General features: G+C 41.6%; 60 protein-coding genes, 4 pseudogenes and 2 riboswitches (1 of these 66 running past the window's edge). Of the genes and pseudogenes, 18 read left to right on the forward strand and 46 right to left on the reverse strand.

Annotated features, from left to right (window positions below):
• Positions 1-222, reverse strand: a 222-nt coding sequence (locus B6A27_RS16960) for a hypothetical protein (protein ID WP_139788158.1), incomplete at its 3' end; no start/stop codon positions are given.
• Positions 223-558: 336 nt separating this feature from the next.
• Here B6A27_RS16960 and B6A27_RS16965 point away from each other — a divergent pair.
• The 5 genes and pseudogenes from B6A27_RS16965 to B6A27_RS16980 all read left to right on the forward strand — a co-directional run bounded on the left by B6A27_RS16965 (position 559) and on the right by B6A27_RS16980 (position 5,065).
• Positions 559-1,636 (forward strand): annotated as a pseudogene (locus tag B6A27_RS16965) (IS256 family transposase).
• 457 nt (positions 1,637-2,093) lie between these two features.
• Positions 2,094-3,299 carry an MFS transporter gene (locus B6A27_RS16970; protein WP_080862742.1) on the forward strand — a complete coding sequence of 402 codons (1,206 nt, stop codon included), beginning with the start codon at positions 2,094-2,096 and terminating at the stop codon, positions 3,297-3,299.
• 145 nt (positions 3,300-3,444) lie between these two features.
• The gene (locus tag B6A27_RS16975) at positions 3,445-3,864 is read left to right on the forward strand and encodes a hypothetical protein (protein ID WP_183187129.1); all 420 of its coding nucleotides are present in this window, start codon (positions 3,445-3,447) and stop codon (positions 3,862-3,864) included.
• Between the two features lie 51 nt (positions 3,865-3,915).
• Positions 3,916-4,233 carry a transposase gene (locus tag B6A27_RS19450; protein ID WP_338078451.1) on the forward strand — a complete coding sequence of 106 codons (318 nt, stop codon included), beginning with the start codon at positions 3,916-3,918 and terminating at the stop codon, positions 4,231-4,233.
• A gap of 1 nt (position 4,234) precedes the next feature.
• Entirely contained in the window at positions 4,235-5,065 is an 831-nt protein-coding gene (locus B6A27_RS16980) for an IS3 family transposase (RefSeq protein WP_369824206.1), read from the forward strand.
• A gap of 73 nt (positions 5,066-5,138) precedes the next feature.
• Here B6A27_RS16980 and B6A27_RS16985 read toward each other — a convergent pair.
• The 4 genes and pseudogenes from B6A27_RS16985 to lipA all read right to left on the reverse strand — a co-directional run.
• Positions 5,139-5,344, reverse strand: a pseudogene (locus tag B6A27_RS16985) (DDE-type integrase/transposase/recombinase); the annotation flags it as partial.
• 63 nt (positions 5,345-5,407) lie between these two features.
• Positions 5,408-5,895 (reverse strand): annotated as a pseudogene (locus tag B6A27_RS16990) (transposase); the annotation flags it as partial.
• Positions 5,896-6,008: 113 nt separating this feature from the next.
• Positions 6,009-6,232, reverse strand: a pseudogene (locus tag B6A27_RS18885) (transposase); the annotation flags it as partial.
• Between the two features lie 109 nt (positions 6,233-6,341).
• Positions 6,342-7,238, reverse strand: a complete 897-nt coding sequence (lipA, locus tag B6A27_RS16995) for a lipoyl synthase (RefSeq protein ID WP_080862743.1) — start codon at positions 7,236-7,238, stop codon at positions 6,342-6,344.
• Positions 7,239-7,445: 207 nt separating this feature from the next.
• On the opposite strand from lipA, the gene B6A27_RS17000 reads away from it, so the two are divergent.
• A complete protein-coding gene (locus B6A27_RS17000) occupies positions 7,446-8,414 on the forward strand; it encodes a M23 family metallopeptidase (RefSeq protein ID WP_201722583.1) in 969 nt (322 codons plus the stop codon).
• 251 nt (positions 8,415-8,665) lie between these two features.
• Here B6A27_RS17000 and yunB read toward each other — a convergent pair whose 3' ends face one another.
• The 23 genes from yunB to B6A27_RS17115 form a co-directional block, all read right to left on the reverse strand.
• A complete protein-coding gene (gene yunB / locus B6A27_RS17005; protein ID WP_066148832.1) occupies positions 8,666-9,421 on the reverse strand; it encodes a sporulation protein YunB in 756 nt (251 codons plus the stop codon).
• 282 nt (positions 9,422-9,703) lie between these two features.
• The gene (locus B6A27_RS17010; RefSeq protein ID WP_080862745.1) at positions 9,704-10,006 is read right to left on the reverse strand and encodes a YunC family protein; all 303 of its coding nucleotides are present in this window, start codon (positions 10,004-10,006) and stop codon (positions 9,704-9,706) included.
• Positions 10,007-10,060: 54 nt separating this feature from the next.
• Positions 10,061-11,440 carry a bifunctional metallophosphatase/5'-nucleotidase gene (locus B6A27_RS17015; RefSeq protein ID WP_066148828.1) on the reverse strand — a complete coding sequence of 460 codons (1,380 nt, stop codon included), beginning with the start codon at positions 11,438-11,440 and terminating at the stop codon, positions 10,061-10,063.
• Between the two features lie 15 nt (positions 11,441-11,455).
• Entirely contained in the window at positions 11,456-12,274 is an 819-nt protein-coding gene (locus B6A27_RS17020) for a sulfite exporter TauE/SafE family protein (protein ID WP_080862746.1), read from the reverse strand.
• Between the two features lie 14 nt (positions 12,275-12,288).
• A complete protein-coding gene (locus B6A27_RS17025) occupies positions 12,289-13,137 on the reverse strand; it encodes a DUF72 domain-containing protein (protein ID WP_080862785.1) in 849 nt (282 codons plus the stop codon).
• A gap of 306 nt (positions 13,138-13,443) precedes the next feature.
• Entirely contained in the window at positions 13,444-14,841 is a 1,398-nt protein-coding gene (gene sufB, locus B6A27_RS17030) for a Fe-S cluster assembly protein SufB (protein WP_044742747.1), read from the reverse strand.
• A 29-nt stretch (positions 14,842-14,870) separates the two neighbouring features.
• Entirely contained in the window at positions 14,871-15,308 is a 438-nt protein-coding gene (gene sufU, locus B6A27_RS17035) for a Fe-S cluster assembly sulfur transfer protein SufU (RefSeq protein WP_080862747.1), read from the reverse strand.
• Positions 15,298-16,518 (reverse strand): cysteine desulfurase, encoded by a 1,221-nt coding sequence (locus B6A27_RS17040; RefSeq protein ID WP_080862748.1) that lies wholly within the window; start codon positions 16,516-16,518, stop codon positions 15,298-15,300. Before B6A27_RS17040 ends, sufU begins: the two co-directional genes overlap by 11 nt.
• Positions 16,518-17,828 carry a Fe-S cluster assembly protein SufD gene (gene sufD / locus B6A27_RS17045; RefSeq protein ID WP_080862749.1) on the reverse strand — a complete coding sequence of 437 codons (1,311 nt, stop codon included), beginning with the start codon at positions 17,826-17,828 and terminating at the stop codon, positions 16,518-16,520. The genes B6A27_RS17040 and sufD overlap by 1 nt, the downstream gene beginning before the upstream one ends.
• Before the next feature lie 18 nt (positions 17,829-17,846).
• On the reverse strand, positions 17,847-18,626 hold the full coding sequence (sufC, locus tag B6A27_RS17050; RefSeq protein ID WP_066148818.1) for a Fe-S cluster assembly ATPase SufC: 780 nt from the start codon (positions 18,624-18,626) through the stop codon (positions 17,847-17,849).
• A 192-nt stretch (positions 18,627-18,818) separates the two neighbouring features.
• Positions 18,819-19,181: a carboxymuconolactone decarboxylase family protein gene (locus tag B6A27_RS17055; RefSeq protein WP_080862750.1), complete on the reverse strand. Its 363-nt coding sequence runs from the start codon at positions 19,179-19,181 to the stop codon at positions 18,819-18,821.
• 219 nt (positions 19,182-19,400) lie between these two features.
• On the reverse strand, positions 19,401-20,231 hold the full coding sequence (locus tag B6A27_RS17060) for a MetQ/NlpA family ABC transporter substrate-binding protein (protein WP_080862751.1): 831 nt from the start codon (positions 20,229-20,231) through the stop codon (positions 19,401-19,403).
• A 22-nt stretch (positions 20,232-20,253) separates the two neighbouring features.
• Positions 20,254-20,919 carry a methionine ABC transporter permease gene (locus tag B6A27_RS17065; RefSeq protein WP_066148813.1) on the reverse strand — a complete coding sequence of 222 codons (666 nt, stop codon included), beginning with the start codon at positions 20,917-20,919 and terminating at the stop codon, positions 20,254-20,256.
• Positions 20,912-21,937, reverse strand: a complete 1,026-nt coding sequence (locus B6A27_RS17070) for a methionine ABC transporter ATP-binding protein (protein WP_080862752.1) — start codon at positions 21,935-21,937, stop codon at positions 20,912-20,914. Before B6A27_RS17070 ends, B6A27_RS17065 begins: the two co-directional genes overlap by 8 nt.
• An 84-nt stretch (positions 21,938-22,021) precedes the next feature.
• Positions 22,022-22,129: riboswitch (SAM riboswitch) on the reverse strand.
• 435 nt (positions 22,130-22,564) lie between these two features.
• Positions 22,565-23,881 carry an O-acetylhomoserine aminocarboxypropyltransferase/cysteine synthase family protein gene (locus B6A27_RS17075; RefSeq protein WP_080862753.1) on the reverse strand — a complete coding sequence of 439 codons (1,317 nt, stop codon included), beginning with the start codon at positions 23,879-23,881 and terminating at the stop codon, positions 22,565-22,567.
• Positions 23,882-23,951: 70 nt separating this feature from the next.
• Positions 23,952-24,051: riboswitch (SAM riboswitch) on the reverse strand.
• Positions 24,052-24,126: 75 nt separating this feature from the next.
• Positions 24,127-24,474: an SCP2 sterol-binding domain-containing protein gene (locus B6A27_RS17080; RefSeq protein ID WP_066148808.1), complete on the reverse strand. Its 348-nt coding sequence runs from the start codon at positions 24,472-24,474 to the stop codon at positions 24,127-24,129.
• Between the two features lie 259 nt (positions 24,475-24,733).
• Entirely contained in the window at positions 24,734-25,048 is a 315-nt protein-coding gene (locus B6A27_RS17085; RefSeq protein WP_066148806.1) for a thioredoxin family protein, read from the reverse strand.
• A gap of 15 nt (positions 25,049-25,063) precedes the next feature.
• Positions 25,064-25,411 carry a toprim domain-containing protein gene (locus B6A27_RS17090; protein ID WP_044742759.1) on the reverse strand — a complete coding sequence of 116 codons (348 nt, stop codon included), beginning with the start codon at positions 25,409-25,411 and terminating at the stop codon, positions 25,064-25,066.
• A 183-nt stretch (positions 25,412-25,594) separates the two neighbouring features.
• A complete protein-coding gene (gene gcvH / locus B6A27_RS17095) occupies positions 25,595-25,978 on the reverse strand; it encodes a glycine cleavage system protein GcvH (protein ID WP_044742760.1) in 384 nt (127 codons plus the stop codon).
• Positions 25,979-26,052: 74 nt separating this feature from the next.
• Entirely contained in the window at positions 26,053-26,412 is a 360-nt protein-coding gene (locus B6A27_RS17100; protein ID WP_066148804.1) for an arsenate reductase family protein, read from the reverse strand.
• A 59-nt stretch (positions 26,413-26,471) separates the two neighbouring features.
• On the reverse strand, positions 26,472-28,256 hold the full coding sequence (locus B6A27_RS17105) for an acyl-CoA dehydrogenase family protein (protein ID WP_080862754.1): 1,785 nt from the start codon (positions 28,254-28,256) through the stop codon (positions 26,472-26,474).
• Positions 28,257-28,311: 55 nt separating this feature from the next.
• A complete protein-coding gene (locus tag B6A27_RS17110; protein WP_080862755.1) occupies positions 28,312-29,487 on the reverse strand; it encodes an acetyl-CoA C-acetyltransferase in 1,176 nt (391 codons plus the stop codon).
• Positions 29,488-29,680: 193 nt separating this feature from the next.
• On the reverse strand, positions 29,681-32,065 hold the full coding sequence (locus B6A27_RS17115; RefSeq protein WP_080862756.1) for a 3-hydroxyacyl-CoA dehydrogenase/enoyl-CoA hydratase family protein: 2,385 nt from the start codon (positions 32,063-32,065) through the stop codon (positions 29,681-29,683).
• A gap of 190 nt (positions 32,066-32,255) precedes the next feature.
• On the opposite strand from B6A27_RS17115, the gene B6A27_RS17120 reads away from it, so the two are divergent.
• Positions 32,256-32,405 (forward strand): YuzL family protein, encoded by a 150-nt coding sequence (locus tag B6A27_RS17120; RefSeq protein WP_080862757.1) that lies wholly within the window; start codon positions 32,256-32,258, stop codon positions 32,403-32,405.
• Between the two features lie 555 nt (positions 32,406-32,960).
• Here B6A27_RS17120 and B6A27_RS17125 read toward each other — a convergent pair.
• Positions 32,961-33,878, reverse strand: coding sequence for a proline dehydrogenase family protein (locus B6A27_RS17125; protein WP_044742765.1), 918 nt, complete (start codon positions 33,876-33,878; stop codon positions 32,961-32,963).
• 178 nt (positions 33,879-34,056) lie between these two features.
• Here B6A27_RS17125 and B6A27_RS17130 point away from each other — a divergent pair, with 178 nt between their 5' ends.
• Together B6A27_RS17130 and B6A27_RS17135 are read left to right on the forward strand one after the other, a co-directional pair.
• Positions 34,057-34,323, forward strand: coding sequence for a hypothetical protein (locus B6A27_RS17130; RefSeq protein WP_066148797.1), 267 nt, complete (start codon positions 34,057-34,059; stop codon positions 34,321-34,323).
• Positions 34,324-34,336: 13 nt separating this feature from the next.
• Entirely contained in the window at positions 34,337-34,669 is a 333-nt protein-coding gene (locus B6A27_RS17135; protein ID WP_044742767.1) for a spore coat protein, read from the forward strand.
• A 38-nt stretch (positions 34,670-34,707) separates the two neighbouring features.
• Here the strand turns inward: B6A27_RS17135 and B6A27_RS18890 are convergent, their stop codons facing one another.
• Complete coding sequence (locus B6A27_RS18890; protein WP_172798659.1) at positions 34,708-34,884, reverse strand: hypothetical protein; 177 nt, start codon at positions 34,882-34,884, stop codon at positions 34,708-34,710.
• Positions 34,885-34,938: 54 nt separating this feature from the next.
• Complete coding sequence (locus tag B6A27_RS17140) at positions 34,939-35,142, reverse strand: hypothetical protein (RefSeq protein ID WP_066148795.1); 204 nt, start codon at positions 35,140-35,142, stop codon at positions 34,939-34,941.
• A 708-nt stretch (positions 35,143-35,850) separates the two neighbouring features.
• Between B6A27_RS17140 and B6A27_RS17145 the strand changes: the two genes are divergently transcribed.
• Positions 35,851-36,573, forward strand: a complete 723-nt coding sequence (locus B6A27_RS17145) for an ABC transporter permease (RefSeq protein ID WP_080862758.1) — start codon at positions 35,851-35,853, stop codon at positions 36,571-36,573.
• A gap of 257 nt (positions 36,574-36,830) precedes the next feature.
• Here B6A27_RS17145 and B6A27_RS17150 read toward each other — a convergent pair whose 3' ends face one another.
• The 3 genes from B6A27_RS17150 to B6A27_RS17160 all read right to left on the reverse strand — a co-directional run bounded on the left by B6A27_RS17150 (position 36,831) and on the right by B6A27_RS17160 (position 40,683).
• Positions 36,831-37,838 carry a CgeB family protein gene (locus B6A27_RS17150; RefSeq protein ID WP_080862759.1) on the reverse strand — a complete coding sequence of 336 codons (1,008 nt, stop codon included), beginning with the start codon at positions 37,836-37,838 and terminating at the stop codon, positions 36,831-36,833.
• A gap of 2 nt (positions 37,839-37,840) precedes the next feature.
• Positions 37,841-38,968: a polysaccharide pyruvyl transferase family protein gene (locus tag B6A27_RS17155; RefSeq protein WP_080862760.1), complete on the reverse strand. Its 1,128-nt coding sequence runs from the start codon at positions 38,966-38,968 to the stop codon at positions 37,841-37,843.
• 695 nt (positions 38,969-39,663) lie between these two features.
• Entirely contained in the window at positions 39,664-40,683 is a 1,020-nt protein-coding gene (locus B6A27_RS17160; protein WP_161491056.1) for a glycosyltransferase family protein, read from the reverse strand.
• Between the two features lie 711 nt (positions 40,684-41,394).
• On the opposite strand from B6A27_RS17160, the gene B6A27_RS17165 reads away from it, so the two are divergent.
• Both B6A27_RS17165 and B6A27_RS17170 read left to right on the forward strand, forming a co-directional pair.
• The gene (locus tag B6A27_RS17165; protein ID WP_080862762.1) at positions 41,395-41,736 is read left to right on the forward strand and encodes a DUF2642 domain-containing protein; all 342 of its coding nucleotides are present in this window, start codon (positions 41,395-41,397) and stop codon (positions 41,734-41,736) included.
• Positions 41,737-41,753: 17 nt separating this feature from the next.
• Positions 41,754-41,960 (forward strand): hypothetical protein, encoded by a 207-nt coding sequence (locus tag B6A27_RS17170; protein WP_044742773.1) that lies wholly within the window; start codon positions 41,754-41,756, stop codon positions 41,958-41,960.
• Here B6A27_RS17170 and B6A27_RS17175 read toward each other — a convergent pair.
• The 8 genes from B6A27_RS17175 to B6A27_RS17205 form a co-directional block, all read right to left on the reverse strand.
• Positions 41,957-43,243 (reverse strand): glycosyltransferase family 2 protein, encoded by a 1,287-nt coding sequence (locus B6A27_RS17175; protein WP_161491057.1) that lies wholly within the window; start codon positions 43,241-43,243, stop codon positions 41,957-41,959. The genes B6A27_RS17170 and B6A27_RS17175 overlap by 4 nt on opposite strands.
• 703 nt (positions 43,244-43,946) lie before the next feature.
• A complete protein-coding gene (locus tag B6A27_RS17180; protein WP_080862764.1) occupies positions 43,947-44,987 on the reverse strand; it encodes an alpha/beta fold hydrolase in 1,041 nt (346 codons plus the stop codon).
• Positions 44,974-45,447, reverse strand: coding sequence for a hypothetical protein (locus B6A27_RS17185; RefSeq protein ID WP_044742775.1), 474 nt, complete (start codon positions 45,445-45,447; stop codon positions 44,974-44,976). The genes B6A27_RS17180 and B6A27_RS17185 overlap by 14 nt, the downstream gene beginning before the upstream one ends.
• Positions 45,434-46,201 carry a glucose 1-dehydrogenase gene (locus B6A27_RS17190; RefSeq protein ID WP_080862765.1) on the reverse strand — a complete coding sequence of 256 codons (768 nt, stop codon included), beginning with the start codon at positions 46,199-46,201 and terminating at the stop codon, positions 45,434-45,436. Before B6A27_RS17190 ends, B6A27_RS17185 begins: the two co-directional genes overlap by 14 nt.
• 381 nt (positions 46,202-46,582) lie before the next feature.
• Positions 46,583-46,936 (reverse strand): hypothetical protein, encoded by a 354-nt coding sequence (locus B6A27_RS17195; protein ID WP_044742777.1) that lies wholly within the window; start codon positions 46,934-46,936, stop codon positions 46,583-46,585.
• 109 nt (positions 46,937-47,045) lie between these two features.
• Positions 47,046-47,369 (reverse strand): hypothetical protein, encoded by a 324-nt coding sequence (locus B6A27_RS17200; protein WP_044742778.1) that lies wholly within the window; start codon positions 47,367-47,369, stop codon positions 47,046-47,048.
• 133 nt (positions 47,370-47,502) lie between these two features.
• Positions 47,503-47,658 (reverse strand): hypothetical protein, encoded by a 156-nt coding sequence (locus B6A27_RS18745; protein ID WP_156450528.1) that lies wholly within the window; start codon positions 47,656-47,658, stop codon positions 47,503-47,505.
• Between the two features lie 679 nt (positions 47,659-48,337).
• The gene (locus B6A27_RS17205) at positions 48,338-48,697 is read right to left on the reverse strand and encodes a DUF1360 domain-containing protein (protein ID WP_080862766.1); all 360 of its coding nucleotides are present in this window, start codon (positions 48,695-48,697) and stop codon (positions 48,338-48,340) included.
• Between the two features lie 604 nt (positions 48,698-49,301).
• Here B6A27_RS17205 and B6A27_RS17210 point away from each other — a divergent pair.
• The 3 genes from B6A27_RS17210 (at position 49,302) to B6A27_RS17220 (ending at position 50,974) form a co-directional block, all read left to right on the forward strand.
• Complete coding sequence (locus B6A27_RS17210) at positions 49,302-49,583, forward strand: hypothetical protein (protein WP_080862767.1); 282 nt, start codon at positions 49,302-49,304, stop codon at positions 49,581-49,583.
• Between the two features lie 101 nt (positions 49,584-49,684).
• Complete coding sequence (locus B6A27_RS17215) at positions 49,685-50,179, forward strand: spore coat protein (RefSeq protein ID WP_080862768.1); 495 nt, start codon at positions 49,685-49,687, stop codon at positions 50,177-50,179.
• A 312-nt stretch (positions 50,180-50,491) separates the two neighbouring features.
• Positions 50,492-50,974, forward strand: a complete 483-nt coding sequence (locus tag B6A27_RS17220) for a CotY/CotZ family spore coat protein (protein WP_044742782.1) — start codon at positions 50,492-50,494, stop codon at positions 50,972-50,974.
• 158 nt (positions 50,975-51,132) lie between these two features.
• Here the strand turns inward: B6A27_RS17220 and B6A27_RS17225 are convergent, their stop codons facing one another.
• A complete protein-coding gene (locus B6A27_RS17225; RefSeq protein ID WP_066148780.1) occupies positions 51,133-51,720 on the reverse strand; it encodes a CotO family spore coat protein in 588 nt (195 codons plus the stop codon).
• A gap of 83 nt (positions 51,721-51,803) precedes the next feature.
• On the opposite strand from B6A27_RS17225, the gene B6A27_RS18750 reads away from it, so the two are divergent.
• On the forward strand, positions 51,804-51,971 hold the full coding sequence (locus B6A27_RS18750; protein WP_156450527.1) for a hypothetical protein: 168 nt from the start codon (positions 51,804-51,806) through the stop codon (positions 51,969-51,971).
• Positions 51,972-52,202: 231 nt separating this feature from the next.
• Here B6A27_RS18750 and B6A27_RS17230 read toward each other — a convergent pair whose 3' ends face one another.
• Both B6A27_RS17230 and B6A27_RS17235 read right to left on the reverse strand, forming a co-directional pair.
• Positions 52,203-52,763 carry a nitroreductase family protein gene (locus B6A27_RS17230; protein WP_044742784.1) on the reverse strand — a complete coding sequence of 187 codons (561 nt, stop codon included), beginning with the start codon at positions 52,761-52,763 and terminating at the stop codon, positions 52,203-52,205.
• 155 nt (positions 52,764-52,918) lie between these two features.
• A complete protein-coding gene (locus B6A27_RS17235) occupies positions 52,919-54,652 on the reverse strand; it encodes an ABC transporter ATP-binding protein (RefSeq protein ID WP_080862769.1) in 1,734 nt (577 codons plus the stop codon).
• 484 nt (positions 54,653-55,136) lie between these two features.
• On the opposite strand from B6A27_RS17235, the gene B6A27_RS17240 reads away from it, so the two are divergent.
• A complete protein-coding gene (locus B6A27_RS17240; RefSeq protein WP_080862770.1) occupies positions 55,137-56,225 on the forward strand; it encodes a GGDEF domain-containing protein in 1,089 nt (362 codons plus the stop codon).
• 99 nt (positions 56,226-56,324) lie between these two features.
• Here B6A27_RS17240 and B6A27_RS17245 read toward each other — a convergent pair whose 3' ends face one another.
• A complete protein-coding gene (locus B6A27_RS17245) occupies positions 56,325-56,588 on the reverse strand; it encodes a DUF2573 family protein (protein ID WP_080862771.1) in 264 nt (87 codons plus the stop codon).
• A gap of 665 nt (positions 56,589-57,253) precedes the next feature.
• Between B6A27_RS17245 and B6A27_RS17250 the strand changes: the two genes are divergently transcribed.
• On the forward strand, positions 57,254-57,671 hold the beginning of the coding sequence (locus B6A27_RS17250; RefSeq protein ID WP_159720351.1) for a MerR family transcriptional regulator. The gene runs 485 nt beyond the window's last position; 418 of the gene's 903 nt are visible here — the first part of the coding sequence; it begins with the start codon at positions 57,254-57,256; its stop codon lies beyond the right edge, outside the window.

Genomic DNA, 57,671 nt, shown 5'->3' on the forward strand with positions numbered 1-57,671 from the left:
CAATAGCTCATCTGGTACAGATTCCACCATTTCGTCCACTACTCGTGCGACGTGATGTTCTGGTATAAGGGCTTCAATATCAAAAATCACTTGAATTTGACGGTTGTCATAGGGTTTAAAAGTAGGGGCTAATTGTCTTTTAGAGGGCTTTTTTTCCTCTGTCTCTGGAAAAAGTGTCATTTGCGTGTTATAATTTTCAGTAGTAATCATTTGATTGCTCATAAAAATCGTCCTTTCTGGAATGTTGTGGTGGTACCTTCATTTTACAGGATAGGACGATTTTTTTTGTGTACTTTTTTAAAAAATAAAAAAAATAAGAGGGGCTTCAAAAAGTCAGTTACCCTGACTTTTTGGACAGCCCCATGCTGATGATGCATAAAATTTTGTGTAAAGCATTTTACTAGACCAAAAGAAAAAGGTAGGGTATTCTCTGATTTGGCCAAAAATCTTAGAGAAAGGAGAACCCTACCTATGTCTAAAAGTATACCGAATGTAGACTGGGTCAATCAACTGGAAAACGCCATTCGTCAGTTTGTAAAGGAAAAACTAGAACGGATCATGCGGGAAGAAATAAAAAATTTCCTCGAAATAGAACAAGCCGGAACATCGAATATGAGAAACGGCTACTATCAACGAAATCTAGATACGCAATATGGCCGGATTGAAGGTCTTTTGATCCCAAGAGACCGAAACGGGGAATTTCAAACGCAGTTGTTCCCCCTTACCAACGCCATACCGGCTGGCTCGAGGAAGCCATCATCAAGATGTATCAAAGTGGCATGAGTACACGTGAGATTGGCAAGTTTATTGAACGAATTTTAGGAAATGCCTACTCACCAACAACGATTAGTCATATCACGGATGTGGTAAAGGAAGACATTGCGAAATGGCACACACGTCCTCTACAAAAGCGATATTCGGTCTTATATCTGGATGGGTTGTACGTGAAACTTCGTCGAGATACGGTAGAAAAAGAGGTCATTTATGTCGTGTTAGGGGTAAACGAAGAAGGGTATCGTGAAATTCTTGATTTCTTTGTGGGAGGACAGGAAAGCGCCTATGTATGGCAGGAGATTCTTCAACAACTATACAACAGGGGCGTAAAGGAAGTGCTTCTGGGCGTATTCGATGGACTACCGGGATTGGAGGAAGCCTTTAAGGCGGTTTATCCGAAAGCCGATGTGCAGCGTTGTGTCGTTCACAAAGTACGTAATACCTTAAATCGTGTTCGGAAAAAGATCAATTTGAAGTGGCAGAGGATCTCAAGCTAATTTATCGCTCGCCGAATAAGGAGATGGCGTTACAGATGTTTCAACAGTTTGAGTCGAAATGGTCCAGCAAGTATCCGAGAGAAGTTCAATCTTGGGCCCATGAGTGGGATGTCCTCCTAACATTTATGGATTATCCAAGCAGTATTCGAAGTGTGATTTACACGACGAATGCCATCGAACGAACGATCAAGGAGATTCGGAAACGTCTCAAGCCGATGAACAGTTTGAGTAGTTTAGAAGCCGCGGAAAAAGTCGTGTATTTGACCATCCAAGATTTTAATGAGAAATGGGCAGGACGAAAGTTGCGAGGATTTGCCGAAGCACATGAAGCTCTTCAACGAATGTTTGAAGAACGTTACAATTAACCAAATAATGTAAATCAATGAGATAAGGGGATTCTCCCTTTCCACACATAAGACTGAATATTCAGTCTTATGTGTGGAGGAAACAGCCCCCCTCTATTCCAAATCCATTTCAGAGATACCCTATCTATTTTACATTACACAAAATTCTTGACGGTACCCTAGTTACAATTTTATTTTTTGTGTGCAAATTCATAAAAAAATAATTCAGAGGCTTTACTGTAGTCAACCTAATTCTCTCAGCGTTATTGAGATTTACTAATATCTTCATTTTGTGAAGGTTTGAGATTCGTGTCGTCATCAATCTCATGTTTCGGCAGACATAATCGCTGGCATGTATCAAAAGCGTTGGTCGATTGAAGTGTTTTTTTCGTCGGATCAAGCAATGTTCCAACTTTCCTACCGTTTTTTCAATCCTTAACTTATATATTTTATTCATCAAAAAGGGACTGAAGTATTAATGGGATATCTATCTTATTTTTTATTTATAATTTTATCTAACTCGAGATTTTCAAGATCTATATTACTGATATTTATGATCAATAATAAAATTACACTTTTTCAATTTGGTTTAATCCAGCTTTCTTATTATAGTATTCGCTTTTTGAGCGAATTTCCAAGTGGTGTTCTAGCAGACTATATAAAAAGAAAATACTCTATGGCTATTGGTAGTCTACTAGCCAGTTTGTCTGGAATTCTACTCTATAGTACTAGCTTTTTGGATATATATGGATATTTTTGGGTGTTTTTAATATTATTTAGCTTAGATGCGATGGCTTCCTCTTTTCTTAGTGGTTCAGATCAAGCCATGTTGTATGATTACTTAAAAAGAAAAGGTTTGGAAAGTAAATATCCAAAATTTTTAGGTTGGAGAGAAGCAATCGCGGCAATTTCATTGGGAACAACAACAATAATTGGAGGATTCTTAGCTTCTAAATCAATAAATTTACCTTTTTTATGGCAAGGAATTTTGTTTTTACTTGCCACACTAGTAATCCTATTCTTCCCAGAAAATAAATCTGTAACAATAAAAGAAAGAGTATCTAGGACAACTCCTCTAAAAATTGCATCAGAAGGATTAAATGTTATTAAAAGGATTCCTACTATCCAATTTTTAGTTTTATTTATGACTACTTTAGCTGCCAGCACTAACACCGTAACTATATTTATTCAGGGATATTTTAATGAGTTAAATATTAGTACTAATTCTATTGGAATCATTTATGGTATTTGTACGGTCCTGAGTGCGCTAGCAGCTATAAATTCCTATCATCTGACAAAACTAACATTAAAGACAATATTAATTATTACAACCAGTATGTTCTTTGTGGGTATTATATGTTTGCTTACAGAATATATACCTTTAGTAATCTTTGGATTTTTCCTTATTTATCTTAAATTAGATTTTCTAGAGCCTTCTGTGTATTTCTTTTTAAATAAATATGTTAAGGAAGAAGTTCGAGCAACTGTTCTTTCTTTTTTCGGAACAGCCTTAAACTTTGTAACTCTTATTATGTACCCACTATATGGAATAGTTGGAGAACAATCTGGATACAAGGGCATGATCTTTGGAATGTCAATTTTGTCCATCCCCTTATTTATTTATTTGTTTATTTTTTACAAAAAGTACAAAGTGGGGGATAGTAAAACATCTATATCAGTTTAACTTGAAGATTAGAGTTCTAAATAATCAGAAATTCTGTTACAAATTTTTTCGGCTGTCGGAGGTAAGTCAAGAATTTCCTTCATCAAGCGAATTAGTGACAGATTACCGAACAACAATTCTTCTTTTGATGGAAAATTCAAATGGATTGACAGCATTCCGTCAAGGGATGGCCAATGCCAATCCTTCCATCCTTCATGTGTATGATCGATGGCATTTGATCGGGAATGCGAAGAAGAGACTGGATTTTCTTCTTTTATTCCTCGTTCCTTCTGTGATGACATGGAGTAAATCTCTCCCATCTGTTCGTGAAATCGAAAGGACAAAGGCAGAAAAGAGGAAAAAGGAGCGCCAGGAACAAAAATGGGCACTTATTCAAGAAATCCAAACGGCTCATCCATCAGGGAAGAACATTTCTGGGCTTGCGAAGGAATATGAGCTAGATCGGAAAACGGTGAAAAAATACCTTCAGACGACAACTCCGCCACCGATTCATCGACGAAAAAGAAAAACACCGATTTCCCCTTTTTTGAACCGTGTCATCGAGTTAGAAGCGCAAGGACTATAATGTCCCCAGGGGGTGAAACACAAAATCCGAAATCTAAGTTATACTGTAACTATGAAGAAGAGAACGAATTATACGCCAGAATTTAAAACGAAAGTCGTCCTTGAAATCTTGTCAGAAGAATCTACTGTGAATCAAATTGCAGCCAAATATGATGTCAGCCCAGTTGTACTCTCTCGTTGGAAAAAGGAGTTCATCGAACGGGCCTCGGAAGTGTTTAAGAAAGGGCCTTCCGAAGCCGAAAAGGAACTCGAACAAAGTAAACAACATATCGCAGGACTGGAGCAAAAGGTTGGCCAGCTTACCTATGGGGTAGACGGGTTGGAAAAAAAATCTACAGAAATCCTCGGGCCAGGCTGGAAGAAAAAATAATATTGATTTTAGTGATTCTCAGATTACGATTAGCCGGCAGGCTGAATTGTTAAGCATCAATCGAAGCAGCGTTTATCGTCAGCCGCCCAAGGAGACGGTGATCTCTGACGACGACTTATTTATCATGCGCAGAATCGATGAACTGCACACGGTCCACCCTACGTGGAGTTACCGGACCATCACAAAAGTCATCCGCCGCGATGACCATATCCTCGTGAATCGTCAGAAGATCCGGAGATTGATGCGTGAGATGGGCATGCACACCATTTACCCGAAGCCCCACCTCAGCAAGCGTTACCATGCTCAGTATATTCGTCCCTATCTACTTAGAAAGCTAAATAGCTGTCGTCCTGATCAGGTCTGGGGGATCGATATTACCTATCTCCGGATGGAGAAGGGCGTTATGTACCTCTTTGTCATCATAGATTGGTGCAGTCGGTGTATCGTCGATTACGAGCTTTCCAGCACCTTAGAGAAAACCTTTGTTATGAACTGTCTGGAACGGGCACTGAAAAGCCGCAAGCCTGAAATAATGAATAGGGACCAAGGGTCGCACTTTACAAACCCGGATTACTTAGGTTTACTGGATCGAGCCGAGATCAAAGTCTCCATGGATGGAAAAGGACAAGCTCTGGATAATGTGAGAACAGAGCGTTTCTTTAGAACTTTGAAATATGACCTGATCTACCCCCAAGAATTTGAGACACCACGTCAATTGAGAAAAGGCATTACCGAGTATATTCATGAATACAACACCTACAGACCCCATTCCGCGATTGGCGATCTGTGTCCACTGGAGACTTACAACGGTAGAGAATTTTGTGCAGCCTAATGACCCAATACTCGAAAGGAGAATGAACTTAGAACTCCACTTCGTGTGTCTTGACATTGGGGAGCATTATATTTAGCTGTTGACTGGCTACTGAATACGCTGGATTTTTATCGCCGGTTATGACACGAGGCTTAGAAACATAAAAAGACCGCAAAGCTTCTTTAGGAAGCGCTTTGCAGCCTTTTGATCACTTGTTTTGCTTAAATAAAAATCAATGGTACTTCCTTCAAAATTAACTGCACGATACAAATCCATCCATTGACCTTTTACTTTTATGTATCTGTAGATGAGCATTTTTAATCACAATAATTTCCATGGTTAGAGAGACAAACAGGGTACCCCTTACGCGATACGGAGCTGTTTTTTGATCACATCAATGGGAATATCTTGCTTCGCGGCGTCATAAATGAACTCTACGACGCGGTGGCCTTTCCGCGATCGAAGAAGCTCCAGTCCGGCGGAGAGGTTTTGTCGGGATTCGGCGATGCTGTACACGCAGGCCAAGAGCACCACCGCCCAATACCGTTTCACTGCCTGCATGTGGCGAACGCGGTATCCATCCAGCTTCAGTTGATCTTTCGCCTGACGGAAAAAGCATTCGATTGTCCAACGCTGGGCGTAGTAACGCAGTCGCTCAATTCCCGGTCGGTGCTCAAGACGCAATGGAGAGGTTCCGGTGTCGTCAGCTGATCCGCCTTCCAAGCCAGCAGCACCACCGCATTCTCAAGACCGTTTAGGATGCCTTTGTAACGATACACGCGGTAACGCTCCTGTCCCATCGTGACGAGGCGGGTATCGTTCGGTTCGAGGCTGCGCGCAAACGGCTTCGCACGGAGAATATTAAATAATACTAATCGTGATGATGATAAATTATGAAATAACGAGACATAATTGTGAGATAATGCGAGATAATTTATAATTGACGTTGATCGGATCATGAAAGTCGAATCCCAAATAAGTACTGAATCAATGGAATTTTAATCAGAACGACAGAATCAATACTTGGACGACCTTTATCTTCCGAATACAAATCTTTCATCAATCATAGATAAACGAAAAATCAATCGCTGCATCGATTTTTCGAACAAGATGGTCTTGGGGTACTAACTCATCGAGAGTAACAGCCATCATCGAATGACGTTTGTCCGTATTTTGTCGTTGAAGCATATTTCTCACCTCCATACACCTTACTATTCCTCAACTATAATAAAAAAGCTTGTCGACAAAGTCGACAAGCTGAAAGATCCTGTTTACAAAAAACAGGACCTTTTGACATTTATACTTGCTGGTTCATTTGGCGCGCAGCCGCATTAACCTGCTCGTCCGCATGGTAAGAAGAGCGCACAAGCGGTCCAGCTTCGCAATGGCTGAATCCTTTACTTAGCGCTATTTCTTTTAATTCCATAAATTCATGCGGATGATAATATTTTTGCACTTTAAGATGTTTTTTTGTCGGCTGCAAATATTGTCCAATCGTTAAAATATCAACATGATGAGCCCTTAGGTCATCCATCGCTTCAATAATTTCTTCTTTGGTTTCTCCAAGTCCAATCATAATGCTGGATTTAGTTGGAATATCCGGCTGCAATTCTTTAGCACGCCGTAAAAATTCAAGGGAGCGCTCATACGTAGCGCGGGCACGAACTCTTGGAGTGAGACGGCGGACGGTTTCGATATTATGATTTAAAATGTCAGGCCGAGCATCCATTAATGTTTTTAAATTTTCATATACTCCACCCATATCAGACGGAAGCACCTCAATGGTCGTAAACGGATTTTTGCGGCGAACCGCACGGACCGTTTCCGCAAACACAGCCGCTCCTCCGTCTTTTAAATCATCACGCGCTACAGCTGTTACAACAACATGCTTTAAGTTCATAATGCGCACGGAATCGGCCACTCTTTCCGGTTCCTTCCAATCCAACTCAGTCGGCAAGCCTGTTTTGACCGCACAGAAACGGCATGCACGCGTACAAACATCCCCTAAAATCATAAAGGTGGCCGTTCTTCTTACAGCCCAGCATTCATGGATATTCGGGCATTTTGCTTCCTCACAAACGGTATGCAATTGCTTTTCGCGCATCATTTTTTTCAGGCCGATGTAATTTTCGTTCGTATTCAGCTTTATCTTCAACCAATCGGGTTTGCGAATGCGTTCTTCGTTTGTAGCCATTTTTCACACTCCAATAATTTATTTACACATTTTTATTATAAAAAAAAGCAAGGTTGAACACAAAGGAAATTGTCGTAACCGCTTGCAGCTTCCAATTTTTAATATTTATGAAAACCGCCAATCTCCTCAAACTAATGATATCAGATTTTCTGAAAGGAGTAGGAAGATGTGTATAAACTAATCTCTCTGGCATTGGCCGTTTTATGCATGGTTTCGTTTCCCCTGTCCGTCTTTGCAAAAGAAACCATGCATGATGAAGATATTTATGAACGGCGAATGGAGCTGTACAAACAAGCGGAAGCAGTCTCGCTCATTCCTTGGTATTATTTTGCCGCAATTGATCAATATGAACGAAATGTCCGCCTTGTGCGCCGCGATTTACCGAAAGCGAAAGGCGTTCTTGGTATTTATATTAAACCGGAAATATGGTCTGGCCCTCTTAATAAAAATCAAAATGATACGAATCCGTTCACGATCTCACAATTTGGCGGTTTTGGAATGGATGGAAATGGAGATGGTGTAGCTGATTCGACAAATGATGAGGATATTATTTTTTCCATGGCGCGGTTTCTCCAATCATACGGCACCGATCATGAGCATTTAAAAATGGCTCTATGGCAGTATTATCATCGCAGTAAAACCGTCGATATGATTTTAGGAAAAGTGAAAATTTATAAAAAATATGGCACTCTTCGTCTTGATACTCACGTATTTCCTCTTCCTCTTCACGCTAACTACACCTATAAAGATACGTGGGGCGATGCAAGAGGCTGGGGGGGAAGAAGAATTCATGAAGGAACAGATATTTTCGCTGATTATGGAGTTCCTGTACGCTCCACTTGTTACGGCATCGTTGAATTAAAAGGATGGAACCAGTACGGAGGATGGCGTGTTGGCATACGCGATATTAATAATACGTATCATTATTTTGCCCATTTAAACGGATTTGCTGGAAGCTTGCATCAAGGACAAATTGTTGAACCGGGAATGATTATCGGCGCTGTTGGCAGCTCAGGCTATGGCCCTCCCGGCACTGCTGGCAAATTTCCACCGCATCTTCATTATGGCATGTATAAAGATAACGGCTATGCAGAGTGGTCATTTGATCCGTATCCGCATTTAAAAATATGGGAAAGAATGGAGAAAATAAAACGAAAACAAAGAGATCGGAAATGATCCGATCTCTTCTTACCCTGCATAATAGAGAACAGTAACTGAAATTTGACCTTTTCCGCCACACACAGTCAGGTGGCCGAACAAAGCCGCGTCACAGAATGATGAATGGGCCTAAAAGCGGATGCTTGGCAAGAAGTCGGCAGCTTGCCTCCAACCATCGACAAAATGGAGATTTTGCTTTGCATCAGTTATACATCCCAGCTTCTCATCGTACCGATTCTATAAAAAGACGGAAATCCATCTGCTTCATATTAATGAGTCGGTACTTCAAAAGATGGATTCACGTTATTTCCGTTGTTATAAAAGTTCGGAACCTCTCCTTCAATGACTTGCATTGCAACCGGAAAGTCCCGAGCCACAACAATCGGTTTTGTTGAAAATGGAATAATCACTTGAACATTCACTTCGACACGGACGGAAATTTCTACAAGGGCATTATTAATTCCAAACGGCTGGATGCTTTTTTTCACTTCTGGCGTCACATCACCGATGATGTCAAACCGAACAGGAACGCGAGGTCCCAAACTTCCAAGCAACACATTATTTGTCGCTTGACCAACAGGTATATAATAGATAATTCCATCCTCATTCGATTCCGAATCTTCAACGCCCACACTAGAAATTTCAAGCTCCTGAAATTTTCCTCGAGATGCTGCTTTTAAATTCTTTTCCACGCGATCAACAAGCTTGGTAACAACCCGATTGACAATCGCATTATTATAATTAATGGAAGCGATATTGCCGTTTGTATCATGCTGGATCACAATTACATCATTCATGTTTATTTCTTCTTCTTCAATTTGCTGCTTAATCGCGCTGTTGATGACCAGATTAGCGACTCGCTTCGTTTCACTCTCGGCAATATCCATTAACACCGGTTCGATTCCTTTATTAATAATCCAAAGACTGACTACTGTAGATAAAATAAAAAAAACAAAAGTGAGCAAAAATAAATAACGAAAAGGAAGAGGCCCTTTTTTTGGTAAACGTCCGGGAAATGCAGCCAACGGAAAATCCCCCCTTTACAAGCTATATGTATGCTTGAAAGAGAGGACATTTGTTATTTTTTTATCCCAATTATAGATGTAACTCGATATTTGCCTCGATATAAAGGCTTAAACTAACGAACCTGGCAATCAAATAACGCCGCCTCCCAGAACGATGAAAGCGGCGTTAGACATCCCGACAGTCGCAATAAAACCGCCGCTTCATTGAGAAAGCGACAATGTGTTGACATCCCAAGTTGCCTCTCTATAAATCAAACGATTGTTTTTCTATTTATAGAACCTTTATTTCATTTTAAGCAAAGCTTCCCTTCCTGTCATTCCAACCGTAATTCCTCTTTCTTCAGCTGCCACCGTTACCGACTCTAATGGCGCCTCTAGCAACTGTTCAATGGTGCGGACACCTACCGCCCTGCCTGCAATAATCCCTCTATCTTTCAATTTTTCATTCAATAATCCCACATCTAGAGCTCCGCACATAATGTACCCTTGATCGCTTGCGACCGCTAATAAATTCGTTTTAGGAAGCTGCACAGAAATTGCGATAAATGGATAATTGTCAATCATAACAGGTTTAACATCGATCATACCGAACACACTCCTTTCTCTAATTCAATGTATGAAAAAGAGAAAAAAGTGTGCTTACGATGGCTGGGCTAATTTCCATGCCAGCAAATCCCGCAGAAATTCAGGCATATAATAGATTTTTTGCGGAGCGCGATGAATTTGCGGATAAAAATGCCCGAAAGTAAACATATCAATCGTAGCGACAGCATACGTTTGATCAGCCCTCAGCTCCTTACCATTAATAAAAATATGGCGAACATGTTCTGAGCCATCACTTGTCTTCTCTGTTTGCAGTTTCACGCCATCATACGCCATTTGTCCCATTATTTTGCCGCGAAATCCGAATCCTCTTATGGAGAGCCGCTTCATCGTTTCTGTATGCGCTTGTAAAATCACTTCTTTTAGTTCGTCTCCCCGTAAATACACTTTGCATGGATTAATCGGGTGAGGGCAAATTCGATGCAAATCCTTTTTTGTGACAATGCCTTTTGGCAACGGTTCGAGCAGCACTCCTGCGTTCACCATACCTATATCGCCGCTACACCATTCTTTTAAGGCTGAGGCTAGCAGCTGGGCGAAAGGTGATGGAGAAAACCATTGTAAAGGCAGTTCTTGATGGAGTTCAGCCACTGCTTCTTTGTCAAGCTGCTGTAAGCTTTCCTTCTCCAGCCCCATAAGCATCTGCTTTGTGTCTTCGCATTCCGAAAGCGCAGCTATATCTACTACTTCCGCTTCCCATTTCTTTTCCGGCATGGACAGCTTCACCACTCCAATGTGTTGTCCATACTTTCCAGCGCCACATAGAAGCGTATCGTTCACCCATTTCCCCTTTGAAAGCACATGATGCGTATGTGCACCGAGAATCAGATCAATCCCTGATACCGTTTGCGCAATGAACTCGTCATCGTTAATTCCCAAGTGTGACAGCAAAATCACGACGTCGGCCTGTTTTCGCACATCGTGTACAATGTCATTCAGCCATTCTAATGGTGGAGTAATGTTCCATCCTAGCAGCTCATAAAATTTTTTAAAATAAACGGTGACTCCAATTACGCCAATACGAAGGGTGTCAGACACGGAAATGATGCGATACGGCTGAAGCCACGGCGGACGTTTCCCATCTTTTCCAAACAAATTCGCTACTAAAACGGAAAAACGGGCGTTTTCATATAATTGACTCAGCTCCTCATAATTAAGCGTGATTCCTTCATTATTGCCAATCGTCACCGCATCATACTGCAATTGATTTAATAGCTGCACATTCGCTTTTCCCCTTGTTGCTTCTGTAATGGGATGAAATCGATCGATAAAATCACCGATGTCGAACAAAAGCATTTTTTCGTTTTGCCGTTCATGTTCGCGTCGTTTATCCTGCAAAAATTTAGCAATTCTTGGCCAATTTTCAAAATGGCTATGCACATCGTTTGTATGATAAATATAAAGATTTTGCTTCAACCAAAAACACCTCTTTTATGAAATGCCTTGAATAATAAGGCGCACTCCAAGCAGAATCAGGACAAGCCGCAGCATCAAAACAAGCGTTTGGCTTTTAAGTTTTTTATTCATCCATGCCCCTATCTTTGCGCCAATCCAAATGCCTGGGATCAAAGCAATCGCAAACAGCCATTCCACATTTCCCAGCACGATATGGGTAATAGAGCTCACAACGGAAGACACAAAGATCATAAACATGGATGTGGCCACAGCCACGTGCGGCGGAAAGAAAAACAGCAGGATCATCGCTGGAACCATCAGCGATCCTCCGCCAATCCCAAACAATCCGCCGAAGAAGCCGACGGCAAAGGCAATCGCAATCGCGATTGCCGGATGGTATCCATAGATGACCGTTTCTCCCTCATTTGTTATATATGTGCGCGTGACAACAAAATGCTTTTGTTTAGGCAAATGGGTGGAACGTTTGGTCAGCATCAACAAAAACGAAACGAAAACTAAGAACAAGCCAAAGTAAAGCGAAAAATGTTTCAAGCTTAGCATTTGATTGGTCCACGCACCAAGCATGGCCCCCGGTCCGCTTCCGATAAAAAAAAGCCATCCGCTCTGATAGTCCACCATGCGTTCTTTCATATAAGACAGCGTCGAGGAAAGACCGTTAAAAATAATGACCACTAGTGATGTGCCTACTGCTACTTGCGGAGAAACGTCGGGCAAAAAATGGATGGCTCCTAAAAACAATAATGAAGGTACAATAATAATTCCTCCACCTAACCCTACTAAGCTGCCGATCGTGCCGGCCAAAAAACCGACCAAAATCAATAACACGTACTCCATTATATCCCTCTCCGTTAAAATAAATCTAACTGCCTTGGCGCTAAATCCGTATACTCGATACCAAGCATTTGAAGCAGCTGTTTGGCGTTATCTGCCGCATCTCCGCCAGAATTATTATTAAATAATATGTAAAGCTCATGTGTCTGCTTCTGAAGACGCCGAATATGATGCACCCATTCGCGTAACTCGTCTTCACGATAGCGATACAAATAACGGACCGCACGCCAATTTTCTCCGCTCGTTGCTTTATTCCATCCGTGCACGTTGCGGCCATGAAAACGAATCAGTGTTTTTTCGCGGTTTGTTGGATGTAAAACAGCCGGAATCGATCCTTCCCCTGCCTGCGGTTCATCGCAAATGCTATGAATCCATCCTTCCGTCTCCATAAACTTCAATGTCTTTTCATAAAAACGGGGCCAAAACCATGACTGATGCCGAAACTCTAAGGCCACTGGAACATCCCCCATTTTCTCTCGACACCAGCGCAAGTAAGCGACATGCTCACGCCGGCAATCAAACCAAGGCGGAAATTGAAACAACACCATGGCCAGCTTCTTCGCTTCTAAAAACGGAGCAATGGACAATAAAAAAGCAGCAAACATTTCTTCCTTGCTTGAATAGGGGATTTCTCCACGTTCATGGCCTGTCATTCCTTGATACGCTTTTACAATAAAACGAAAAGCGTCAGGAGTTTCACGAATCCATTTCTCTACATTTTGCTGCGGCTGAATCGCATAAAAATAGGAATCGACCTCGACAGTTGGGAAATGAGCCGCATATTCTTGCAGTTTATCCTTAGAAGCAAGACCGGGTGGATAAAGGCTGTCGTGATCTCCCCAGCCAGTTAATCCGATATAAATCATCCGCATCACCTTAACCTCATCATAACACAATTATGTGGAAAAATAATGTAGCAAATCGGCCTGAACTTCCATGAAAACAACGCAGCTTTATTGATACATTGGCTAGAAACAGGGATGAAGCAAAACATGTTGGCTTCTTTGTTCGTCCAAACTAGAATGTTCGACTATAAAAACACCCCACACTGCTGGATATTTAATCAACAGTGTGGGGATGAAGCTAAATCAATAGAGCTGATCAGATGCAATCATGGATCAATGGTGGGCGCAGCGTCCCCAAGGAAACACTACACCTTGATAGGATAAGGATTAACCAATACTTCCTTCCATCTCGAATTTAATGAGACGGTTCATCTCTACCGCATATTCCATCGGAAGCTCTCTTGTAAATGGCTCAATGAAGCCCATCACGATCATTTCCGTCGCTTCTTGCTCCGAAATGCCTCGGCTCATGAGATAGAACAGTTGCTCTTCTGATACCTTTGATACTTTTGCTTCGTGCTCTAATGAAATGTTATCATTTAAAATTTCATTGTATGGGATGGTATCAGAAGTAGACTGATTATCCATAATGAGCGTGTCACATTCAATATTGGAGCGAGAGCCTGATGCTTTTCGACCAAAGTGGACGATTCCGCGATAGGTTACTTTTCCGCCCTGCTTAGAAATAGATTTAGAAACAATGGTCGAAGATGTGTTTGGCGCCAAGTGGATCATTTTCGCCCCAGCATCTTGATGCTGGCCTTTTCCAGCGATCGCAATGGAAAGCGTCAAACCGCGCGCGCCCTCTCCTTTTAAAATCACAGCCGGATATTTCATCGTTAATTTAGAGCCAATATTTCCGTCAATCCACTCCATTGTTGCGTTTTCTTCGCAAACCGCACGCTTCGTTACAAGGTTAAAGACGTTGTTGGCCCAGTTTTGGATTGTTGTATAGCGGCAGTACGCACCCTTCTTCACAATAATTTCCACAACGGCGCTGTGAAGCGAGTTTGTGGTATACACCGGAGCGGTACAGCCTTCCACATAATGCACATGTGCGCCTTCATCGACAATAATCAATGTACGCTCAAATTGTCCCATGTTTTCCGAGTTAATCCGGAAATATGCTTGCAACGGAGTTTCCACTTTCACTCCTTTCGGAACATAAATGAACGAGCCGCCCGACCACACTGCCGAGTTAAGCGCTGCAAACTTGTTGTCTGTTGGCGGCACCACTTTTGCCCAATGCTCTCGGAAAATATCTTCATTTTCTTTAAGAGCGGAATCCGTATCCTTAAAAATCACACCGAGCTTTTCAAGGTCTTCTTTCATGTTGTGGTACACCACTTCGGATTCGTATTGCGCTGATACCCCTGCCAAATATTTTTGCTCCGCTTCTGGAATGCCTAATTTATCAAATGTCGCTTTAATTTCCGCAGGCACTTCATCCCATGAACGCCCTGATTTTTCTGATGGCTTTACATAATACGTAATTTCATCAAAATTTAAACTTGATAAATCGCCACCCCATTGTGGCATTGGTAAGCTATAAAAAATATCTAACGCTTTTAAGCGAAATTCCAGCATCCATTGCGGCTCATTTTTCATTCGCGAAATTTCTTCTACAATCTCTTTCGTCAATCCGCGTTTCGCACGAAACACCGAAACATCCTTATCGACGAAGCCATATTTATATTCGCCGATTTCTGGCATTTTTTTCGCCATTATGATTCGCCTCCTTTTTTACAAGCCTTTCATTGCTGTGAGCGTAAGCCTTTCTCCATCGCCTTCCATGCAAGCGTCGCACATTTAATGCGAGCAGGAAATTTAGAAACGCCCTGAAGCGCTTCAATATCTCCTAAATCAAGCGATTCATCGTATTCCTTTCCCTGCATCATATCAGAGAAGACATGGGCTAACTCTAGTGCTTCTTCGATCGTTTTTCCCTTAATTGCTTGCGTCATCATCGAAGCAGACGACATCGAAATCGAACAGCCTTCCCCTTCAAATTTCGCATCCATCACCTTTCCGTCTTCTACCTTCATCGTTAAATGGACACGATCGCCGCATGTCGGATTGTTCATATTAATATCAATATTTTCGCCCTCAAGCACGCCGCGGTTTCTCGGATTTTTGTAATGATCCATGATGACTTGGCGATACAATGTATCTAAAGGGTTATTAAAAGACATGGCTGAAATACTCCTTCGTTTTCTTTAATGCCGCTACTAACCGATCAATGTCTTCCTCGGTATTATATAAATAAAAGCTTGCTCGCGCAGTCGCGGAAACATGGAGCCATTTCATTAAAGGCTGCGCGCAATGATGTCCGGCACGGACGGCAATTCCTTCCGCATCAAGCACCGTGGCCACATCATGAGGATGAACATTGTCGATATTGAATGTGACAAGACCTGCACGTTCCTTTGGTCCATAGATCGTCAAGCCTCCAATAGCGGAAAGCTGCTCTAGCGCGTATTGCGCCAATTGGTGTTCATAAGCCATGATATTTTCTAAACCGATTTGCTCAAGAAAATCAATAGCGGCTCCTAGCCCAATCGCACCAGCAATAATCGGCGTTCCCCCTTCGAATTTCCACGGGAGTTCCTTCCATGTCGATTCATACAAACCGACAAAGTCAATCATTTCTCCGCCGAACTCAACGGGTTCCATTTGCTCCAAAAGCGAACGTTTACCATATAATACGCCAATGCCTGTCGGACCGCACATCTTATGCCCAGAAAATGCAAGAAAATCACAATCCAAATCTTGCACATCGACTTTCATATGCGGTGCGCTTTGTGCAGCATCCACAACCATGACAGCACCATTTTGATGAGCAATTTGCGCAATTTGCTTAATTGGATTTATCGCACCTAAAACGTTCGATACTTGCATAACAGAAACAATTTTTGTATTCGGCGTCACCGTTTTTTCAACATCTTCTAGACTGATGGATCCGTCTTCTTGAAGCGGAATATATTTCAACGTAGCGCCTGTATATTTAGCCACCTGCTGCCAAGGAATGATATTGCTATGATGTTCCATATACGTGATGACAATTTCGTCTCCTTCGCGCAGATTGGCGCGTCCGTAACTCGCCGCCACGGTATTTAATGCGGTCGTCGTCCCGCGTGTAAATATAATTTCCTGTGTTGATTTTGCATTAATAAATTTGCGTACTTTTTCACGCGCTCCTTCATACGCATCCGTCGCTTTCGTTCCAAGCGTGTGCACGCCGCGATGAACGTTTGAGTTATATCCGCGATAATATTGATTAAGCGCTTCAATTACCGGAAGAGGCTTCTGAGAAGTAGCTGCGCTGTCAAGATACACTAATGGCTTCCCATTAACTTCTTGGTCTAAAATTGGAAACAGCTGACGAACCTCTTTTACGTTCATTATTTAACTTTCCTTTCAATGATTTCAATAAGTTGCTTTTTCACGTTCTCCAGCGGGATTTCTTTGACAACAGGTGCTAAGAATCCATGAATAATTAAACGCTCTGCCTCCACCTTTGGAATACCTCGGCTCATTAAATAATAAAGCTGAATGGGATCCACCCGTCCAACAGAAGCAGCATGGCCCGCTATTACATCATCTTCATCAATTAAAAGGATCGGATTGGCGTCGCCGCGCGCTTTGTCGCTGAGCATAAGCACACGCGATTCTTGCTCAGCATTTGATTTCGCAGCACCGTGCTCAATTTTGCCAATACCATTAAAAATGGAAGTCGCGCTATCCTTCATGACGCCGTGCTTTAAAATGCGGCCTTCTGTATTCTTGCCGTAATGCACAACGCTTGTCGTGAAGTTTTGCGTTTGCTCGCCGCGTCCAACCACCACGGTTTTTGTGTCGCCATAAGAACCGTCGCCGATTAATCGCGTAATATTTTCAGAAACGGTATTTCCATCATTCATCAATCCTAATGCCCACTCAATGCGGCCATTGCGTCCTGCGATCCCGCGGCGATTGACATATGTGGTCGTTCCCTTTGCCAAATGGTCAACCGCTGCAAAAATCACTTGAGCATTTTCATGGGCAAATACTTCAGCGACAATATTAACCACTGCATTCGCATTTTCATGGATGGAAACATAGTTTTCAACATAGGCAAGTTTACTATTCGCTTCCGCTACGACAATCACGTGATTAAACAGTGCCGCATCCTGTGTTTCATGAATATAAACAGCTTGAAGCGGGGTATTGATTTCCACATTTTTAGGAACATATACAAAAACGCCGCCATTGAGAAGCGCTGCATGAAGAGCCGTCAAGCGGTGCTCATCGATTTTGACTCCATCCTGCATAAAATATTTTTTCACAAGCTCTCCATGTTCACGCACAGCCGTGAAAATATCCGTAAAAATAACTCCTTGCTTCTTTAAGTCATCCGATAATGAAACATATGCTGGTGTCTGGTCGCGTTGAATGTATAAATTTTTTGCTTCTTCGCCTGCATCAACAAGTGTTTTTACTGATTCCGGAAGTTCTTCTAGAGATGCAAACGGCGCACTTTGTACAAAATGTTGTGTGATCTCGGTAAAATTCCATTTATCAATCTTTGTTTTATCTGGCTTTGGCAATGACAACTCTTCTGCTTTGGCAAGAGCTTGTAAGCGAAGATCTAAAAGCCAGCTTGGTTCTCCGCGCCCTTCAGAAAAAGTGCGCACATACTGTTGATCGAATGGTAGTTTCGTTTCGATTGCCATAAATAATCCTCCTAACGCTTACGCTTCTTGCTCAATCATTTCATCTTCAATGCCCAATTCTTTTTTGATCCAGTCATATCCTTCAGCTTCTAAGCGCTGCGCTAATTCTGGACCGCCGGATTTCACAATGCGTCCTTGCATCATCACATGCACATAATCTGGCGTAATGTAATTAAGCAATCGTTGATAGTGAGTGATAATTAAACAGCCAAAATCGCTGCTGCGCATTTCATTAACACCTTTTGAAACGATTTTTAAAGCATCAATATCAAGACCCGAGTCGATCTCGTCTAAAATCGCAATTTTCGGCTCTAGCATCATAAGCTGAAGAATTTCATTGCGTTTTTTCTCTCCACCGGAAAATCCTTCATTTAAGTAACGATGAGCCATATCAGAGTTCATTTCAAGGAACTCCATTTTTTCATCTAATTTGCGAATGAACTTCATTAACGAAATTTCGTTCCCTTCTCCAAGACGAGCATTAATGGCAGAACGAAGGAAATCGGCATTCGTCACACCGCTAATCTCGCTTGGATATTGCATAGCTAAAAATAAACCGGCGCGCGCGCGCTCATCTACTTCCATTTCAAGAACGTCTTGTCCATCTAGTGTAATGCTTCCTTTTGTTACTTCATATTTTGGATGGCCCATAATTGCGGAAGATAGCGTTGATTTTCCCGTTCCGTTCGGCCCCATAATGGCATGAATTTCTCCGCCTTTTACCTCCAAATTTACACCCTTTAAAATTTCTTTCCCCTCCACTGATACGTGAAGATCTTTGATTGTCAATACCGCCATAAAAATACCTCCAATTTTCTAAAAGAAGTTTGTGTATCTCATCGTTATTGTGATTCTCATTTTATTCTCATTACAATCTTATAACAAATGAAAGGTATTAGCAACCATTTAACTCCATTAGTATACTTTTTAAATAAAAAAGTTTAATAAGTAAACATATCAAAAAAGCCTCCTATTCTGGAGGCTTTTGCACTAATGTTTTGTCGTCAATTCGGCAATGCATTCTTGAACAAGCGTCACCGCTTGGCTCATCGCTGCGCCTCCCGCAAACGCTACCGCAACGCTGCAAGCTTCCAAGATTTCCTGTTCTGTCGCCCCTTGATCGATACAGCCTTTCGTATGATAAATCGTACAATATTCATCTTGTGTAGCTAGGCTAATCCCGAGAGCGATCAATTGCTTTTCTTTTTGCGACAAAGCTCCCTTCTGAAAGCATGCTTTAGTAAAGGCATTAAATTTCTCTGCCACTGCGGGGATTTTCTGTGTGAAGGCGCCCAATCCTTCTTTATAATGCTGCAATGCCGCTTCTGTTGAAGAATGTGTTGGTTGATTCATCCTCAAGCTCCTTTCAAAATCATAAGAACTGCGGTTATATTATTGACTAAAATGGGAAGATCATATAACTGAATCGAAAAGAAAAATCGGCTTGAACGATCTGGAAGAAATGGTTGCATAATCATCAAGCCCCGTGGTTTCTCATGCTGATTACACCAAAAGTAAGAGAACATTAAAAAGCGGAAGCTCCGCTATGAAGCTTCCGCTTTCTTTATAGTATTACTCAGTTGCTGGAATGACAGCACCTTTGTATTCTTTTTTGATGAAATCTTGAATTTCTTTGGATTGAAGCACTTCGACAAGCGTTTTAATGTCTTTGCGATTCTCATCGCCTTTACGTACCGCAATAATATTCACATATGGATTGTTTTTTGGCGACTCGACAGCAATTGGATCTTTCGCAGGATCCAATCCGGCATCTAAAGCGTAGTTGGCGTTAATCACGACCGCATCGCCCTCATTGTTTTGGTAAACTTGTGGCAGCAAACCGGCATCAACATCGGTTTTAAATTTTAACTTCTTCGGATTTTCTACAATATCCTTAACCGTGGCTTTTGTTTTATCAATGCCGTCTTTTAATTTAATAAGTCCTTTCTCTTGAAGCATGGACAAAATACGCCCGTGATCAGCGACAGAGTTGCTCATAATAATGGTGGCTCCCTCTGGAAGCTCCTCAAGGCTTTTGTATTTTTTAGAATAAATTCCGATTGGTTCAATATGAATACCGCCAGCATTGACAAAATCATAGCCGTTTTCTTTCATTTGTGCCTCTAAGTAAGGAATGTGCTGGAAATAGTTAGCGTCGATTTCTTTATTCTCTAACGCCTTATTCGGCAAAATATAATCCTGGAATGTGACAATCTTTAAGTTGACGCCTTTTTCTTTAAGAATTGGCTTCGCTTTTTCTAAAATCTCAGCATGCGGCACATTCGATGCGCCTACTACTAATTCCTTTTTCTCTTGGTCTCCTTGTGCGCCGTCTTTGCCGCCGCATGCCGCCAACGCGAGCACAAGCACTACCGCTAATAATGCACCCCACCATTTTTTCATCTGTTTTTCCTCCTTTATATTGTTATCTCTTATCTATTTTGGAAGTGACAAAGTCACCGATAAGCTGAATGGCAAATACAATGATTAAAATGAGCACTGTAGCAACAAAGGTCACATCGTTATGACTGCGTTGGAACCCTTCTAAATAAGCAAGATTCCCAAGGCCACCAGCGCCCACTACTCCCGCCATCGCCGTATAGCCAACTAACGCAATAGCGGTTACGGTGATCCCTGAGACAAGAGCCGGCAGCGATTCAGGAATCAATACCTTCCAGATGATTGTCGCCGTTGTCGCTCCCATGGCTTTCGCCGCTTCAATCACACCTTTGTCAATTTCACGCAAAGCGATCTCCACCATGCGCGCATAAAATGGAGCAGCGCCAATAATCAACGCCGGCAAGGCCGCGTTTGCCCCAAGAATCGTACCGACTAGCATCTTTGTAAAAGGAATAAGCAGAATAATTAAAATAATAAATGGGATAGAACGAAAAATATTAACAAAAGCAGAAACGATTGTATGAATGGCTTTGTTTTCCCAAATATTATCTTTGGATGTTAAAAACAGCAACAATCCTAGAATGAGTCCAAATACAAATGTAAACGCCACGGCAACTCCTGTCATATACAGCGTTTCCGACGCTGCCGCCCAAATCGATTCCCACTGAACGTTAGGAAACATGCTACTCATTCGTCATCACCTCCACACCGACTTGTTGCTGACGAATGTAGTCAAGCGCTCTGGCTACTTCCTCATCCGTTCCACTCATATGAACAAACAGCACTCCATACGAGCCCTGATGGGTTTGTGAAATCTTCCCTTGCAAAATATTAATGGTTATTTCAAAATTTCGGATCAGTTCTGCGATGAGCGGCCGTTCAGTCGCATGGCCAGCAAAAGTAAGCTGGACAACTTTGCCGTTAGGATATTGGTTGAACAAATGAGCAATCGTCCCTTTCGTTTCTTCAGGTTCCGTAATCTGTTGAACAAACCGTTTCGTTATCATCTGTTGCGGATTTTGAAATACATCCAATACCTTTCCTTCTTCGACAATCTTTCCGTTTTCCATTACCGCCACACGATCACATATTTTACGGATTACATGCATTTCATGAGTAATTAATACAATAGTCAATCCGAGGCGCTGATTAATATCAACTAAAAGCTCAAGAATCGAATCTGTCGTTTGCGGATCCAAAGCAGAAGTCGCTTCGTCGCATAACAGCACCTTCGGGTTGTTCGCGAGCGCCCGCGCAATACCGACACGCTGCTTTTGCCCCCCGCTGAGCTGCGATGGATAGGTATTTTCTCTTCCGTGCAGACCCACAAGATGAATGAGTTCATCCGCCCGCTTTAACCGCTGTTCCTTTGGAACTCCAGCAATCTCTAAGGGAAACGCAATATTGTCTCGGACCGTCCTTGACCAAAGCAAATTAAAATGCTGAAAAATCATTCCGATTTCTTGCCGCGCCTTGCGCAATTCTCTTCCTTTAATACTTGCGATGTCTTGACCGGCAACCATCACTCTTCCATTTGTAGGCTTTTCCAAGCCATTTAAAAGACGGATCAGCGAGCTTTTTCCAGCACCGCTATATCCAATAATGCCAAAAATCTCCCCTTCTTTAATGTGCAAATTTACATCATTGACAGCTGTTACCGCTCCCTGGCTTGACGAATATACTTTTGTTACATTTTCTAGCGTAATCAAACGCGATTCACCTTCCTTGTTCCAGCAACTAAAAAACCTTTCTGCTCAAGAGAACAGAAAGGTTTTAATATCTCCCATTTCTGTCTCTTATCTCTCAAAGCGAACGCTTTGTGTGAATTGGCACCATTTCAGTCGAATGCTGACGGTTGCCGGGTTTCATAGGGCACATCCCTCCACCTCTCTTGATAAGAGCAGCAACGCTCCTTTATTCAGTTAATGCTTTAATTCATCTAAGAATTATACAAATTACAAAAGTGATTCTATCATTCTATAAAGGAAGGTGTCAACAGAAAAATAATTCCTAATCATAGAATCAATACACAAGCGCCGATGATCCATTCAAAATGCTCTGGCTTAACACAACCTTTTCGGCATCTCCCTCGAGCAAAAGCGCCAGCGGGCCCATCTTGCCCACAAAGCGTTCGTTGTTTGACAAAGACATGCTGACAGTGGACAAGCAAAGGGTTTACAGATTATGACGGAAAAACGAGGAATCGGGCGGCGTTAATCGGTTTTTATTGGATCATCACCACGCCTGTTTTTAATATGTTCTAACCTCTCGTTGAAACTATTGTTTTATCAATATGAATGGACTTCATGACCGATTCAATTGTTGACGGCTATTTTCTACACCTCTGAATACAGCGAACGAATTCCTGTGGCAATGGCGATGGCTTGCTCTAAATCCTCAATTAAGTCTTCGACATTTTCGATGCCGACCGATAGACGAATCAAATCTTCCGTAACTCCCGAGGCCTGCAAATCTTCTGGGCTCAACTGCTGATGCGTGGTGCTGGCTGGATGAATAATTAAGCTTTTGGCGTCTCCTACATTGGCCAAGTGCGACCAAAGCTTCACGTTGTTAATGAGAGCCGCTCCCGCTTCTCTTCCTCCTTTAATGCCGAACACCACAACGGCTCCCGCTCCTTTCGGCAAATATTTTTCGGCCAAATTCTTGGCTGGATGCTTTTCGTGTCCAGGATACAGCACCCATTCTACTGCCGGATGGCGATCTAAATAGTCTACAATCCGACGCGTGTTAGCAATATGCTCTTTCATGCGTACATGAAGCGTCTCAAGCCCTAAATTAAATTGAAACGCATTAAATGGGCTAATCGCTGGTCCAAGATCCCGCAGCAATTGCACACGAGCCTTAATGATATAAGCAGCCGGACCTAAAGCTTCTGCATACACAAGATTGTGATAGCTTGGATCCGGAGTTGTAAATCCCGGAAATTTAGGAGAATCCCAATTAAACTTTCCTCCGTCTATAATAATGCCGCCAAGCGTTGTACCGTTTCCAAGCAGCCATTTAGTAGCTGAATGAACAACGATATCCGCCCCATACTCAATCGGACGGCATAGATATGGAGTGGCAAACGTATTATCAATAATGAGAGGAATACCCGCTTCATGCGCAATGTTGGCTACCGCTTCAATATCTAGTACGTGCAAACTTGGATTACCAATCGTTTCTGCAAAGATCGCTTTCGTTTTTGGCGTAATGGCAGCACGAAAATTTTCCGGATTAGCGGGATCAACAAAATGCGTTGTAATCCCATATTTCGGAAGGGTAGTGGCAAAGAGGTTATAGGTACCTCCATATAGCGTTGAAGCTGACACAATCTCGTCTCCTGCTTGCGCTATATTTAAGATCGCAAGCGTGATTGCGGCCATGCCGCTTGCTACTGCAAGACTTCCAATTCCTCCTTCTAATTGTGCCACTCTTTCCTCAAAGACTGTGGCGGTCGGGTTATGAATGCGCGTATAAATGTACCCTTCTTCTTTCAATGCGAATAAGTTGGCTGCATGCTCCGTATTGGCAAATTGATAAGCGTTCGATTGATAAATCGGAACGGCTCTTGCTCCTGTCACAGGATCTGGACTTACCCCCCCATGCACCGCCAGCGTTTCTAAACGATATGATTTTTCGCCCACTGTCATCCTCTCCTTTTTATAATCAAATGAAAACCCCCTCTTCATCATAAGAAGAGGGGGAAATTTCCTTTAACTCTTCTTATCTGCCAGAGCGATACACTCTGCTGGAATTGGCACCGTGTCAAACCGGTTGCCGGGCTTCATCGGGCCAGTCCCTCCGCCACTCTTGATAAGAACTTGTTTATTATTTTATTTTTCTGAATAATAACACTGTTTTTTTATCATGTCAATAACATTTCGTGATTTCATATTCAAGAGGCATAACGATATGGTTTAGCTAAATGAAGAAGCGATTCTAATAAAAGCATGTGACGAAAGCTACCGGAAACCACTAATTCTTTTAAGCGGAGCTGCTGCTGCAATTTAAGTTCACCTTTCAACAGACTAACAAGCGCCTCTTTCGACCCTCTAATGGTTAATATCTTCCTTTCATCAGCTTCCTGCGCCAGATGAACTCCCGTTTTTGAAATGGCGAAAATCAGTGTTTCTGCATCGCATTCAAAGCGAATGTAGAGTTCCTCCTCCGGTAAAATCGGCAACAGATGGTGCAACGTCTGTACACGTTCCATAAATTTTTTAGTTAATTCATAAATCTTCATCGTTTTCCCGCCTCTCCATTATCCTTTTCTCTCATTTATTTCCATAGAAAAAGGCATAATTCCTTTATAAACTTGTCGACAAATCATCAAGAAAACGTACACGATTTTTCATATTTCCCGAGAAATATGTCAAAAAAACTCTAAATAAAAAAGCAAGCCCCCAAAGGCTTGCTTCAATCTATACGGATGCCAACACTTCTGCACAATCTAAAATGGACCTATCTACTGTTTGTTCTTCTCTTATCCATAAATGCATGCATTACGGCTTTTGCAATTCTTGAATCACCTCATATAAATATGGGACAGATTGAAATGCATATAACTTCTTTTTCATTTCCCCGTTTCTAAATAACAGCAGGCAAGGTACACTTTCAATTTCCCAGCTGACCGCTCGATCCGGCATATAGTTAATATCGGACTTCCGAAAGGCTACATGAGAAGTTAGCTCTTGAACAATGCTGACCATGCGATTCGCTAGCTGGCATGTGCCGCACATCGGTGTATATACATACAAACATACAAACTCCTCCTGCTGAATGAGTTCATCTAATTGCTGTATCGTTACTTCTTCCACACTTCTTCACACCTTTTACCAATCATCTGCATACACATCAATATTAGCGCTCAGCAGCACCGTTGCAATATGTTTTTTAGGTGCTGCGGCCACCTCTCGATACATGCGATCGATATATAAATGCTCCGCCTCAGGAAATTCACGGCGCAGCTGCTTTCGCAATCGTTCTCCCGCTTCATCCGAATCCACTAAGATAAACACTTCTTTATCATACAGCTGATCAATCCACTCATCTAATTTTGCACGGCTGATCGTCCCGTTTGTGCAAATGATTTCAACGGAATCTTTAATCATGCCCTCTATTTTCTTTTTGTCGGAGCGCCCCTCGACAATAATTACTTTTTCTTTATCCATCATGATCATCACCTAATGAAAAGAAGTTATGTATATTGTATTCCATTCGCTCTTTGTTTTCTACCTTCCTGCTTCCAAAAATAAAACAGCCTTGAGATCGGAGAAACAATCCATGCTTGCTTTAACCATTCACTATTCATATAAAAGATATAACGCCGCGGCATTATTAGCCACGGCGTGCTAGAATCGATCTTATTCTTGGTTAATCATTTGCTCATATTGTTCAGCCGTCAATAAACGATCGATTTCGCTTAAATCAGTCGGCTCAACAACAATCATCCATGCCTTCTCATATGGAGATTCATTGACAAATTCAGGATTGTCGTTTAATTCTTCATTAATTTCAACAACTTTTCCACTGATAGGGGCATACAGCTCAGAAACCGTTTTCACTGATTCAACACTGCCAAACGGCTCGTTTGCTGTAAGTTCCGCACCTACCTCTGGAAGCTCAACAAATACGATATCTCCTAACTCGGATTGCGCAAAATCAGTAATTCCAATTCGAACTTTACCATCTTCCACACGTACCCATTCATGTTCTTCAGAATAGCGCAATTCTTTTGGTGTGTTCATGATTTATGTCCCTCCAACAGCAATGTATTCTTTTTAATAATAACTGATTTTTTTGAAAAACTCGACTGTATTCGTTATACTTGTCCAAAAATTTTTTCATAAGCTTGCTCATCAAATCCTACTACCACATGCGTCCCATCTGTTGCAATCGGCCGTTTAATCAGCATGCCATCCGATGCCAATAGTTCAAGCAGCTCGTCGTCAGTCGCTGTGCTGATGCGATCTTTTAATCCTAGCTCCCGATACCTCATGCCGCTTGTGTTAAAAAACTTTTTGAGCGGAAGCCCGCTTTGTTGATAAAGCTCTCTTAATTCATCTTTTGTTGGTGGATGTTCGGCAATATGTACATCATTCACTGCGATGCCGCGCTCCTCTAACCATTTTTTCGCTTTTCGGCAAGTGCTGCATTTCGGATACCAGTAAAAAGTTAACATGATCGTTCATCACCCTCTATAAACAAAGTACCAGACGATTCGTCTGGTACTTCTCATTATTACACAATATAACGTTCTGCTTCAATGAGCGCGGCCGCCGCTTCGCGTTTTTTGGCAATGACATTGATTGGAGTATGGCGCGTAAGCTTGCGCAATGCCGATAGCATCATTCGCAGCATATCTCCTTGCTCAACCGCTACAATCGTTTCTTTTGCATGTGCTTCGATTTCATTAAATGCTTCCTGGCAGAAAATTTCTGTATATAAAATTTTTTGTTTATTTTTCTCTGCTCCAAATTTTTGAATCGCCTTTTCTGTGCGAAGAAGCGCTGATTCCATCGCATAAATATTGCTGACAATGTCGGCAATATTCACTAGCACTTCTTGTTCTTTCTCTAGTTTCGGGCCAAATTTCTGCACGGCTAGGCCGGCTGTCAACAGAGCAATTTTTTTCGCGTTCCGCACCAAATATTTTTCTTGCTCTAGCAATCCATCTCCTACTTCTTCCGGCATCAGCATCATGAGTTCTTCTTGCAGCTTTTGCGCTTTTTGCAAAAGAGGAAGCTCTCCCTTCATCGCTTTCCGCAAATACGTTCCCGGTACTAACAGGCGGTTGATTTCATTCGTTCCTTCAAAAATACGGTTAATGCGCGAGTCGCGATACGCCCGTTCAATTTCATATTCCTGCATAAAACCGTAGCCGCCATGAATCTGTACCCCTTCATCCACAATGTAATCCAATACTTCCGTTGCAAAAAATTTATTCAATGAACATTCAATGGCATATTCAGCAATAGATCTAGCAATTTCTTTTCCTTCTCTCGCTTGTTCGGCATCCAGCTTGCTCATGCGCTCCTCAAATAATCCAACTGTGCGATATACCGAGCTCTCCGCAGCGTATAGTTTTGATGCCATCGTCGCAAATTTTTCTTGTGTTAATGAAAATTGGGAAATTGGCGTTTTAAATTGCTGGCGCTGATTCGCATATTGAATCGTCACCTCTAGAGCCCGTTTGGAGCCGCCAACCGCTCCGACACCTAATTTATAACGGCCAATATTTAAAATATTAAAAGCGATGACATGCCCCTTTCCAATTTCCCCTAATAAATTCTCCTTCGGCACAAGGGCATCTTGTAAAATTAATGTGCGAGTGGAAGAGCTTTTAATTCCCATTTTCTTTTCTTCTGCTCCGGTAGACACCCCAGGAAAATCACGCTCTACAATAAAAGCCGAGAAATGCTCGCCATCCACTTTAGCATAAACGACAAACACATCCGCAAACCCTGCATTGGTAATCCATTGCTTCTCTCCATTCAAAACATAGTGAGTGCCTTCTGCATTCAGCTTCGCTGTCGTTTTCGCCCCTAGAGCGTCCGAACCGGAGCCCGGCTCTGTTAAAGCATAAGCCGCTATCTTTTCACCTGTGGCCAATGCCGGCAAATATTTTTGTTTTTGCGCTTCTGTTCCAAATAATACAATAGGAAGTGAGCCGATTCCTACGTGGGCGCCATGCGAAATCGAAAACCCTCCGGCCCGCGCCATTTTTTCGGCAATTAATGCTGAGCTGATTTTATCAAGCGACAAACCTCCATACTCTTCCGGTACATCCGCGCTTAAAAGTCCAATTTCTCCCGCTTTCTTTAGCAGTTTAACAGAACGATCAAACTCATGATTTTCTAAGTGCTCTAACTGAGGCAACACCTCATTGATCACAAATTCCTCTGTTGTTTTGGCGATCATTTTATGCTCATCTGTAAAATCTTCCGGAGTAAACACGCGTCCGCAGTCTACCTCTTCAATTAAGAAGCTGCCACCTTTCACCACATTATCCATCGCTTTTGCCATTGCGTTTCTCCTCCTTGTTTTTTATGTGAACAACCTTGATATCATCTGCTTTACACTACTCCAGTAATTCAAATACACCAGCGGCTCCCATGCCGCCGCCGATGCACATCGTAACAATACCAAATTGCTCATGCCGGCGGCGCATCTCATGAAGCAAGGTCAACGTTAATTTAGCCCCTGTGCATCCGAGCGGATGCCCGAGTGCAATCGCTCCGCCATTGACATTGACTTTTTCTTCATCTAGACCGAGCTCCCGAATCACTTGAATCGCTTGTGAAGCGAACGCCTCATTTAGCTCAAATAATCCGATATCGGAAAGCTCTAATCCAGCAAGCTTTAGCGCCTTTGGAACAGCAGCAATCGGCCCGATTCCCATCACTTCTGGAGGGACGCCTGCTACGGCGAATGAACGGAATTTTCCAAGAGGCTTCAAGCCAAGCGCTTCTGCCTTTTCGCGATCCATCACCATGACCGCTGCTGCCCCATCGCTTGTTTGCGACGCATTTCCTGCAGTGACTGTTCCATTAACGGCAAACGCCGGGCGCAGCTTTGCTAATATTTCTTTGTTCGTTTCCGGACGAACACCTTCGTCTTCAGCAAATACGATCTGTTTTTCCGCAAGTCGGTTATTTTCAACCGTACGGATCGTGACATTCACCGGAACAATTTCATCCACAAACTTCCCGTCACGGATCGCTTGGGCTGCCCGCTGATGGCTGCCTACAGCAAACGCATCCTGTTCTTCGCGGCTGATTCCATACTTCATAGCCACTTGCTCTGCTGTATGTCCCATTGACATATAGTATTCTGGAATGTTTTCAGCAATTTTTGCATTCGGCCTCACAACATGCCCCAGCATGGGGACAAGACTCATTGATTCAACGCCGCCAGCGATAATCGTGTCAGAGTGGCCAAGCATAATGCGTTCCGCTGCATAAGCAATCGCCTGCAGCCCTGATGAGCAATAGCGATTGATCGTAATGGCTGGAACAGTGTAAGGGAGACCTGCCAATGCCCCTATGTTGCGGGCTATATTTAGCCCCTGCTCCGCCTCCGGCATGGCGCAGCCAAAAATCAAATCATCGATGTCTCCATCATAATTTTCCGCTCTCTTTAATGTTTCTTTCACAACAAGCGCGCCTAAATCATCTGGACGCATATGAGCAAGCGTCCCTTTTTTCGCCTTTCCGACCGGAGTACGCGCTCCCGCTACGATGACTGCTTCTCTCACAATCTTCCCCCCTGTTTCTATATAGGCTTTATTTAAGATTTTACGAGCATGAATGCCTTACAGCATCCAAACCATATTCCACGCAACTTCGATGAGAGCAGCGGATCATAGGCCAGTCAATCCATCCCCTTGCTATTGTTAAGAGAAAGCCCCCTGTGCTCATTTGATACGGCCGCATATCTATGTTTGTTATTTAGTTGCGCAGCGGCTTTCCTTTTACAAGCATATGCTGCATCCGCTCCTGCGATTTTCTTTCTCCTACTAAACTTAAAAACGCTTCTCTCTCTAAATCTAATAAATATTGTTCATCTACCTCCGTACCGTACGGCACTTTTCCTCCAGCAATGACATAGGCAAGCTTTTTGGCAATCTTTACATCATGCTCTGTAGCATAACCGGAAAGGTGCATGGATTGAGCAGCTAAAAGCAATGCTGCGTATCCAGACTCGCCTACGACCGGAATCTTTTTGCGCACAGGCGGCTGATAACCGCTGTCGTATAGAGAAATTACAGCCTGTTTGGCATCATAAAGCAAATGGTCACCATTCATCGTAATTCCGTCTTGTCGATTTAAAAAATTCAGCTCGCGAGCTTCCAACGCCGATGTAGATACTTTGGCCGTCGCAATCGTTTCAAACACGTTATTCGCCACTTTTTGCAAATCAAAGTCCACGCCATTCGGCAGGCTGTTTAAATATTTAATATATAGTTCCTTGTTTCCACCGCCGCCAGGAATCAACCCAACACCAACTTCAACTAATCCCATATACGTTTCTCCTGCCGCTTGAATGCGTGCGGCCGGCAAGCAAATTTCCGTACCGCCGCCAAGCGTCATCGCAAAAGGAGCAGCAACCACTGGCTTTGGACTATATTTAATATTCATCATCGCCTGCTGGAACTGTCTCACAACGAGCTCAATTTCAAAATAATTATCATCTTGGGCCTCCATTAAAATCAGAGCCAGATTGGCACCAACACAGAAGTTTTTCCCTTGGTTTCCAATGACAAGGCCTTTATAGTTGCGATCGACTTCCTCTAGCGAGTCGTTGATCATTTGGACAATATCAAGGCCGATCGCATTATTTGGTGAATGAAACTCTAATAGCGCCACATCATCCCCTAAATCAATCAAGCTGGCACCGCTATTTTTTTTGATAACCCTGTTTTCTTCTTTTAACCGTTTAAGATGAATGACTTTTGGATTCTCTGAAACAGGCTTGTATTCTCCCTTGTCATAAACTAAAACTTTTCCGTTTTCTCGCTTATAAAAGGATGTATGCCCCGCAGCAAGCATTTGAGCAACCCAATCAGGAACGTTCTTTCCTTCTTCTTGCATTTTGCGAACAGACGCTTCCACACCGATCGCATCCCATGTTTCAAACGGGCCAAACTCCCATCCAAATCCCCATTTCATTGCCCGGTCAATGGCGACAATATCATCGGCAATTTCCCCTAGCAGTTGTGCCGAATAAAGAAGGACCGGGCTTAAAATATTCCAAAGCAATTCTCCAGCACGGTCATCGCTATATACAAGCGCTTTCAATTTATTGCTTAATCCTTTAGCCTGCTTGCTCATCTCGACCGCTGGTGTTTTTAGTTTTTTGCTTGGTTCATATTCCAGGGTTTCATAGTTTAATTCTAAAATGTCCTTTCCTTTTTTGAGGAAAAATCCTTGTCCTGCTTTGCTGCCAAGCCATCCTTTTTCCAGCATTGCTTTCATAAAATCAGGAGTGCGAAAAACCTCTTTTTCCTCTCCGTCCACTTTTTCAAATACATTGTTCGCTACATGAATAAATGTATCTAAACCAACGACATCCAGCGTGCGAAACGTAGCGCTTTTCGGACGTCCGATTAACGGCCCTGTAACAGAGTCAACCTCGCCAACGCTATAGCCTCCTTTGATCATTTCTCGCACTGTTACTAGCAGCCCATACGTTCCAATGCGATTAGCAATAAAATTAGGCGTATCTTTAGCAATGACGACTCCTTTCCCAAGCACTTCCTCGCCAAATTCCTTCATAAAGGCAACAATCTCTGGATCAGTGGCTTTCGTCGGAATGATTTCCAGAAGTTTTAAATAGCGGGGCGGATTAAAAAAGTGAGTCCCTAAAAAATGCTTTTTAAAATCTTCCGAACGTCCTTCAGACATGGCTTCCACTGAAATACCAGACGTATTGGAACTTACAATGCTCCCTTCTCTTCTGACTGCGTCGATTTTAGCAAACAGCTGTTTTTTTATGTCTAAATTCTCCACCACTACTTCAATAATCCAATCAGCCTCCGCCAGACGGTGTAAGTCATCTTCAAAATTTCCGGTCTCGATGAGCGCCAGCTTTTCTTTCGTCATCAGCGGCGCCGGTTTTTGCTTCAATAGCTTTTGCAGAGCCTGATTCGCCAAGCGGTTACGAACAGCTGTATGTTCAAATGTAAGACCTCTTGCTTCCTCCTCCTTTGTTCGTTCACGCGGCACGATATCAAGAAGCAAGGTTGGAATGCCGACGTTCGCTAAATGTGCGGCAATGCCGGAGCCCATTACTCCAGAACCTAATACCGCGGCCCGTTTAATCCGTTTGACCATGGCAACTTCCCCCTCCGATATATTGAATGAATAATCATTCATTTTTTCTCAAAAAAAATATTGGCTGACTATTATTCTTATAATTTAAATATAAAGTATCTTTTAAATTTTCGCAATATATATGCTTAACAATTTTTGTCTAGAGTATAAATTATTTTTTTCAGCCAAGCTAAAAACGGAGGTGATAGGGATGGCAAAAATGCAGAAGAACCCGTCTAAAGCAGCCGTCAGCGCCGCAAGTGTAAAGGGAAACGCAGGACCAAATGTCGAGATGGATGGAAGCGGGAAAAAAACAAGTCAAAATCAGCAATATAAAAAAGCAAACATGCAAGGAGAGTAACGATACTTGCTATAGCTGGGCAATACATGCAACAATGATCCATACAACTTGATCCTTCAACATTCACTTCCACTTGAGAAGTCGATGGTTGAGCGATCGAACATCCCCCTTTCGGACAACCGGATTTGTCTGAAAACGGCCTGTTGATTGGGCTGGCGGTCGCGCTTTGGCGTAACGGCCGCAAGTTACCGACTTGCCTTTCGACCGTAAGTTTTATTGACACCATTCATTTATTCAGTAGATATAGCGTAAGGACCATAAACGAATCGATGGGATCTAGCACCACGAGTGAACGATATAAAGGGGCTGCCTTCTAATAATAGGCAGCCCCTTTTGGATCGAGCAGAAAAATAAAAGCGGAATCAAACGAAGAAACAAAATCGCGAATTTTTTTCTTCATTCACTGTTAAAAGCTTAACCACATGAGATAGGTACGGCCCTTCCCAAATAACGAACGTTATCATTCTGTTCAAGGGAAGGGGCAGAAAAGCTTGTGTTTACCCAGATCATGTGTGATTTTTATAAAACAATAAACCATGGATATTTGTGCCTTTACTATTTACGCAATATTCCTTTGATAACAAATGCTACATTCGCTGGGCGTTCAGCAAGACGGCGCATAAAATAGCCGTACCAGTCCGTTCCATACGGTACATAGACACGCATGGTGTATCCTTCGCGAACAAGCTGTTCTTGTCGTTCTGGGCGAATTCCGTACAACATTTGAAACTCAAATTGATCATTTGGAATGTTATATTCCTTTACTAGCTGCTTCGTATATTCAATAATCGCATCATCATGAGTCGCTACCGCCGTATAGTTTCCATTCAGCAGATGCATTTTAATAATTTTTTTGAAATTATCATCAACATCTTTTTTCTCAGGAAACGCTACTTCCTGCGATTCCTTGTACGCTCCTTTAACAAGGCGCAAATTCGGATGGTAATCTTTTAAATCTTCAATATCGGATTCCGTACGATATAAATACGCTTGCAATACCGTACCCACATTATCATATTCTTTTTTCAATTGCTTAAAAATATCCAATGTTTTTTGGCAACGTGAATAGTCCTCCATATCAATGGTAACAAATACGCCGTTTTCTTTTGCCGCATCTAGAATCCGGCGCATATTTTGCATCACAAGCTCATCAGAAATGTCTAGTCCCATTGATGTCATTTTTAAGGATAGCTGGGAGTTCAACTTCTCTCTTCCAATTGCGCGAATGGCTTCAATAGAATTGTCAGCCATTTCATTCGCTTCTTTTGCGTTATCAACAAACTCTCCTAAATAATCGATCGTCACTGCAAGCCCTTTTTTATTTAAATCTTTAATCACTTCTACAGCACGTTCAATCGTTTCTCCAGCTACAAAGCGAGAAGCCCCGAAGCGCAACCCGTATTTTTTCGCCAATTTTGTCAATGTTTTATTTTTTGATAAAAACAAAAAAAAGTCACGCATCAATTGCTCCATCTTACTACCTCCTTATTTCCGTAAACGCCTTCATGTACTATCTACGATGATTTTAGCATGTTTTTTTATAATTGAATATCTTTTTTCGACAAAATTCGCCTTTATGTATATTATTCCACAAACCGGATAATCTACAACCGAGTCATTGATACCATATTTATAAAAGGAGTGGAACCTTATGCAACAGCAACCCATCCAACAGCAGGCTGCTATGCCTCAGCCGCCGCAAATGATTTCATCAAAAGATGCCATGTATTTCACAGATATGATGTCTTGGAACTTGCTCGCTATGAAAAAAGCGCACTTTTTTGCATCGCAGTGCCAAGATCCAGAAGTCGCAGCTGCTATCGAAAGAGCTGGACAAATGCATCAACGTCATTATGAGCAAATTTTACAACACTTGAAACAGCAACCAAATCCATCCATTACATCATCTTTTCAATAAGGAGGGAAAATAAATGAACCAAGCATCTATTCAAAATCCAGAAACACAAGTGGCTAAAACACCACAAATGAACGACCGCGACTTTTTAAATGATTTATTAGCCACTGAAAAGTATATGACCTCTTCCTATACTACATTTTTACACGAAGCAAGCCACCAACAATTATATCAGGATATGCTTCATATTTTTACTGAAACGCAAAATTGCCAGCGTGAACTGTATAATCTTATGTTTAAAAAAGGATGGTATAAGCTTGAAGCGGCAGATCAGCAAAAGCTGCAACAATCTTATCAGCAATTCCAAGGATATACGAATCAATTTCCATATCAACCAAATGTTCAATAAATGTTTCCCCCGTATAAAACGTACGGGGGAAACACTCATTAATACCAATATCCTCCATAAGGATATGGACCATACGGAGGAAACGGGCCATATGGTCTTGGGTATCCATAAAAAAGCGGTGGAATTAACGCGCTCCCGACTAATCCTCCTAACAGTCCTCCTAAAAATGGGCCACCGAAAAACCATCTCGTTTCATAAGGGTTTGCCCGAATCATTACGGTTCTCCTCTCATCAGTCCATATTAGCGCTTGATTCACCCTTTCCTATTTTTAATAGTAATAAGGGTATCCGAAAAATGGAGATCCGCCATAAAACGGAGGAACCAATGCGCTGCCTAATAATCCTCCTAAAAAACCTCCAAAAAAGGGACCGCCACCGAAAAATGGACGTGGACCAAAAAATCCCCATGGACGAACTCCCCATCCCCAAGGACGTCCCCAAACTCTCGTGTCTTGACCAATAAAATCATTCATGTTGATTTTCCTCCTCATCTTTCATAAATTCCCACACTTCATACATATGTCAGGCAAGTGCGGAGAGCGTGGGCGAATGTCCCATTTTGAGCAAATAAAAACTTCCGCTTAGAGTATAGGGAGCTATCTATATAAACGATGAATGATTTCAGCATTCAATCCATTTGCGAATGATATAGAATCATCCAATAAGCAGAATCCCATGTTGGCAACGCTCGAAAGCAAGTGCGTGACTTGTCTCCAACCGCCGCTTACTTGAGGACAAATATTGATATATCAAGCTGTTAATCTATCTAAATACCCGCCAGTTTGTCAATCTAAATCTCTATGCATCATAACACACATGGTAAAAAGTTACGTTTTATCCACGTCATAATAGGCAACCCTCTGCTTTGGCTTAAGCAACGATTCCACGAATCATGATGGAAAGCATCTTTTTGAACGCTTCAGCATCATCTACGGTATCTCCATGAAGCACAGCTTTGTATGCTTCTGCTCCTTTTGCCACATTCACGTATCCTATCTCCGTGTGAACAAACTAACACAGACCATTTTTTTCTTCCGCATGAAAAGGTCATTCTCAGCAAAAACGATCTCCCCCTGAAGCTCACCTTGATCTGATTAACATTGGACAATAAACAAGTTTTTCCTTTATACTAATAGATAAATGATAACTATTCTCAACTAAGGAAGAAAGGATGCTTTACGTTGCGAGATGTTCACAATACGGCTCTTTTAGCCATTTTATTTTTTGTTTTTATCCCTATCATTGTTTCATACAAACAATCATTAAACTTAGAAAAGGATATCCTTTGGTCCTCGTTAAGAGGATTCGTTCAACTCCTGCTGCTCGGGTATTTTATTTCCTATATTTTCTCCTTTAAACACTGGTATGTCATCATAGGTTATGTATCGGCTATGATTATTGCTGCTTCGCTGAATGTTTCTAAAAGAGGGATAGAATATAGACGCACATTTGCTTTTGTATTGTTGGGAATCTCTGCATCTGTCGGCTTTTCTATTTGCTTATGGCTTATAGTTGGCGTCATTCCTTTCCAAGCTCAATACATCATCCCGGTCGGCGGAATGTTTTCGGGAACAGCCATGGTGGCTGCTAGCGTAGTTCTAGAAACGATGAAAAAATCAGAAAATACAGATGAGAAGGAAATGAAACGGAACGCTATAAAAATCGCCATGATCCCGACGGTTGACACGTTAAAAACAATGGGGCTTGTTCAAATTCCCGGCACAATGACAGGGATGATTTTAGCCGGGGCTGAACCAATCGCTGCAGTCAAATATCAAATTTTTATCGTCTTTACCCTTATGGTTGTCGCTGCTATCGCCTCCATCATCGTTTGCACATGCAACTACCGTGTATTTTTCTATCATTCTCATCCGGCGCGGCAAGAAGCAAGCGCAGGAAAATAAGGTTTGTAGAAGCTGACGGCTTTACTCTCCATCGTCGTTCCTATATCCTTGATGCTTTCTAGCAGCTCTTCTATTTTCCATTAAAGAGCTGCCGCATCAACTGTCTGTATTGCTCTCCTGCCCCATCAGCGGCCGAAAGTAGGGACATCGCCCTTATGGCACAAAACAGCGGACCATGACTCGGTTTTACAAGATGATATGGCCGGCGTTCAATAAAATCAGCAGGGCCCCCCTGCTGGTGTTAGTTCTGTCTATGATTATGATTGGAGTAAGTCACTCCACGATTTTTCTGGTGTCTTTAATGTGATCTCACTGAAAAATGTATGGAGACGCTGCTTCCATGTATGGCATTTCGCACATCGTTCTTGTCCGGCACGGGCAATCGCTTCAGCCTCGTCAGGGTGATCTAAATAGTAACGAATTTTTCCAATTAAATCCTCTTTATTTTTATATCCGACAATTTCTTTATCATATTCAAAAAACTGACGCATTTCATCGAAATACTCTGTAAATAACAACCTTCCCGTAGCCACCGCTTCAAAGACACCAACTTTCACATTCGTATACCCTGCACCTGTTTTTGGAAAATTGACGACCATTTTCGCCGAATGCATCGCTTGAAACCATTCCTCGCCATATACAGGACCTTCCGATTTCAAAGGCCATCCTCTTCCAAAAATTTTTGCTTGAAAAATATCTTGAAGCGATTGGGCAATTTCTAATCGATTGGGCCGATAATGGCCAATGATTGAAACATCTGATTGGTACTTGGCAACAGGCTCTCGTGGAATAAAAAAGCGCGAGTCGATCCCAAACGGCATATAAAAAGTATTCGTTATCCCTGCTTTCTTATATTGCTTATAGGATAAAACTGAATTCGTTGTGTGGTAATCAAATTTTCCAACGAACTGCCTGACAGTCGGATACACATCCGGATCGCTTAATGTTATTCCAATGACCGTGCAATATTTTTTGACTTCTTCTAGAACCTCCGGCTGAAATGTCAATCCTCCGGCACAAAACAGAATGATATCTGGCTGAAAGCGAGCCATCTCTTCCTTAATAGCTGGCCATTTCACATACACAGGTCCATGGCCGCCAAAACGACGATAAGGATTATAAATGAGATGGGGTCTTAGCTTTAAATTGATCTCATGCACTTGATAGCCATTTTCAAGCAACCCCATTTGAATGCTGCGGACAATTCCTGTTTCTCCCTCTGTATACCTGCCAATAAATACGATTTTTAACGGGCTGCTGTCCATCCTTACATCCCCCCAAGCATTTTCATAAGAACGGTTTGATTGATCCGTTCTCTTTCTTGCAAAGCGGTAACGTTATCTTGAATCAACCGGCGATGATTTTGAGGGTTGGTCAGACAGTCCTCGATGATCATGCGGAGAGAGGATATATCGATCTTTTCAATAGGAAAGCAATATGGCTTTAAATCGAGTTCTTGATAAAGACCGCTTACTTTGTCATCATAGGATAACCCGATGCTTGGCACTCCTTCGCTCAAAGCAAAAATACTGGCATGAAGCCGCATCGCAATCATTAAATCCAGCTCTCTACACATCGATTTATATTCCTCCGGAGAACAATCATATGGCAAAATCAGTGAATCTCCTTTAAGACGTTTAGCAAGCTGGCGCGCTTTTTCTAATTCTGATGGTAGTTTGTTAAAAGACATAATCACAAAAGTAACCAAATATTTCTCAGACAGCTGATTGAGTACAGAAATAAGCTGATGCTCCGCCTTCTTTGCGCTTTTGCGGTCATATGACCAATTGCGCAAATTCAATCCAATATATTTATGCAACGACGTTTTTTTGTTCAGCGAGAAGTTGGTTTGAGCAGCAGCAGGTAATGTGATCACTGGGTCGGCAGACAGTTGTTGCTTGGAGATACCTAACGAGGTTAATAGCTGCGCTGAAGCAGCATCTCTTACTGTAATGCTGTCGACCATTTCGCCGATCCACTTCATAGCCCGCTTCGATTCCTCGCTCGCTAGCGGACCGATCCCAACAGCATATAGCATGGTTTTGACATTTAGCATTTTCGCTAAAATAATGGGAGCTGAGTAATAATTTAATGCTCCTTTTTGATCGATGAATAAATTTTCTGGTGCAAAAGTGTTATAATCTTGAAACAATCCTCCGCCCCCGACAATCAATAGTGCACTTTCTTTTAAAACTTGGGTAATCCGCTTAAAATCTAAGCCGAAAATATAATCAATTTTTTCATCTCCATAATACGCTTTTATGTTTTTGGACCAAGCAATCACTACAATTTCTATTCGATGATCGACTTGTTTAAGCGTCCGGATGATAGAATGAAGAATAGCGTCGTCTCCGGCATTTCCAGCTCCATAAAAGCCATGGATTAATACTTTCATATAACATCACCCTTTTCTTTTTGTAAGTACAAGTAAATGGTTCGACATCCATAAGCTCTTCTTGTTTATTCTTTCCGCCTACTAAAACGGATAGCGATAAAAGCAGAAGGCTAAGCAACCCATTGGATTTTGCAACACACACATAGTGCATGATCATTGTTTCTGTTTCATATTTTCATAGAAACAAACTTCTTTGTTCGTTCCATTAATAAAAATAGATGGTCAACGTTTATGATTATATTTATATTGCTCTTTCCTATTTTCGGAACGGCAGAAAACCTAGAATATCCTTGGAGCATATCGCTCTGCGCATTTTCATACTTTCGCAACAAGACTGAAAACCTCTATATAAGTGATCAAAGATTTCGACATTGGATCCATTTGTGAATGATCGGGATTGAACGAGAAGATGAAATAGATGGCCTATTCAAAAGCAGCCTTTGATTTTTTCGCCTTGCCTTCGTCATACCAATGTGCATGACAGATCACCAAACAACGAACCGCCTTCCAGACAAATGTATTGATCCGGAAGCGGTGTTGTTCGGTCATCCAACAGTCGTTTATTCAAAGAGGTCAATATGTTAACATGTCAAATTGCCTCTCTATATAAATGATATGGTGCCAGTTTCAAATATGAGAAATGATGTCGAAAGCGTCAATCTGTTTGATGATAGAATACATCTTTCGTCGTTATATTATCTCTTGAAATGTGTAAATTCTTTAATAATCGCTTCGATTTGCTCACCGCGGTGATCCCAAGTGTGCTGTAAAGCATAGCGGATGCGGTCAGACGCATCTCCTGCATGATGGATATAGTGAAGTACCTTGGAAACAAACTCATCATGAGAATGTCCGATCTCTACATAGGGATACATCTGTCTGCATTCGGGGAGATTGGTTGAAACGACGGGCTTTCCAGCCGCTAAATATTCATATGCCTTTACAGGATTAACAGCGGCTGTAAGTTTATTCTTTTGGAAAGGGATGATACAAACATGAAAAAAAGGAAGATAGTTCGCAAGCTGCTCATGCGCTTTATGCCCTAGAAAATGCATGTTCGATTTCCCATATGAACAATAATTCAAACCAAATTCGGTTCCAATGACGACCAAATCAATTTTCTCCCGCAGCAGTCGCCGCACAAGCTCTTCGTCAATCCACGGTGCCCATGCCCCCACATAACCTACTAGCGGTCTATTATTTTTTGGTAAATCACGTGGAAGGATGGACGAGGCATGTTCTAGATGAAGTGATAAATCGGGATCGTAGCCATTTCGTACAATCTCAATACGCTTGAAGGGATAGTCCTTTCGCAGCCGCTCAAACAGAGGCTGTGACGTGCAAATAATGGCATTTGATCGCTTTACCATTTCCGGCTCGTAACGCTGCCATCTTTCCATTTCATCTACGCAATCATAGATCACCCAATCCGGTTTCATTTTTTTTATATAAGGTGTTAATTTCGGCCACGTACACCATAGGCCAATTACATTTCCTTCCGTCTGTTTCAGTCTTGGATACTCTTCTCTCACCCATTTGCTAAAATGATGAACAACATATAATCTTGGCATCATTTCTTCTACAGGCTTCTTTTGCGTTGATTGATTGCAATAAAAAACGGTATATCCTCTTTTAGCCAGCTGCTTGGCCAATTGTTGCGGCCGTTGCCTCATCCATGACCAATCAATCGTCGGGGGAAAAATAATCATGTTCATCATGATCCCTCCATCACCATTTTTCCTCTATATACAATTTTAAAGATGGATTTATAGCAGATTGGAAAGAAGCGACTTGATTTTTTCGACAGTTGGAGACAAGACGGTGACTTGCTTCCATCACGATGGAAGATCGAACAATGAAGTGTCTTTCAGACCTGGGAACGACATTGTTCGACCACTCAACTGCCGAAAGCTAACAATCGCTTCAGCGAAGAAGCGAAAATGTCGATATGTCAAGTTGCCTCTCTATACATACTATGAAATACAGCGGAAAAGGTACGAGAAAAAATGGTTTCGCTAGCAAACGATAAGCTACAACATCCCTTGAAGATGAAACTCTCTTCGCGTCCGTGTGACGAAAGGTGGAACAACACCGACGGCTGACCAATCCCTTTGTCAGCAAACGATGTTGTTTAGTCGCCCGACTAGTGAAATGGCTTATCACCTGCTCACTTTGGAATAAAGTTGATGTATCCAATTGCCTCTAGATAAAAATAAATACTAGTGAATAGCCAACATTCACAAACCATTTTCTGTTATTCTTTCTCCACACTGAAACACTTTCCGTTGGTGTCGATTTTTCGCTCCGAATCTATATAGTTAATTGCATCAAATCTGCGATTCCTAGTGAAATCGCTTATCCAAGAGAATCCGTTGATACATATACTATCAAAGTATCAAACATCAATGAATGAAAGGATGGTTACATTGGCAACTAATCCTCAAACAGAAAAATTAAAAAAACAGCTAGTTGCTCTCACACAACGATTAACGCCGACAGACTCCGCTAACTGCGGGATCGATTTCTCCTTTATGATTGACCTGCTAGGTATCGATCTTGATTTTTCTATCCATCTCCCATGTCCTAATCCTCCAACTCCTGGCGGGCTCGAGCAATATCTTTATAAGGAAATTGTCGTTACAACTCCAAGTGAAGTGATTAGCGGCACACTGATTGCGATTCAGGAGGATTATATCGTAATGGTAGAGTTTGATGGTTCATTAGTTTTGATTCCGCTGGACAAAATTGAAGAAGTTAATGAAATTTAAAGGAGGGAACCGTTTCTATGTTTAGTCCCACATTTAGAGAAGAACTTGCAAAGCGTGTTGGTCAATTGGTAGAGCTTGAAACGAATGATTTATTTGTATCCGGGATTTTAGGAGGCTTAAAAGATAACTCGATTGTAGTGGTAGAATTTACTGGATACAGCAATGTCACACATTTTATTTTAATTGCTGACATTAACTTTATCCGCTTCCCGATCGCTTCTTAATCAAGATATTTGATGAATTCGCTCCATTTGGAGTAATTTTTTTTCGTAATGCTTGCATGATGCCTACGAACATTATATATAGTAAAATTTTCATAATGAAGACGTCCCTTTTTTAATAAATCATTTAACACTAGTACATCCTCGTACAGGCGGCCATCCTGAAAATCTTTTACAGGGAAGCCGCCATTTTCTTTTAAAGCCGACGTTCTATAGATACGCGGTCCCAGCGGAAAAGGATATTCTATTAAATCCTGCTGATTGTAAACAGGCTTCCCTTTTCGAATTCCTTTAAATATAACATCCCCATTGTTTTGTTGCTTCCAAAATCTCAAATTCCCATAAAGAACAGAAACTTCCTCGGAAAGATGGGCCAAATGCTGTTTTAAAACAGCCATTGCATCAGGATCCAGCCAATCATCGGCATCCAGCTCCAACACAAAATCCGACTTGATTTGCGGCAATAATTGATTGAAAGCACGCGCTTTCCCGCTATTTATTTGCTGGAAGCTTTCGAGAGGGATTACCCCGTTCCACTTTTGGATTTTTTCATAGGAGCGATCCCTTGAGCCATCGTCAATCACCAATATTTGATCAGGTTGTACCGTTTGATAAAAACAAGAGGCAAGAGCGATGTCAATATATTGTTCCATATTGTAATTCGCCAACATAATGGAAATTGAAGGGGATTCTGTGAGATTTATAGGACGGCTAAAGTATTTCTGGATCATCTCTTGTTTATAAAAGCTAGTATGATTCGCAACGCTTCTTGTTTGCTTGACCGCCCCCTCCGAAATCATGATCGTATTGACTGCGTTTAAACGACTGAACCAGCAAGGCAATACCGCTTCCTTGAACGGGACTTGGCGCTCCAATAAAGAAGAGGATTGCTGCAAAAGACGCGTTTTTACTAAAAAAGGGCGCTGTATCGTTAAATCGCGGACACGATACGAATCGACCATCATCATATTGTCTTTCTCTAATTGCAATAATACGTGTTGAATTTTTTCTGTTAAATAATCATGATCGTACAGAAATAATGTATATTCGCACCCGCTTGCTCTAACAAGCTGTTGGATGGTTCTCCCTAAATTTCCCATGATGATCTTTTGGTATGTGACCGGTTGCGGCAAGGCGGGAATATGAAGCGAAGGAACTAAATCCCCTTTATTTATTATGGTAATATGTTTGACCCGCGAGTGAAGAAGCTGTAAAGAAATAAGCGCCTTCGATAATGAAATCGGCGATGTATAATCTAAAAGCAACACATGAATATCTTCCGCCACTATCATCCCTCCAATGTTCTTTCTTTATCACATAAATAGACAAGCTCCAGCGCTCTGAATAGGGAAACTGTTATTCATATATATGTAGAGACGGTGCATTCCGCTCTGCAAAATCATTCAATATGATCATATCTGCCTTTCCACCTATCCAAAAATAGTCCCTTCATCTATGATGAGTGAATGGCCGCTTTTCCTCCTTCCGACGGTGATGGAGTTTTTGTCATAAACATCTATACAGATTCAGCTTAATAGTAAAAAAGACGGAAGGGATGAAAGATCTTCAACTGTCGCTTCATCACATGAATGGACGGCATCATACTTTCCATACTCATCTATCAAATCAAAATCTACAATCTACAGCTGCGGATACGTGACAAAGATTGAAACAACGCCGCTTTCAGACCTATTCACCATTCTGTAAAGCGGCGTTGTCCGGTCGTCCACCATTGGAATTATCCGCACCTGTTTCCGTTATTCTTTCCGTCCGACGAAGCTTTTTCATTGATGACGATTTTTTTCACACCCCCCACCGAGAAGTCTCCTCCTCTACACGAAGGAACGGGAGGAGAGGTTCATTCCGGTCCATATAGGTTAAAGTAAAAAAACAGCTAGGCTTTGTTAGAAGGCCTGCCAGTAAAAACATAAAAAAATAGTCCCTATCCATAATGGAACAGGGAACAAAACAGATGATAAAAGGGAGAAGCTATAAGGACGAGCGCTGCTTTAGCCATTCATCCCAAAATTCCGGCATTCCTCCTTGTAACGCAAACGATACGTGTCCTCCTTCCACTTGTTGATATGTTTTATCATGGCTTGAAGCTTTTTCGATGATCGGATAAGATAATTCAGCTGGAATTAAGCGATCTCCATTTGTGCACACAACCAACAAATTGGCCGTGATATTTTCCAATTGAACAGACTTTCCCTTTATTCGAAGGAGGCCATTGATTATTTTATTTTGAGCAATCAAATCCATTAAATCAAGAAAAGCGGCACTCGAAAAAGGAATATGATCGTTCGTCCAATCGTTGAAAAGCTTCCATTTCCTCACATAGGCTTCATCATGGGCGCGCTGCAAAAGAGAGAAATAGTGGCTAAAGTAAAGAGGAACTGTGCATAATCGAACTCCTGCCTTAATGAATTCCCTTGGTACGATGCCGATCTCGCGAAAAAATGAAGCAGGCTGAATCGTTCCGCTTCGAAGCGCCTCCACCCATTTATTCATAATGGGGAGATTTTTCATATCCACCGGTGTAGCAATGAAAATTAAATTTCGAATCGGTTCCTCCGCAATGGCAGCATAAATCGCGGCCATTGTCCCTCCTAAGCAGTAGCCGATTAATGAAATTTCAGCGGCTCCCGAATGCCTGATTGCCCGTTTCACTGCCTGCTGAAGATATGAAACAATATAGTTTTCTAGCGTGATATCTTTGTCCTCATAAGCAGGAGCTCCCCAATCTAGCAAATAAACGTCATATCCTCTCGATCCAAATCCCTCAATTAAGCTTGTGCCCGGGGCCAAGTCCAAAATGGAGGCGCGATTCACGAGCGAATAGACATGAAACACCGGAATATCATACTTTTTATCTGGAGAAGGATAATACCATAGCACAGCTTTGTTTTTTTTCCAAATCGAAATTCGTTTTGTTTCATTTGCACGCTCCGCATCTGATCGTACCGTCCATATATTGCGCCAGCGGCTGATTTCTTTGCGGACATGCCCTACTAATTCATTCTGCTCCATTTTTCATGTCTTTCCCTTCATTCAAAGAGTGAACAACCTTCGCCAGCATTTCTCGAATATCCCCTAATTCTGCTTCTATTTTGTTGATTTTCTCATTAAGTATGGTTTGTTGCCGTACATCAGATAGCGGCCAAAGCTGCTCTTCAAGGGCATCAATTTTTTCTTGTGTATCCACGACAAGTTGGGCAATATTCGCCATATCGCTTTTTAAAGGAAGATTCAATACATTGGATAGCAATTCCTGATGGGCTTTTATTTTCCCTACTTGCCGAGAAATAAGCGGCTCTAAGACAGCGAATAACCGAACCCATGCTTCATGATTCAACAATTGCTGAATAGATGCATTTCCCTTGTTTTCAAGCTGAAAGCTTTTTGTTTTTAATTGTTTATATATGGCATCTAAATTGCGAGCTTTGAAAAGATTTTTATTGATTTGAACCTCTATGTTATATGGTCGCACTCATTCCACCGTCCACTACAAGAATATGGCCTGTCACGTAATCCGATGCTTTAGATGCAAGATAGATCGCAGCTCCCTTTAAATCCTCTGCATTCCCCAATCTCCCCGATGGTGTTTTTGCTAAAAGATCATCACGGACATGCTGTAATGCAGACGTTAGTTTTGTAGGAAAAAAACCTGGGGCAATCGCATTGACCTGTACATGAAAAGGAGCTAGCTTGGCCGCTAAATCTTTTGTCAGCGCAATCACGGCACCTTTACTTGTCGAATAGGGCCATGCATCCATCAATGTTGCTTGCTGTCCGTACATGCCGGCTATGGAAGCAATATTGATAATTTTCCCTGACTGCTGCTCAGCCATCATTTTTCCAGCCGCTTGCGAAAATAAAAACATCCCTTTGACATTAACCTCCATCACTTTCTCCCATTTGTCTTCAGGAACATCGAAAAAGGGAGCCATCCATGATGTTCCGCTATTGTTGACAAGAATATCAAGCGCTCCAAACCTTTCCTTTGTTTGCTGTAAAACCCGCTTGATATCATCCGCTTGAGTCACGTCACAGGCAAGAGCCATGGATGGTGCTCCTAATTGTCGAATTTCTTCGCATGCTTCCTCGCACTTTTTCAGCTTGCGTGAACAAATCACTACATTCGCTCCTGCTTCTGCCAGCCCAATAGCAATTTGCTTTCCTAACCCGGTACCTCCGCCTGTAACAATGGCTGTTTTATTTGTTAAATCAAATAATCGATGCATCATTGCTTCTCCCTTCTCTACTGCTTTTTTCGCAAAAGAAAGCCATGCTCTCGTTCATTCCTCGCTTCGCTCAGAATGATCTTACATGGCTTTCTTTACATTGCACAATCGATTACGATACAAATGCAACTGAAAGATGGAATAACGGATCTCTGAAACATGAACGGCCGAAGGCAAGTTCACTAACCTTCCCCTGTCGCTCATTCACGTGACAAAGATCCGAACTGTACCGCTTTCAGCCGCATTGATGGTTTTGTGAAGCGATTCGTTGTTCGGCCATCTCACCATTGAAAAACAATCTGAACTCCATATCCAATATAAATTACGAAGAAGGTTGAGCTACATCTATATAGATATAGCCCTTAATGAAGAGATGCTAAATTAAGGAGTACAAATATCTAAAGTTGGGAACAAGGCGCAGAGCACTGCTTCAATGACACTTAGTAAAATATTCAATATCTCTGTTAGATCAACTTCTGGAAGATCTAAATCAAAAGAAAAACTAATCGTACCAAGCGGAGTGGTAAGCGAAATGCTCAATCCAAAGTCTGGATCAATTACTTGTTGTGCGCTTACTTGCTGTGTGCTAGCTTGAGCTGTTGATGGAGCCGCTGTGCTCGCTGTATTATTAGTCGTAAGCTTCCCATTTCCCAATGACTTGACAGCCTCGTTAATTCGGTTAATGAGCTCAGCTGCTTGCGCAGAATTTCCTAGCCCGCCAAGGTTAAGCTTCATAATTTATTTTCCCCCTATTATTAGATTTCTCTATACTGTACTCATTTTGATTGAAAATGCTGTAGGTAAAGAGAATAGATTTCAAAAAATATGCTATTTCAACATAGATTTAGGAACATATGTCTAAATCTGGGTCTATTGCACAAATGATCGCTGTCACAACATTTAAAATCGTATTCAACAAGTCTTCAATCGGTAAATCCAAACCAATTGAAAACGAGATGGTTCCTAGAGGTGTTGTTAAAGTAATCGTTAAACCGAGATCTTCTCCAACCTGCTGCGCACTTACGTCCTGCTGAGCTGTCGGATTCAAATTCAAAGAAATATTTTGACTGTCTGGCAAAGCCGCTAATAAATTTTTAAACTGTCTTAACAATTGAACCTGTGTATCTGTGAAGCTCCCTAAATTCGCTAAAACGAGTTTTTTCGCCATTCTGCTTTTCCTCCTTTCAAGCAAGTTATTATATTCTATTTTTTCCCATCATCATTGTTGTGTGCGATTGTAATGGCTCTTGTATCAACTATTAACTATTTTTTCAGCTCACAGTCGAAACAAATATCCATACTCAATCGAGTACAGGACAAATTCCGACAATCCGTATAGAGATGATGCGGCGATCCAATAATAGCCGCTCCAAAGAAAGATCGCTCATTCGATGATGGGAGGAAAATCGGCGAATGGCTCGTGTCACGTCAAAACGTGACCAAAAGCTGAACAACATGATAGACTCCTTGCTTATTCAGGATGAAAATCAAATGTCAACACACCCTATTGGATTGATAGAGTGAAATCATCTGTACTGGATGGCAACGCTAAAAGCCACATCTATCAAAAATGACTCTTCAACGGCTTGTCTGTTGTAACATATTTACTTTATTGATATGGGCTATCCTCGACATCAGGAATAAAAAAAGCGCAAAGCCCCCTTCCAGTGTGAGTCGACGCGACTCGAGCCGATGGTGTTTGAAGCTAGACAGCGCCTTACTTCTTTAATAAGGGAGAGAAATTCTAATATGAAAAAAAGCTCCATTTTCCTGTTTTATATTCTTCAGGAAAAGGAGCCCTACTAACAAAACCTTTATGTTTATTCTTTTTTTCGTCTTCTTCCGCATCCACAGCCTCTTCTCTTTTTTTTGTTTTCTTTCTCTTTCTTTTCAGCCGGTTCTGCAGACTTCTTATGCTTTTCTCGTGCCATCCTTTCTCCCCCTTCTACAAATAAATTTAACTTGAAATTTCAGCTCTTCGCTGTTCAAAAAATCAGTTCGTCTATTCCCAAAGAAGGCTTGGAGGGAGCACTCATGTCCAGCCGGACGGCCCAATAAATGGTTTGAAAAGCCGAAATACCAAGCTATTTCTATATAATCTTATGTTCACTCTTTGATAATGGTTAACAAAATCAACTATTCTACTAATTTTTCTACAATGGCTTCGATCACTCCAGCCATTCCCGCAATCGCCAGGATCATGATCACCGGTTCAAAAACGGCCGGAAAAAACCACCCTCCCAAAAATAATCCTGCCGCACACCAAATTCCTGTGCACCAGTAACAGCTTAAAAGCTCTCCTAGAAAGGCACGAATCCCTTTTCCTTTAATGACCACATATGTTTCTGTCACATTTTCATCATTTGTTTCTACAACTTCCTCTAAAAAAGGTTTTCTAATAAAACTCGTTATTTGATCGTATACTAACAATCTAGTCAGCCGAAAAACAGCAAACGAAAAAACGAACAGTTCTATATATGAAATACTGTTCAGCATCCCTTTCCCCTCACTTTCCTTATCATCATATGCAGGGAGGAATCAATTATGTTCAGCCAACTGCGAACTTGGGAATGGATCAATCCTCTCTATAGAATGGGCGTTCGAAGCCAAATCTGTGGACTTTCTTTCTCACGCCAATATGAACCTGCAAAGCCATCGGCTCTTGGACATCGGACAATCGACAGTCAATCCAAGCTCTGAAAAGATGCAAATGTGAACATCTAAAACCTCATCTCCCCTGAAATTATCGATACATCAACATGCCAAGTTCCATCTATATCTCCTGTCCATAAACAACAAAAACAGCCATCAAAGAATAGTCCTATTTTTATAAGAATAAAGCAGCAATAACCGATCTTCACACGGCCGAATCCTAAATGGCCGACCCCAGTGAAGCAAAATAGAAAAAATGGGCACAGGCATTTGTATGTTTATCCAATCAAAAATCGGCACATTTGCATTATATGTATACAGGAAAGGAGGATATTTACCACGTTTCTATTCCATTTTGCCGCATTCCAATTGAAAAAACAGTTCATCTCAAAAGAAAAAACGGCCCTGAGGACCGACACTGTGACACATTGAAAGGAGGAGAATCCATTTGTCTGATAACAAAAAAAACCTGGAGCAAATCTCATCAAGCTTAGCCAAACTGTTTATTTTAGATGCATTTAATAAGCACAACGTAAGCAGCGAGCACAGACGGCAGCTTTCAGATGACGAAAAGCAGCAGCTGAAAGCACTAGTAGGAAATTTACAAAACCAAGTAAACGAATTTCTCGAAAAGCAAAACCAACCAAAAATCGCGAAAACCACTAAAACTCCTGAAGCCCCAAAAAATACCACGCTAAGAGATATGTTAAAAAACAGAAAAAAATCGTGACAAGTACGCAATAAATGGGTCAATCCCCTAGGGCAAGTATCATATACAAAAAAATCCTTTCCGCATTTAATAGTATTAAAAGAAAAAGGAGGAAAATAACTATGGAAGCCAGACCATATTCGTGGCAGGCTCACGGTTCCGCATGTCATCCCATTGAAAAACGGTTTGAGCCGAATAATTACTATAACAACAGATTTAACGTCTGTGATGATAGCGACAACAATTCTACAGCGATGCAAAATGCGGTTCAGAGAGCTGACACAGAGCAATTATCGTCAGAAACCATTATCGTTAAGGACTCTTGCGACATCGAAATCTCTTCTACAGAAACACAAGTAGCTGTCGCTCTACAAGTTGTTCTTCAAGTAGCGATCGCATTAGTCATTAACTTAACAATCGCTGACAGCATCCGTGCTGAGGCAGTCACGCAGGAATTGCTACAAAAAGCAACGATTACTCAAGCAAACAAACAAAAATTGATCATCGAAAATTCTAAAAACGTCGTTGTTACTACTACAGATACTGATGTTGCTATCTCCCTCCAAGTGTTGATTCAAATTCTCGTCGCGCTTGTTGTACAAATCGACATTCTCTAAATCTGTCAAGGCGAGGGTATTCGCCCTCGCCTTTGTACCTTTCCTCTCCCAGCACGATTGCTTTTGTATCATCGATTATGAATCCGTGTTTTATCATTTGGCTCTTGAGATTTTCTTTTCATCTGTCATTTCAAATCCAACATTCTTAGGCAAATCTATAACATAAAAAGCAAATCTTTTCCATGATAAACACATTTCTTTCTTGAATATTTTCCCTAATTTTTAGACAAATGCCCACACACTATAAAATGAACGCACATACTCTGTTAGGGACAGAAGGTCAATAAAACCAGTTATAAGGAGTTGAATTAAATGGGCCACGATAAGCATCATAAAGATTATAATTGCGTATGCAGAGCGGTTGAAGAAATTTTTGATGCGCAAGAAGCCATTGAAGAACAGTGCCCGACTAGCTGCTTCAGCAACTTGTTAAACCCTGCTATTTCTCCAGGAAGAGATACCGTTCCTTTTATCCTCTATACAAAAAAAGGAGATCCTTTCACTATTTTCGGAAATGTGGGCGGCTTTACTGGCGATATGGCATGCTTTAAAACGATTTTCTTCCGTGTTGAAAATATTAAAGACTGCTGCGCAACGTTATCTTTATTAAGACCGGTTGATGGAGATGGCGAAACCATTAGTGTCTGCGATCCTTGCGATCCAGATTTCTTCGGTCTCGAAAAAACGAATTATTGCATCGAAGTCGACTTGCAGAACTTCACTGCTATTCAATGCTTACCTCCTGATTTAGTAGGCCGTGCGAGAGATACAAAAAAACACCATCACCACGGTTAAGAAAGGAAAATGGCTGCTGGTTCTACCAGCATTTTTTCTGTCAAGTTCCTAAAAATAGACTGCCCAATACAACGAGGCAGTCTATTTTCATACAATAAAGAAAGAAGCAAACAAGAAGATGGCCAAAAAAATTTTTTACCCTGCAGAATATATTTTATTCAGAAGCTTAATATTTGAATATTCAAAATTTCATTTTGCGCAAATTCCAATAACCGTAAATCGCCGCTTCTTCTAATTTTCACTCTGTTATCTTCTCTCTCTACAATCACACCTCGAATGTTTTCTGATTCTGTTTCAATGATACATAGCGCTTTAGGTACATAAGATGGCAAGTTCGTTAAATAATCGATTTTCTCGGCAACCGTCATCTCCGTAAATCGTTTCCGATGCTCACGTATATCCGTATCGCTCCATGTTTCTTCTTCTTGCTCTGCCTCTTCCTCTTGTTCCGTCACTTCTTCTTGCTCCGTCACCGCTTTCTCCTCTTCCGTCTCTGCTTCAGTTTGTGTAGCATCCTCAGCTTCTTCAACCACCATCTCATACTTTTCTTCCACTTCTTCTACATCTTTGACTTCATCTTTTACCTCTTCAACATGTTGCTCTGTCTCATCCTTCTTTTCTTTATATGGTGTTTCCGAAACATCCTTTTCCTTTTTTATAACAACTTTTTGCATCGGAGCATTCATTCTTTGAAAGCCCGGCTGCGCAATATACAACAATGGCTTAGGTGATGGTTTTCTTTTCATGCAATTTTCACCTCCTGTTCATGTTTATTCTATGCGTTCCCTCTCTTTTTTGATGACCAGAAAGTGAACAGGAGGGATTGTGCATGAAGTCACAAGCGTTTCGTCTTGTCTGTTGCTTAGAGGAGGAATTAGAGAGGCCTGATCAATCTATCGATAGAAGCGGAAACCGAACCATTCATCAGCTGGCAAAATACGAACGTTTTTCTGGAGGATCGAACAAACGGCATATGCAAACAGCTACGGTCGCATGAATCTCGTTCACTCGCTTTTTCGTCAGCGTGACAGAAGCCCAAACCACGCCGCTTTCATCTCCATTTCAAGGGACGGCGTTGTTCGGCCAGCGGATCATCCACGCGCTTCTTACCAATGGTAGTCTCCCACCTACACTTCAACTTAGAGGCGGGAGACTTCTCGATGAATATGTTTTAAACGACTTTATATAAGATCCATCGCCAGCACACATGATTTTTTCCTATATCTCGTTATGATTCAATGACGGTTAATTTTTCTTCCGCTTTTGTCCGCGGTCTGGCCTGTGGGATCGAAGCAGGGTAGCCAATATGTAATAGCCCAACAATTTTTTCTCCCGGCTCTACTCCTACTTTTTTGCGGAAAGATGGCGAATAAATATAGGCTCCTGTTTTCCATATAACGCCAATTCCTTTTTCCCATGCAGCCAGTTGGAAATTTTGGATTAAGGCACTTGTTGCCGCTAAATCCTCCTCCCATTGCTTTTGACGCGGATCTTCCTGCATGACGACTAATAAATGCGCTGGAATCGGTTGCAGCTTTTCTCTTAATAGATCAATATTCTTTCCATTATTGGATTCTTGAGCAATCGCATCAATCAGTTTTTCTTTTCCTTCATTCACAAACAGTATAAAACGCCATGGCTCTCTTAATCCATGATTAGGCGCCCAAACAGCTGTATTTAATAATTCACATATCACTTCTTTTGGAATGGGATCTTCTTTAAACTCCTTAATCGACCGACGCTCTTTAATGGTATGAGCTACTTTGTATTCCTGCTGCATGGTGATCATTTATGCCTCCTTATAATAATAATGATTTTCAATTACAATTATTTCAAAATTGAAGGAATTTGTAAATGTCTTTCCCTTCAGCCTTTTCTTCACCTTGCTCCTCATTAGATATGAATTCCCCCACCTGCGTCTATTATCATTGCAGCACTTCTCCCTTAGATGCCTGCTGAGGCTCTATCACCAAATTGTGCCATATAAAGACGATAATAAGCTCCTTTCCGCCGCATGAGCTCATCATGGCTTCCTTCTTCAATAATCCGCTGATCCGCTACCACGGCAATCCGATCAGCCTTTTTAATAGTCGCCAGCCGATGCGCAATCACAATGGTTGTTCTTCCCTGTGCCAAATGATCCAACGCTTCTTGCACAGCTTGTTCGGTTTCTGTATCTAAAGCGGATGTAGCCTCATCTAAAATAAGAATAGACGGATTTTTTAAAAACATCCTTGCGATCGCGATTCTTTGTTTTTGCCCGCCTGACAGCTTCACTCCTCTCTCCCCGATCAACGTATCTAATCCATCCGCTTGACTGTAGATCACATCTTCTAATTGCGCTTTTCTTGCGGCTTCCCAAATTTCTTCTTCTGTTGCATCTAATTTGCCGTAAGCAATATTATCGCGGATGGTGCCATCAAAAAGATAGACATCCTGTTGCACAATGCCGATATGTGAACGCAGAGACTTTAAAGAAATATCCTGAATATCGATTCCATCAATCATGATGCGGCCACGATCTCGCTCATAAAATCGCGGCAGGAGATGGCAAATCGTCGATTTTCCCGAACCTGAAGGCCCTACCAATGCAATGGTTTCTCCCGGACGAATATGAAGATTTAAGTGATCCAGCACACGTTTATCATGTTTATAGGAAAACGACACATTCTCATAACGAATTTCCCCATGGACATGTGACAGCTGAAGCGCATGAGGGGGGTCCGTAATTTCTGGTTTTGTCTCTAAAAACTCGATAAAACGTTTAAAGCCGGCAATGCCCTTTGGATATGTTTCAATGACCGCGTTAATTTTTTGAATGGGCCCGATCAACACGTTGGCTAATAATAAGAAAGCGATAAATTCACCATATGTCATTTGCCCATCAATCACAAACCACGCTCCTGCCAGCAGCACAAACAAGGAAAGAATTTTCGTTAAAACATAATTCATGGATGAGTTATTGGCCATAATTCGATAAGAGCGCAGTTTTGTCCAACGAAAGAGATCGTTGCTTTCTTTAAATTTCGCAATTTCATGCTCTTCATTAGTAAAGGACTGCACAACACGAATACCGCTTACATTGTTTTCAACGCGTGCATTAAAGTTTGCAATATCGCCAAATAGCTGCGAAAACGCCGCGGACATTTGCTTCCCAAAATAAATCGTCAACAGCATAATAATCGGAACGAGAATAAAAATCATCACGGCCAGCTTGGGGTTCACCGCAAGCATAATCCCAAATGTGCCAAGCAACGTCATGATGGCAATAAACAAATCCTCTGGACCATGATGAGCCATTTCTCCAATATCCATTAAATCGTTCGTCATGCGTGAGACTAAATGTCCCGTCTTTGTGTTATCAAAATAGCGAAAAGAAAGCTTTTGAACGTGCTGAAACGATTCGTTGCGCATATCTGTCTCAATATTGATCCCTAATTTATGGCCCCAATACGTAACAACGTAGTTGAGCAAAGCATTCAAAAGATAAATGAACAACAGACCTACACAAGCCCATAATATTAGGCTCCAATTCCCGCTCGGCAATAGATCGTCTACCACTTGATTCACCGCAAGCGGAAACATTAATTCAATAATGGCTGCTAATACAGCACAAGAAAAATCAAGCAAAAATAATCTTTTATATGGTTTATAATAAGCGAAAAACCTTCGAATCATCTTTACTACCCCCTTTTCATCGAAGCTCTATATACATTGTACAGACTTCAGCGCTTCCCCGCCATTCACTCTTTCTCTCTATCGCCTTCCAAACTCGAATCAATTTTCAAATGTCGATAACAACCCATTTAAAATAGGTCGCGGACACCTAATGAATGATAATGAAAATCATTTTTGATTATAATTTTACAATCAAGCTCTTGTCAATAAAAGAAAACGTCTGGATTGGTGCTGCGGTTGCCTCTTTTTTAAAGGTCCTGCTGGATCAATCATTTAAAACATACCCTTTCTATAGAGTGAACCCGCCCTCGCCGCTTGAACACACGACAAAAGCCTGTCATAAGACTTTCTCCAACAGGCGATTCCAGAAAGCATTCGTTTCATCTTATATAATAAAAATTTATTAAAATCCCTCTATCTTTTCCTTTTGTTTTTTTCTATAATTTTCAAAAGTCTATTATTTTATTCATTTGAGGTGAGGCGAATGATTCTATTCATACTAGCGAATATAGGTATCTTGCTGCTGATGCACTTATTCATTCAAGCCCTTTACTTGCAAAATGATGAAGAGAAATATTTCTCTGCTAACCAAGTCAAATGGCTGCATATTCTGATCGTGTCGTTGGCAACCATCAGCTTGTTTGATTTGCTGGCTATAAACGGCGGACAGAACTGGAATTGGCAAACGCTCCCCCTTGTCATTTTAGCTATGCTGCATGGTACAAGCTATGCTCTTCCTGCCCTTTGCTTCGTCGTTGCGTGGAGGTGGATATTAGAAGGAGAAGGTACCTTTGCAAGCATTTTATTCGAATGGATGCTGCCTACTTTTTTATCCCTTTTATATTATCACTTCAAGCTCAAAAAAGGATTTCATTACATCCAAGTTTTCTTCCTCTTTTCTTTCATTTGGCTAATTTCCCAGTTTCCGATCCTTCATTTTTCTCCTTTTAATGGAGAGGTATTTCAAAAGGAAACATTCATTCATTTTCTTTCCTTTCAACTAGGAGCACTTCTATTGCTTTTCTTCATTCATTTAGGCAAAAAGCAGCTCCAGCTTATAAGAAAGCTCCGATTTTACGCGGACCACGATCCCCTTACCCATTTATACAACATGAGAAAATTTGTAGAGGTCGTCAACAGCCAAAAACAAGGACCGTCTTATTATATCGCGATGCTTGATATCGATTTTTTTAAAAGAATCAATGACACATATGGGCACCAAAACGGGGATGAAGTATTAAAAAAACTAGCCGATATGATTAAGGAGTTTATTCCAGAGCGAATCATTGTTGGACGTTACGGGGGAGAAGAATTTATTATTTGCATTATGGTATATAATGAAAAGGAAGCGGTTACACTGCTTGAGAATCTTCGGGGTGCCATTGCCCAGCATACTTTCTATACAATAGATGGAACAGAAATGCCGCATATCACCGTCTCCATCGGTCTTGCGCGATTAAATAGGCAAACGGGGATTGAAAAAGCAATCGAACAAGCTGATCAGTATTTATATATAGCCAAGCAAATTGGCCGCAATCGAATTGTGTTTCAACAACCTATTATCCCATCGTAATGCCATTTCTCTCTCCTTTGAACGGGTCCCGCTTTCCTTTACGCTATGCGTAGAAACTGAAATGGCTCGTTCAATCAGTAGAAGGACTATGAATGAAGCTTAGATGCGGCGATCTCCTTCTTTTTTCGCGCGCTCCCGTTCGTTTAAATGCTTAATTTCTTGAATCATCACTTTTACTTGTTCCTTCGCATCAGGATACAATTGATTCCAGTGTTGTCCAAGCGCTGGCATAGATTTGGCAATATGAGAATAAAGAATCCAAACCTTGACCTTCTCTTTTAACTCATGATTGCTTTGTCCAAGCAGCAATTCTGTATACTTATCAATAAGTGCTTCAAACTGTTCGGTAAAGGATTCATTCATTTTTTATCTCCCTCCGATATCCTTTATTTGGTCATCAGCTAACATAAAGAGGCCATCTCCACTACCTCAGCCCAGCAAGCCAATAAGTGCCACTTGTTCAGCTGCTAAACCATATAGCGGCGACTACTTTAAAAAAATTAAACGACAACAGGTGCTTGATGTTCCATCCCTAACTCCATATTCTCAACAGCGATCCATCGTCCCGCTTCCTTGTTCTTTAAAAAAGAGGCCGAGAATCTTGCCGCATGTTGTATCCATTATAAACAAAATTTTACCAACATCGCAAAAAATGCGCCCGGTTTGCTCGCAACTATGTTTGCTACTATATGATGAATCAAACGTGATACGGCAATATTCCTTAAGAAGTGAGCAGGTGATAACCGATTTTAACTGTTGGTTTTTACAGATATCATTCACTCATCGTATTTACACGGCACAAGAACAACAAATGCATCCATTTATTTTCCACCATCATGAAAACTATCACTCGCAGAGGAAGCGAATAATCTCTGGAAAGCTATCGTCAGACAAGCCGTTTTATCGAAGAGCTGATTGTCCCCCTATTGTACAAATCAAGAGACATGTTATATAGTTTATGAAGAAAATCATTCGTGATTCCGAGCACAATTGGATAAGCCATGCTGCCAAAAAAGGATGATGTGAAAATGACGAATAATGACATGACATATAACATTCAGCAAGTAGCCGCCATAACAGGGCTTTCTAAGCAAGTCATCCGCAAATGGGAGGAACGGTATGGAATCGTTCAGCCGAAACGGCTTGACAACGGATACCGCATTTACTGCGATGAAGAAGTGCAACAGCTTCTATATGTGAAATCTTTAGTAGAGAAAGGCCAGTCTGTCAAACAAGCAGCGCTGCATCTAAAAGAAAAAGCGGCACTCAACCAGAAAAACTTGAACGAACAGGCGGATGACACGCATTCATGGGCTCATGAATCTGTTTGCACATTACTTCATGAGGGAGATCTTTATCATGAAGCAGCTATCTATCGCACTCTACAACGAGCATATCAGATCTATGGGTTGCAGCCCTTCCTCCATTCCATCGTCATTCCCTTTT

It is taken from the genome of Anoxybacillus sp. UARK-01, from assembly GCF_002075365.1.
GTDB classification, from domain to species: Bacteria; Bacillota; Bacilli; order Bacillales; family Anoxybacillaceae; genus Anoxybacteroides; species Anoxybacteroides rupiense.

What these genes read in the sequence shown, in the direction of transcription:
- B6A27_RS17200 (WP_044742778.1), bottom strand. Translation starts at nt 47,369, where the DNA reads ATGGCGAAAAAACTCGTTTTAGCGAATTTAGGGAGCTTCACAGATACA.
- B6A27_RS17080 (WP_066148808.1), bottom strand. Translation starts at nt 24,474, where the DNA reads ATGAAGATTTATGAATTAACTAAAAAATTTATGGAACGTGTACAGACG.
- B6A27_RS17190 (WP_080862765.1), bottom strand. Translation starts at nt 46,201, where the DNA reads ATGCATCGATTATTTGATTTAACAAATAAAACAGCCATTGTTACAGGC.
- B6A27_RS17025 (WP_080862785.1), bottom strand. Translation starts at nt 13,137, where the DNA reads ATGATTTATATCGGATTAACTGGCTGGGGAGATCACGACAGCCTTTAT.
- B6A27_RS17170 (WP_044742773.1), top strand. Translation starts at nt 41,754, where the DNA reads ATGTTTAGTCCCACATTTAGAGAAGAACTTGCAAAGCGTGTTGGTCAA.
- B6A27_RS17220 (WP_044742782.1), top strand. Translation starts at nt 50,492, where the DNA reads ATGGGCCACGATAAGCATCATAAAGATTATAATTGCGTATGCAGAGCG.
- sufB (WP_044742747.1), bottom strand. Translation starts at nt 14,841, where the DNA reads ATGGCGAAAAAAATGCCAGAAATCGGCGAATATAAATATGGCTTCGTC.
- B6A27_RS17055 (WP_080862750.1), bottom strand. Translation starts at nt 19,181, where the DNA reads ATGAATCAACCAACACATTCTTCAACAGAAGCGGCATTGCAGCATTAT.
- B6A27_RS17010 (WP_080862745.1), bottom strand. Translation starts at nt 10,006, where the DNA reads ATGATCGATGTTAAACCTGTTATGATTGACAATTATCCATTTATCGCA.
- B6A27_RS17240 (WP_080862770.1), top strand. Translation starts at nt 55,137, where the DNA reads ATGATTCTATTCATACTAGCGAATATAGGTATCTTGCTGCTGATGCAC.
- B6A27_RS17040 (WP_080862748.1), bottom strand. Translation starts at nt 16,518, where the DNA reads ATGAACGTAAAAGAGGTTCGTCAGCTGTTTCCAATTTTAGACCAAGAA.
- gcvH (WP_044742760.1), bottom strand. Translation starts at nt 25,978, where the DNA reads ATGAACACACCAAAAGAATTGCGCTATTCTGAAGAACATGAATGGGTA.
- B6A27_RS17205 (WP_080862766.1), bottom strand. Translation starts at nt 48,697, where the DNA reads ATGCTGAACAGTATTTCATATATAGAACTGTTCGTTTTTTCGTTTGCT.
- B6A27_RS17155 (WP_080862760.1), bottom strand. Translation starts at nt 38,968, where the DNA reads ATGAAAGTATTAATCCATGGCTTTTATGGAGCTGGAAATGCCGGAGAC.
- sufC (WP_066148818.1), bottom strand. Translation starts at nt 18,626, where the DNA reads ATGGCGGTATTGACAATCAAAGATCTTCACGTATCAGTGGAGGGGAAA.
- B6A27_RS17090 (WP_044742759.1), bottom strand. Translation starts at nt 25,411, where the DNA reads ATGATCATGATGGATAAAGAAAAAGTAATTATTGTCGAGGGGCGCTCC.
- B6A27_RS17140 (WP_066148795.1), bottom strand. Translation starts at nt 35,142, where the DNA reads ATGAATGATTTTATTGGTCAAGACACGAGAGTTTGGGGACGTCCTTGG.
- B6A27_RS17100 (WP_066148804.1), bottom strand. Translation starts at nt 26,412, where the DNA reads ATGTTAACTTTTTACTGGTATCCGAAATGCAGCACTTGCCGAAAAGCG.
- B6A27_RS17195 (WP_044742777.1), bottom strand. Translation starts at nt 46,936, where the DNA reads ATGAAGCTTAACCTTGGCGGGCTAGGAAATTCTGCGCAAGCAGCTGAG.
- B6A27_RS17120 (WP_080862757.1), top strand. Translation starts at nt 32,256, where the DNA reads ATGGCAAAAATGCAGAAGAACCCGTCTAAAGCAGCCGTCAGCGCCGCA.
- B6A27_RS19450 (WP_338078451.1), top strand. Translation starts at nt 3,916, where the DNA reads ATGAAGAAGAGAACGAATTATACGCCAGAATTTAAAACGAAAGTCGTC.
- B6A27_RS17020 (WP_080862746.1), bottom strand. Translation starts at nt 12,274, where the DNA reads ATGGAGTACGTGTTATTGATTTTGGTCGGTTTTTTGGCCGGCACGATC.
- sufD (WP_080862749.1), bottom strand. Translation starts at nt 17,828, where the DNA reads ATGGCAATCGAAACGAAACTACCATTCGATCAACAGTATGTGCGCACT.
- B6A27_RS17115 (WP_080862756.1), bottom strand. Translation starts at nt 32,065, where the DNA reads ATGGTCAAACGGATTAAACGGGCCGCGGTATTAGGTTCTGGAGTAATG.
- lipA (WP_080862743.1), bottom strand. Translation starts at nt 7,238, where the DNA reads ATGGCTACAAACGAAGAACGCATTCGCAAACCCGATTGGTTGAAGATA.
- B6A27_RS17000 (WP_201722583.1), top strand. Translation starts at nt 7,446, where the DNA reads ATGGTTTCGTTTCCCCTGTCCGTCTTTGCAAAAGAAACCATGCATGAT.
- B6A27_RS18890 (WP_172798659.1), bottom strand. Translation starts at nt 34,884, where the DNA reads ATGATTCGGGCAAACCCTTATGAAACGAGATGGTTTTTCGGTGGCCCA.
- B6A27_RS16970 (WP_080862742.1), top strand. Translation starts at nt 2,094, where the DNA reads ATGGGATATCTATCTTATTTTTTATTTATAATTTTATCTAACTCGAGA.
- B6A27_RS18750 (WP_156450527.1), top strand. Translation starts at nt 51,804, where the DNA reads ATGAAGTCACAAGCGTTTCGTCTTGTCTGTTGCTTAGAGGAGGAATTA.
- B6A27_RS17180 (WP_080862764.1), bottom strand. Translation starts at nt 44,987, where the DNA reads ATGGAGCAGAATGAATTAGTAGGGCATGTCCGCAAAGAAATCAGCCGC.
- B6A27_RS17065 (WP_066148813.1), bottom strand. Translation starts at nt 20,919, where the DNA reads ATGAGTAGCATGTTTCCTAACGTTCAGTGGGAATCGATTTGGGCGGCA.
- B6A27_RS17105 (WP_080862754.1), bottom strand. Translation starts at nt 28,256, where the DNA reads ATGGCAAAAGCGATGGATAATGTGGTGAAAGGTGGCAGCTTCTTAATT.
- B6A27_RS17060 (WP_080862751.1), bottom strand. Translation starts at nt 20,231, where the DNA reads ATGAAAAAATGGTGGGGTGCATTATTAGCGGTAGTGCTTGTGCTCGCG.
- B6A27_RS17245 (WP_080862771.1), bottom strand. Translation starts at nt 56,588, where the DNA reads ATGAATGAATCCTTTACCGAACAGTTTGAAGCACTTATTGATAAGTAT.
- B6A27_RS17160 (WP_161491056.1), bottom strand. Translation starts at nt 40,683, where the DNA reads ATGAACATGATTATTTTTCCCCCGACGATTGATTGGTCATGGATGAGG.
- B6A27_RS17135 (WP_044742767.1), top strand. Translation starts at nt 34,337, where the DNA reads ATGAACCAAGCATCTATTCAAAATCCAGAAACACAAGTGGCTAAAACA.
- B6A27_RS17215 (WP_080862768.1), top strand. Translation starts at nt 49,685, where the DNA reads ATGGAAGCCAGACCATATTCGTGGCAGGCTCACGGTTCCGCATGTCAT.
- B6A27_RS17230 (WP_044742784.1), bottom strand. Translation starts at nt 52,763, where the DNA reads ATGATCACCATGCAGCAGGAATACAAAGTAGCTCATACCATTAAAGAG.
- sufU (WP_080862747.1), bottom strand. Translation starts at nt 15,308, where the DNA reads ATGTCTTTTAATAACCCTTTAGATACATTGTATCGCCAAGTCATCATG.
- B6A27_RS18745 (WP_156450528.1), bottom strand. Translation starts at nt 47,658, where the DNA reads ATGTTGTTCAGCTTTTGGTCACGTTTTGACGTGACACGAGCCATTCGC.
- B6A27_RS17125 (WP_044742765.1), bottom strand. Translation starts at nt 33,878, where the DNA reads ATGGAGCAATTGATGCGTGACTTTTTTTTGTTTTTATCAAAAAATAAA.
- B6A27_RS17130 (WP_066148797.1), top strand. Translation starts at nt 34,057, where the DNA reads ATGCAACAGCAACCCATCCAACAGCAGGCTGCTATGCCTCAGCCGCCG.
- B6A27_RS17235 (WP_080862769.1), bottom strand. Translation starts at nt 54,652, where the DNA reads ATGATTCGAAGGTTTTTCGCTTATTATAAACCATATAAAAGATTATTT.
- B6A27_RS17225 (WP_066148780.1), bottom strand. Translation starts at nt 51,720, where the DNA reads ATGAAAAGAAAACCATCACCTAAGCCATTGTTGTATATTGCGCAGCCG.
- B6A27_RS17075 (WP_080862753.1), bottom strand. Translation starts at nt 23,881, where the DNA reads ATGACAGTGGGCGAAAAATCATATCGTTTAGAAACGCTGGCGGTGCAT.
- B6A27_RS17150 (WP_080862759.1), bottom strand. Translation starts at nt 37,838, where the DNA reads ATGGACAGCAGCCCGTTAAAAATCGTATTTATTGGCAGGTATACAGAG.